The sequence below is a fragment of the Streptomyces sp. V2I9 genome (assembly GCF_030817475.1).
GTDB lineage: Bacteria > Actinomycetota > Actinomycetes > Streptomycetales > Streptomycetaceae > Streptomyces.
This window is the reverse complement of sequence record NZ_JAUSZJ010000002.1, coordinates 1623354-1679991: the sequence shown is the minus strand read 5'-3', so window position 1 is coordinate 1679991 and position 56638 is coordinate 1623354. Positions and strand designations below refer to the sequence as shown.

The following is a 56638-nucleotide window of genomic DNA, read 5'->3' as shown; positions in this document are numbered from 1 at the left end:
TTCTGCTCCGCCTACGGCCTGCGCCGGGCCCCCGACATGACGGCGTACGACGTCCACATCGTCGCCTCCGTGATCGCCGACGTGGTCAACGTGCTCGGCCGGGCGGACGGCTCCGGCTTCACGATCACCGGACCGGTCTGGGAGTACTTCCGCCGCCAGGAGCGCATGTTCAAGCCCCAGCTGCGCCGCAGCCCCTTCCTGGAGGGCCGGGCCGAGGAGCTGCGCACGGCGCTGATCGAGCACGACCTCGACGGGCTGCTGAGGGAGATCGAGCTCGACCGCGCCAACGGGCTGCTCGGCAAGACCTGCATCCACCCGTCGCACGTGGCGCCGGTCCACGCGCTGTCCGTGGTCAGTCACGAGGAGTACACCGACGCCCGGGACATCCTGAGCCCCGAGCGCGGGGGCGGCGGGGTGCTGCGCTCGGCCTACACGAACAAGATGAACGAGGTGAAGCCCCACCGGGCCTGGGCCGAGCGCACACTGCTGCGCGCCGAGGCGTTCGGGGTGGCGAGGGAAGACGTCGGCTTCGTGGACCTGCTGGCCGCCGGGCTGACGACATGAGCGCGCGTCGATGAGCGAGCGCGCGACAGGAGAAGAGGCCGTGGACGTGGTGTGGTCGGGCGACTGGGTGGCCGAGCGGCTGGGTATCGCCCTCGAAGGCGACGGAGAGCTCAGGGACCTGCTGGGGCTGGCCCTGCGCCGGAACCCCAAGCGGGCGCATCTGCTGGTCTCCAACGTGCTGGGCAAGCACGTTCCGCAGCGGCCCTCGATCGTCCACGGGGCCGGGTACGAGCTCGGTGAGCGGGTCCGGGCGCTGCTCGGTCCCCACAAGGCGCGCCGCGCGGTGGTCCTCGGGTACGCGGAAACGGCCACCGGTCTCGGCCACGCCGTGGCGGACGGCCTGCGGGACGCCCCGTACCTGCACTCCACCCGGCGCCCGGTGGCGGGCGTCGAGCAGGCGGGCGGCTTCGAGGAGTCCCACTCGCACGCCACCTCGCACCTGCTCCTGCCGGAGGACCGCGACCTGCTGGCAGGCGGATCCGGGGCGGACGCGTCCGGCGTCCCCGACGTGTCGGGCGTCCCGGACCTCCCGGACACGTCCACGCTGGTCCTGGTGGACGACGAGTTCTCCACCGGCAACACCGTCCTGAACACCATCCGCGCGCTGCACGCCCTGCACCCGCGCGAGCGGTACGTCATCGTCGCTCTGGTGGACATGCGCTCGGCCGGCGACCGCGACCGGCTGACCGCCTTCGCCACCGAGATCGGCGCCCGCGTCGACCTGGTGACCCGCGGCACCGGGACGGTGACCCTGCCGGACGGCGTACTGGAACGGGGCCAGGCCCTGGTCGCGGAGCAGGAGGCCCGGAATCCCGTCTCCGCGCCGCCCTCCGTGCCGGCTCCCGCCCCCGTCACGCGCGTCGAACTCCACTGGCCGGCGGGTGTACCCGACGGCGGGCGTCACGGCTTCACCCCGGCCCACCGGGCAGCCCTGGAAGCGGCGCTCCCGGCCATGGCGGACCGGATCGCGGCCGCCCTGGACGCCGGAACGCCGGGCGCCGCTCCGGACTCCGGCGCGCCGGGCCGGGGCCGGACCCCTCGCCGGGTCCTCGTCCTCGGCTTCGAGGAGCTGATGTACGCCCCGCTCCGGCTCGGCACCGCCCTCGAAGAGGCCCTGGGGGCCGACGCCGAAGTGCGCTACTCCACCACCACCCGCTCGCCCGTCCTGGCCGTCGACGACCCCGGCTACGCGATACGCACCCGGCTCGTCTTCCCCGCCCACGACGACCCGGCGGACGGCCCCGGCGACCGGTACGCGTACAACGTGGCGGGGGCCGGGTTCGACGCGGTGGTCGCCGTCGTCGACTCCACCGCCGACACCCCCGAACTGCACGCCCCCGACGGGCTGCTGGCCCGGCTCGCCGAACACACCGGCCAGGTCCTTCTCGCGATGGTGCCCTCGTACGTCCCTGGCCCCGCCCCCGTTCCCCGTACCGAACCCGCCCCCCGTCAGGAGCCCGCCGTGCTGCCCGAGCCCCTCCGAGGCCCCGACTTCTCCAGTTACGCGCCCGACGAGGTCGGCTGGCTGCTCCAGGACCTCTCGGACACCGAGCTGGAGGCGCCGACCGAGGAGCGCGAGGAGGCCATCCAGAGCGGCGGCGCGCACTACGCGGAGTCGCTGCCCGTCGAGTACCAGCCGAGCCCCGCGTACCAGGCGCTGTTCACCGCGGCCCTGGAGACCTCCGCCGCCCGGATCGCCCGCGCGGTCGGCACCGTCACCGAGACGGTCCTGGCCGAACGCGGCCCCCGCCCCGTCCTCGTCTCGCTCGCCCGCGCCGGGACCCCGGTCGGGGTGCTGATGCGCCGCTGGGCCCAGCACCGGCACGGCCTGGACCTGCCGCACTACGCCATCTCCATCGTCCGGGGCCGGGGCATCGACGCCACCGCCCTGCGCTGGCTGGCCGCCCACCACGACCCGGCCGACGTGGTGTTCGTCGACGGATGGACGGGGAAGGGCGCGATCACCCGCGAACTGGCGGAGGCCATCGACGCGTTCGAGGCATCGGGCGGCCCGGCCGGATTCGACCCGGCGATCGCGGTGCTCGCCGACCCCGGCGGCTGTGTGCGGACGTACGGCACCCGCGAGGACTTCCTCATCCCCTCGGCCTGCCTCAACTCCACCGTCTCCGGCCTCATCTCCCGTACGGTGCTCCGCGCCGATCTGGTCGGGCCGAACGACTTCCACGGCGGGAAGTTCTACCGGGAACTGGCCGCGTCCGACGTGTCCGGCCACTTCCTCGACACGGTCGCCGCGCGGTTCGACGACGTGGCGGCCGAGGTCGACGACGCGACGAAGGAACTGCTCGCCGCCGACCGCGCCCCGACCTGGGAGGGCTGGGCAGCCGTCGAGCGGATCAGTGAGGAGTACGGCATCCACGACGTCAACCTGGTCAAGCCGGGCGTCGGCGAGACCACCCGTGTGCTGCTCCGGCCGCGTTCCCTGGAAGATCCTCGCCCGGCGCGGCGCGGGCGCCGACCTCGAACACATCCGGCTGCTGGCCGAACAGCGCGGCGTCCCGGTCGAGGAGGTCGGCGATCTCCCGTACAGCTGTGTCGGCCTGATCCACCCCCGCTTCACGCGCGGCGCGACGGGCGCGGACGGCAAGGCGGTGGCGGGCGGGAGCCCGGTGGCCGCCGACGGCGAGGCGGTGGAGGGCGCATGAACACGGACACGACCGCACCGGCCACGCCGGACGCCGCGGGGGCGCCGACGACCCTGGTGGCGAGCGACCTCGACCGTACGCTGATCTACTCGGCGGCCTCGCTCGACCTGCCCATGCCGGACGCGGAGGCCCCCCGGCTCCTGTGCGTCGAGGTGTACGGCCACAAACCCCTCTCGTACCTGACGGAGACGGCGGCCGCGCTGCTCACCGAGGTGGCCACCTCCACCGTCTTCGTGCCGACCACCACCCGCACCCGCGAGCAGTACGGACGCATCCACCTTCCGGGCCCCGTCCCCCGGTACGCGATCTGCGCCAACGGCGGTCACATCCTGGTCGACGGCGTCTCCGACCCCGACTGGCAGCGGCAGGTGGCGGGCCGGATCGCGGCCGAGTGCGCGCCGCTGACCGAGATCCGCGCCCATCTCGCCACGACCGCCGACCCGGCCTGGCTCCTCAAGGAGCGGGTCGCCGAGGACCTCTTCGCCTACCTCGTCGTCGAACGCTCCCTCCTGCCCGAGGAGTGGGTGAAGGAGCTGGCCGCCTGGGCCCGGCCGCGCGGCTGGACGGTCTCCCTCCAGGGCCGCAAGATCTACGCCGTCCCCGCGCCGCTCACCAAGAGCGCCGCGATGCACGAGGTCGCCCGCCGCACCGGTGCGACACGCACGCTCGCCGCCGGGGACTCCCTCCTCGACGCCGACCTGCTGCTCGCCGCCGATCTCGCCTGGCGTCCCGGACACGGCGAACTGGCCGACGAGGGCTGGCGGGCCCCGCACGTGGTGGCGCTGGAGGAGCGCGGCGGCCTGGCGGGGGAGGAGATCCTGCGCCGGTTCCTGGCGGCTTCCGCTGCGTGAGCGCGCGCGACGTAGGGAAGGCTGGGCGCATGACCAAGGGCAACGACACCACGATCACCGCCGAGCTGTACGCGTACATGCTGGCCCACAACCCGCCGCTGGACCCGGTCCAGCGGGAGCTGGTGGAGACCACGTACGCACGGTTCCCCGACCACGCGGGCATGCAGTCGGCCCAGGAGCAGGCCCCGCTGCTCGCCTTCCTGGTCCGGCTGGTCGGCGCACGGCACGTGGTGGAAGTCGGCACGTTCACCGGGTTCAGCGCCCTGGCGATGGCTCAGGCGCTGCCCGCCGACGGCACGCTGATCGCCTGCGACATCTCGGAGGAGTGGACGGCGTACGGCCGGGACGCCTGGGAGAGGGCGGGTGTCGCGGACCGGATCGACCTGCGGATCGCCCCGGCCCTCGACACCCTGCGCGCGCTGCCCGCCGAGCCGCACATCGACTTCGCCTACCTGGACGCGGACAAGGGCGGCTACATCGCGTACTGGGAGGAGCTGGTGCCCCGGATGCGGCAGGGCGGGGTCATCGCCACGGACAACGTGCTCTTCCACGGCGGGGTCACGGACCCGGAGGCGACGGGCCCGGCCGCGGCGATCCAGGAATTCAACGAGCACGTGAAAGCGGACACGCGGATGGACAGCGTCATGCTGACGGTCTCGGACGGCCTGACGCTGTCCCGCAAGAGGTGACGAGCCCCCGCAGGGGGTGACCCCCGAGGTCAGCCGCAGCAACCGCCTCCGCAGCACCCGCCTCCGCCACCACCCGCACCACCGCCGGAGGGGGCGGGGGCGGACCCGGCCGCACCGCCCACGGCGACGGCGGAGAGCAGCTTGACGGTGTCGTCGTGGCCCGCGGGGCAGGAGGCCGGGTCCGAGGACCGGGCCATGGGACGGCTGACTTCGAACGTGTCTCCGCAGGTGCGGCACCGGAATTCGTAACGAGGCATGGGCACAGGCTAGAGCCATCGCTCCCCGGTGACCACGCCCCCTCTGCCCAGGGTCTGTCCGGCGGATCATGTGACCTCCTCGCTCCCGGCTCGGCTCGGCTCGTCGACGGGTTCATGGGGCGGAGAGACGTGACGAACATCGAGGGGGCCCGGCTGAAGCTGCGTCTGCCGAAGTCCGGCGAGCGGGGTGGCCGTTGGGCGAGCCATCGCAGGATCATCAACGGACTCCTGTACCGGCAGCGCACGGGAGTGCCCTGGCGTGATCCGCCTGCGCGTTTCGGGCCCTGGAGGACCGCATATGAGCGGCACAGACGCTGGTCGGCGGACGGTACATGGGACAGGATCTTCGCGGGATCCGGCTCTGGCTCTGCTGATCTGCCCGGCTTAACCCGGTGGGGCAGTCAGACGCTTCCGCGCCTTTCGACGACGAGGATGCGCGCCTGCGGCGCCGGGTGGGCAACGTGGGCGTCTCCTGGTTCGACACAGCACACCCGGCCCGGCGTCAGGCGCTCGACCTGCTCGATGCCGTCCACGCGATAGTGCATGTCCACTGCCCCGTCCAGGACGACGAACACTTCGGGACCGTCGTTGACGTGCCACCTGTACGGCTGGTCGGCCCAGTGCAGCCGCACCGTCGCGTCGTCCACGGCGACCAGATCGAGGGCACCCCAGGTGCGTTCGGCGGTGAATGAGGCGGCATCGATGAAACGCATCAGAGGTCTCCCTGGTCACGACCCTGAGTGGGGCTCGGGGGCATTCGGCGGTCCATCCATCGTGCGAGAGGCGCGCAGACACCGCGATAGGCAGAAATGACGCGGGCCGTAAGATTTCTGCCATGCACCACGTCGTCGCCCTGGCCCTTCCCGGAGTTGTCGCTTTCGACCTCGCCATTCCCGTGCAGGTCTTCGGGGCCCCGGGGGCCCCCGGCCTCTACCGGTTCAGCCTGTGTGCCACCGAAGCCGGACCGGTGACCACGTCCACCGGCTTCGACCTCATTGCTCCCCGCGGACTCGATGCCCTGGCCGAGGCCGACACGATCATCGTGCCCGGCTACGAACCGCACGACCCGCCCGTACCACCTGTGGCCGAAGCCCTGCAGGCCGCCGCTGCCCGCGGCGCCCGCCTTGTCTCGGTGTGCACAGGCGCCTTCGCGCTGGCGGCTTCCGGCCTCCTCGACGGACGCCGCGCAACCACTCACTGGCTGGACGCCCCCGACCTCAGCCGCCGCTATCCTGCGGTCGAGGTCGACCCCGCGCCCTTGTACATCGACGCCACACCGGTCCTGACCAGTGCCGGATTCTCCGCAGGCATTGACCTGTGCCTCCACCTGGTCCGCGAGGACCTGGGCGCGGACGAGGCAGCCGAACTCGCCCGCCGACTCGTGGTGCCTGCCCACCGCGAAGGCAACCAGGCGCAGTACATCTCCCGGCCCCTGCCCGTCGACAGCACCGGCATGGCAAACGTGTGTGCCTGGGCCCTCCAGCACCTCGACCATCCGTTGACAGTGGCCGACCTGGCCCGCCGCGCCTCGCTATCTCCCCGCAGCTTCGCCCGCCGCTTCACCGCGGAAACCGGCACCACACCCCTGCGCTGGCTCAACTCGCAGCGCCTCCAACAGGCACGACGCCTCCTGGAAACCACCGATCTCAGCGTCGACGAGGTCGCCCACCAGGCCGGCCTGGGAACCGCGACGAACCTCCGCAACCACCTGGCCCGCGAAGCCCAGACAACCCCTACCACCTATCGGCGCACCTTCCAGCGCACCAAGAACAGCCGTCCCAGACATGATCCGCCGGACAGGCCCTAGCGAGGTCACGTGCGCGGACGGACCGGCCCGAGCCGGCTCATGCTTTCGCGCCGGGCCGGGCTCGGGCGCCCGGGCCGGACATAACCTCGGGCACCAGCGCCGGGCCGGGGCTCGGGGGCTCGGGCCGGGCACGGACTCGGGCACCCGCGCCGGGCATGGCGCCGGACCGGGGGCCAGGAGCTCGTGCCGGGCGGAGCGCCGGGCCGGGGTCCAGGCGCTCGTGCAGGGGCTCAGGCGCCCCCGCCGCGCTCCTCGCGGATGTCGGAGACGACGCGGGCGGCGGTCTGCCGCACAGCCTCGGTCTCGGTCAGGAAGTGCCAGTAGTCGGGGTGCCGCCCTTCGAGCCCGGCGACGGCCCGCTCCAGCCGGGCGACGGAATCGTCGAGCGGCCGGGCGTGCCGGGGGTCGGGCGTGTGCCGGCCGGCCATGGCGAGACGCTGGGCGTCCCGCACCGCGAACCGGGTCCGCTCGATCTCCTGCTGCGGGTCCTTCGCCACGGCGTTCAGCTGCTGCAACCGGTCCCCGGCGGCGGACACCGCCTCGTCCGTCGCGTTGAGCAGGGCGCGGACCGTGGACAGCCGGGACGTGGCGTCCGCCCACCGCTGCTCCTCGCGTGCCGTCGCCGCCTCCGCGAGCTTGTCCTCCGCCTGCCGTACGTTCACCGCGGCCTGCTCCGGGACCGGCTGGAGGTCCTGCCAGCAGGCGGCCGAGAAACGCCGCCGCAACTCGCTGAGCACCGGCTCCACCGAGCCGGCCCGCGTCGTCAGCGCCTGGGCCCGGGTCCGCAGCGACACCAGCCGCCGGTCGATCTCGGCGGCCCGCTCGGGCAGCCGCTCCGCCTCGGCGCGCACGGCCTCCGCATCGCGCAGCACCACGTCGGCCCGCCGCAGAGTCTCCGGGACGCCGTGCTGTCCCGCGCCCTGGTTCAGTTTGGTCAGTTCGGGGGCGAGCGCGGCGAGCCGCGCCGCCAGATCGTCCGCCCGCAGGCCCTCGGCCCGTACCGCGTCGAGGGCGTTGCTCGCCCCGAGGAGCGCCTGCCGGGCCCGCTCCACGGCGGGGGCCAGCCGGGCGAGCTGGGTCTCCGCGCTGCCCAGCAGCGGCCCGAGCCCCTGGGCGAAACGGTCCAGCTCGCCCTTGACCCGCACGAGGTCGCCCTTGGCCCGGTTCAGCTCGGTGCGGGCCTTGGCGGCGACGGCGGGTTCCAGGTCGTCCCGGTCCAGGTCGTGGCTGTCGACGGCCGTGATGTAGGCGTGGCTGACCTCGTCGATGCGCCGGCCGAGCGCGTCGAAGTCCTCGGCGGCCTTACGGCCGCGAGGCGAACTGTCCACGGCGTTGATGGTCTCGATGGAGATCTTGAGATCGCGCTGGGCCGTGTCCAGCTCGTAGAACGCCTCGGCGGCCGCATCCCTCGCGGCCTGCGCCTCGGCCCGCCGGCTCTCCCCGCGCCCGCCGAACCACCGGCGCGTACCGCCACCGGTGAAGGCGGCGGGCAACGCCGCGACCAGGAGGGGCAGGGGCAGCAACACCGACATCAGCACGTCCCGGCCGCCCCCGACGCCCGCCCTCGCACCCGCTCCTGTCCTCGGCCGCGCGTTGGTCGCCGTCACATCCCTCTCCCGTGCCGCTTCGCCCTGCCCGGTACATTGTCCCACCAGGTAAGGACGAACACACGGGTCGGTCAGTTCGCGCTTCGCACCGTGATCCGGCCGTTGTCGCTGCGCGCCTTCACCACATGGGTGCTGTCGTCGCCCCGCGGCACATCGATCGAGACGTCCCCGTTGTCGGCGGAGGCGTCCACCGCGTACGTCCGCTCGCCCGGCGGCAGATCGATGGTGATACCCCCGTTGTCGCTCACCGTGTCCACGAGCTCGGGCACGGAGGTGAAGCCGAGCCGGATCTCCCCGTTGTCGGCACGGGCCGTCACGGAGGGACCGGTTATCCGCTCGGCGCGGATCTCGCCGTTGTCGCTTTTCAGCTTGAGGGTGCCGCTCACGTCCCGGACGTTGATCTTCCCGTTGTCGGACGAGAGATCCAGGGCGCTGTCGAAGCCGGCGGCGGTGACCGTGCCGTTGTCGGTGGCGGTGGTCACCGCGACACCGCGGGGCACCTTCACCCGGTGCCGGGAGTCGCAGTTGTTGACGAAGCCGTCGCACTTCACGCGGAGTGTGAGGGTGTCGCCCTCCATCTTCCAGACGGCGTCGGGCCCGCTGCCGAGCATCACCCACCCGTCGAACTGCCGCTCCACCTCGACCTGCTTCACATCGGCCGCCACGAGGTCCACGACGCCGTTCTCGGCGTCGATGGTCAGCGTCTTCCCTTCCAGAGCGAACGACTTGCGCTCGACCGGGGCCCCGTCCACGTCCGTGCTCCCGCATCCGGTGAGAGCCAGCGCCAGCAACGCCACCCCGCCCCCGAGAGCGAGGACCCGCCCGACGCCCCCGAGGCGCGCCCCGGAAGGCATGCGGGTCGGTGCGCTCGTCAAGATGTCCACGGTGATCGGTCCCCCAGTTGCGTAGTGCCGGACAGCGCCACCGGACGTTCCTGCCGGTGCCCCACAACCGTATGCACCACCGGCCCCCGCCGGGATCCGGCCCGCTACCGTCTCGGGGTGGGGTTAACCCCCCTCCCCGGAGGCCCGCTTCCCCGCGCCCACCGCAGGCCCCACCTGGAACGGTTTATGAGCAGCGGCCCCGGTCCATGTACGCTGTTGCCTCATCCACGGGTGCGTAGCTCAGGGGTAGAGCGCTGCTCTTACAAAGCAGATGTCGGCGGTTCGAAACCGTCCGCGCCCACCGGTACGAGGGCCCCCGGCCGATCATGGTCGGGGGCCCTCGTCGTTCCTTCGCCGAGCGTCTCCCCTGCCCTCCCTGTCGTGTGGTCCGCAGCCAGGCGACAATCCGGTGGACCGAAGAACGACACGGCGCATGGGGGAACTTCATGGGGCAGACGCTGGCGGAGATCCTGGAGGAGGCCGCCTGTGGGCGGTTTCCCGAGGCCGATGGGCGGACGACCGTGGTCGGGGCGCCGAACGGGCGGGACACCGGGGTCATCGCCTTCACCGCGCACTCCGTCGTGTTCACCGACGAGGACCCCGAGTGGGTCCTCGCGCTGCTGGCCGACGCGGAGTGCGATGCGCTGGCCGCGACCATGCATCCGCGTTTCCTGACCGCGTTCCTCGACCGCACCGGGCGGGTCACCGACACCATCGACCTCCTGACCGTGGCCACCTCGCTGCCCGGAGCGCCGGAACTGGAGTTGCGGGAGGTCACCGACCCGGTGCACCCACGGGTGCTGAGTGCCCGCCGGCGTCGGGACGGGGTCAGGGTGTGGGAGGCCGATGGCGCGGTGCTGGTGCTCGGGCGCGGGGTGGCGGGGCGTTGGGAGGTGGCCGTCGAGGTGGACGAGGACGCCCGGCACCGGGGGCTCGGCCGGGCGCTGGCCACCGCCGCACGGCACCTGGTACCGCCGGGCGAGCCGCTCTGGTCGCAGCAGGCCGCCGGTAACGCGCGCAGCATCCGGGCGTTCCAGGCCGCCGGGTTCCGGCCGGTCGGGTCGGAGGCGCTGCTCCTTCCCGGCCGTCCGGCGTGACGACTCCCACGCGAGGCGGGGGCGTTCCGGCTCCCCCGCACGGCTGCAACGGCCTGCGGCTACTCTGCTCGCCATGATCGAACCAGCCGCACACGTGTCGGACACCGAGGTGGCGGCTGCCGCCGTGCTGGCCGGGGCGGAGGTCGTGCGCGCCCGGTACCGGCAACGCCACTCCCGCATCGACAAGGGGGGCGGGGACTTCGCCACCGACGTCGATGTGGCGGCCGAGGAGGCGGTTCTCGACGTCATCCGCGCCGCCCGGCCCGGCGACGCCGTGCACGGCGAGGAGGGCGGCCGGCGCGGCGCGGTCGGGGTGGCGCGGGAGTGGCTGGTGGACCCGCTCTGCGGGACGCTCAACTATGCCGTCGGCTCGCCCCTGGTGGCCGTCAACGTGGCGCTGCGCGGCGGTCCGGCCGCCGTGGCCGACCCGTTCGGCGGTGATGTCTTCCTCACCGACGGAGAGGCGGCGTGGGTCCGGACCGGTGCGGGGTACGAGGCGCCCGCGACGCCGGCCGGCGATTCCCGGCTGGTGGACGTGAACCTCGATCCGCCGTTCCCGAGCGCGCCCGGCTTCCGGGCGGTCGATCTGCTCGCCCATCCCCGGTTCGTCGGCCACTTCCGCCCGCGCGTCGTCTCCACCTCGCTCGCGCTGGCCTGGGTCGCGGCCGGCCGGCGGGCCGCCTACGTCACCGACGGCGGCGACCTCGGCGCGAGCGTGCACTTCGCCGCCGGGATCGCCCTGTGCCGGGCCGCCGGCTGCGTCGTCACCGGGGTCGACGGTGCTCCGGTCGGGGCAGGTGGGCGGGGAATCGTCGCGGCAGCGGACGCCGGGACCCACCGGTTGCTCATGTCGATGATCGGGGGCGGCGGGGGGCGCCGCTGAGGCGGCCCCCGATTCCGTGCGCGTACGTCGCCCGCCCCCGTTCCCGGCCGGCCGCAGGTGCCCGCTCCCGTGTGCCCGCTCCTGTGGGAGCGCGGTCGGGCGTGGCCGTTCCCGCGCGCGTACGTCGCCGGTCCGACTCGTCGTTCGGCGCTGCCGGGTCGGGCCCCCTCCTCGTGTGCGTACGTCTCACCCGTCGCGGCGTCGGTCAGACGTGCAGTTCGGGCGGGAAGCCGGTCCAGCGGAGTTCGGCCGGCAGGTGGCCGGTGTCGTTGTACAGCAGCAGGGCCGGCGGGCGGCCCGGTGCGTAACGGATGACCGTCAGACCGGCGTTGGTGTGGTTGAGGCCCAGCCAGCGGTGGGCGGGGGCTTCCAGCGCGTCCCGGACGAGCCAGCCGACGAGGAAGTTGTGGGTGACGAGGAGTTCGTGGCGGGGTTCGTCGCCCTCGACCGTTCCCGTGAACCGCGCGAGAGCCTCCTGCGCCAGTCCGGGACCCTGCTCACGCTCGGCTGCCGGAAATCCGTCCAACCGGGCGAGCGTCCCGTCGGCCGACTCCGCCGGCAACTCCTCACGGCGCGGCAGGTACGGGATGTAGTCCCCGGCCGGTTCGGACCGCAGCAGAGGAGCTCCGGGCAGGTGCTCGCCGACCAGTCGCGCCGTCTCCTCGGCGCGCGGCAGCGGACGGTGGTGGATCGCCGTGATCGGGGCTCCGCGAAGACGTTCTCCGAGCAGGGCGGCCTGGCGGCGGCCCGCGTCGGTCAGTGTGCTCTCGTCCGCGGACGCCTGGCCGTGCCGGGTGAGATACAGGTAGCGGGCGGCGGTGGGCGTCATGGGTGGGTCCTCCGTGGGGCCGTTCATGATCGATCGTAGGAATATCTGTCGGGACGCCGGCCCGTGAGGGCCGGTTCCCCGGCCGGCCTCATCGCCCGCCGTTCTCCGGCCCTCCGGCCTCCGGCTCGCCGCTCCCCGGCCCTCCGGATGCGCGGGGGCAGCGCGCGGGGCACCGTGGAGGCATGGCGAAGCACCCGCCCGTGATCGTGCACCCGCCCACCTCGACCGGAGGGCGGCGGGTCACCGTGCACGGGCGGATCGTGGGCCTGGCGCACGGGCGGGGTGAGATGGCCGCGCTGTTGCGGGCCGCCGGCTTCGCTCCGGGGCCCGACGACGCCGTCGAGCTCGACCGGCCCGGCCTGATCGAATGGCGCGGCGGCGACCTCGACACCTGGGGGTGATCCCGTGAAGCGTCGTCGCACCGTACGCGAGAGCGCTTCGGCCGCCCCGCCGCCCGGCGACGGCGCGGCCGGGGACGAGGCTCCCGACGCGGCACAGCACACGGTGATCCCCGAACGGATCGTGAGCCACCGGGCGGCCCCGGCCTGCGGGTGGAGTCGCACTCCGCGAGCCGGGTGGTGCCGGTACGCGGACATCGCCGCAGCCACCCCGTCGACCACGTGCTGCACGCCGTCGTCACCGTTCTCCCGTGCCTCGCGCGATGGATCGTGCGGCCCGTCGGCTCCGTGGCCGACCGCGTGGAGGGGGGAGGCCGCACCGGCGACACCCAAGGACACGTCGTGACGGTCAGCACACCCTGAAGGGAGTTCTCATGTCGCAGTTCGACGCACCCACACCGGACACCCCCACACCAGGTGCCTCGCGCCCTGCGCAACCGGCTCCCGGCGGAGGCTCCGGCAGCGCGTGGGCGTCCGGCGGAACGATCTTCGCCGGGATCCTGCTCCTCGTGGACGGAGTCCTCGGGGTACTGAAGGGCATCACGGGCGTCGCCTCGAACGAGGTCTACACGCGGATCAACGACTACGTGTTCAAGTTCGACGTGACCTCGTGGGGCTGGATCCACCTCGTTCTCGGCGTGATCCTCGTGCTCGTGGGCGTGGGCATCCTGAAGGGCGCGGCCTGGGCCCGCACGGCGGGTGTCGTGCTCGCCTCCCTGAACATCGTCGCCAACTTCATGTGGCTCCCGTACACCCCTGTCTGGGCCATCGTGACCATCGCGATCGACGTCTTCGTCATCTGGGCCCTGTGCACCGACCGGTCGGGCCCGGACGATCTCGGGCGGACCGGCTGAGACGGCGTCCCCCGCGATGCGGACGCGGCCGCGCCGACACTCCGGTGCGGCCGCGTCCGCACCGCGGGGGACCGGTGTCGCTTGTCAGTGGGGCGGTCCACACTGGAGACATGTGCCGCAGCATCAAGACCCTCCGCCCGCCCGTCCTCCCCACAGAGGCCACCGAGGAGGACATGCGGGCCGCCGCCCTCCAGTACGTACGCAAGGTCTCCGGGTTCCGCGCGCCCGCCGCGCACAACCGGGCGGTCTTCGACCAGGCCGTCGACGAGATCACCGCCGCCACGATGAAGCTGCTCGACGGGCTGGTGGTACGGGGCGCGGCGCGGGACTGAGGCCCCCTCAGGGGGTGGACGGCTTGCTCAGGGGTGCGGCGCTCGGGAACGGCGCGGGCGCCGGTACGGAGACGAACGGCGGTGACGTCAGCGCTGCGGCCGGGGCGGAGACCGGCGTCTGCTGTACGGGGGCGGCACGGGGACCGGGCGCCGGGATGTCCGCGTCTCCGGGCGTCGGGTCGGCCGCCGTGGCCACCTCCGGCGCGGACCCCGCCGTCGGGCGGCCCTTCACCATGAACGCGGCCAGCGCGCCCGCCGCGAACAGGGCCAGCACCGAAACGGCCGTGCCGAACCACGTCGAACCCAGCCACCGGCCGCCGAAATAGCCGAGCCCCACGCTGTAGCCCGCCCAGGCCAGTCCCGCCAGTGCGGACCACGGCAGGAAGTCCCGCTTCCTGCGGTGGGCGGCGCCCGCGCCGAGCGAGACCACCGAGCGGCCCGCCGGTGCGAACCGGGCGATGATCACCAGGGCTCCGCCACCCCGGCTCAGCGCCGCGCCGAGACGTTCCTGCGCGGTGGTGAGGCGACGGGAGCGGGCGATGGCCCGGTCCAGCCGGTCCCCTCCGCGCCAGGCGAGCCGGTACGCGACGAGATCGCCGAGCACCGAGGCGGTGGCCGCGCACAGGATGAGGACGACGAGCGAGGGGACCTGACCGCCGGTTCCTCCATCGGCGCCGCTCACCGTGGTGGAGCCCGCCGCGGCCGCCGTGGCAGCCGTGATGACGAGGACACCGCTGGGCAGCAGGGGCAGGAAGACGTCCAGGAGAACGGAGAGGGCGACCACCGCGTAGATCCATGGGCTGCTGGTCAGCGCGCCCACACTCTCTAGCACCGTCTACTACTCCCCGATCGTGTCAACGCCGCGACGTCGCAGGGGAGCGGCAGGGGCGGCAGGTTCAGCTTTACAGCGTACGCGTGAGGATCACTCGACCACTGCTGAGGGCGGGTGGTGTTGTACAGGTCACGTACACCTTGCGGCCGTGTTCCCGTTAGGCGGGGAGAACGATCCGGCACGGACGAGGAGCAGCGTATGACGGCTTGGATGGTATGCACGGGAAGCGGCCCGGCGCACCCGACTTCCGGACGGAGGGAGGCGGCCGGGCCGGGGCGCGGCTCCCGTGGACAGGTCCCGGCGGACTCCCGAGCCGCGGGAATTCGGGGCTCACGGACCGTGGGCGATGAAGTTCGCCGGGTACCGGGAGCGGGGGTCTTCCGGGGGGCGGGCGTGCTGGCGGGCGCGGTAGCCCTGTTGACGCTGGCCGGCTGTGTCTCCGTCGCCCACGGAGCGGACGACGGAGCGTCAGGGGCGCACGGCGCGCACGGCACGCCCAGTGCTCCCGCGGTGGTGGTCCCGGCGCAGGGGTCCGGCGGCGGGGGAGATCCGAGCCGCAGGGATGACAGCGTCGCCGCCGGCGGGAGTTCCTGGATGCGGGCCGCGGGGGTGTTCTCGCCGCCCGGCTCCTTCGTGCCGTCCGACGCGTTGACGTACGACACCCGGCTGGTGCCGGCGGGTGCGCGCGTGGAGATCACGGAGTTCACGGACCCGTCCGGCACGCGGGTCGAAGCCCGGCTCCAGGGGCTCCCACCGGGCCACGCCTACGGGATGCACGTGCACACCTCGCCGTGCGGTGCCGATCCCGCCGCCGCGGGGCCCCACTACCAGCACCGCCCGGCGGCGAGCGCCGACCCGGTCAACGAGGTGTGGCTCGACTTCCGGGCGGACGAGGACGGCGACGGGTACGCGGAGGCCCGGCACGCCTGGGGGTTCCGGGAGGGCGGAGCCCGGTCGGTGATCATCCATGACCGCCAGGGCGGCGCGGGGGAGCGGGCGGCCTGCTTCACGGTTCCGTTCGGGCCACGGGAGCGGGCGTGACCGGACCACCCCGCCCCGGCCACGGGTGACCTGCCGGCCGCGGCCGGACTGACGCTGCCGGGCCGAGGCACCCGGACCGACACTGCCGGGTTGCCCGTGCCCGTGCCGCCGATGGCGGACGGCCGTTCCCCTGGCCGCCGCATCCGGGGAACGGCGTATGCCCGCGACGAGGCGGTGTACGGCGGATTCCCGCACCCCGTACCTCTGCGGCGCGGGGCGCGGGTTGCCGCGCACGTTCGGGTGGTCCGGGCGTCCGGTCCGCCGGGCGGCCGGTCAGACGGAGACGGCCGGGGCCCGGTCGCGGCGAGAGGCTGCACCGGTCCCGGCCGCCGTGCTCCGCGAGCCGAAGAAGCGGTCCAGGGCGACCGCTCCCGGTCCGGTGAAGACGAACAGCAGGAACGCCCAGCAGAACAGCGCCGACGGCTCGCCGCCGTTCTCGATCGGCAGGAGCGCCTCGGGCTGGTGCACCATGAAGTACGCGTAGGCCATCGAGCCCGAGGCGAGGAAGGCCGCGGCGCGGGTGCCGAGGCCGAGGGCGACCAGGGAGCCGCAGACCAGCTGGATCACGGCGGCGTACCAGCCGGGCCATGCGCCGGTCTCCGCCTGGTTGCCGCCGAACACCCCGAAGAGCTTGGCGGCGCCGTGGATGGCGAACAACAGGCCGATGACGAAGCGGAAGAGGCTGAGGACGTAGGGCTGGGCGTGGTTCAAGCGGATGAGCATGGGGGGTGTGCTCCTTCGCTCGTAGGGGGGGACGGGAACCGGCCGGGAGCCCGAGATTAGGCAGACCCGGGCAGTGCTTGCAACTTCAACATTCTGTCGAGTGGCTGGAAATCGCCTCACCCTCGGCGGTGAGTGAACACTCAAGAACCGCTTCGAGCTGCGCTCCCTGAGGGGTCGCTGTGGCCTGTACCAATGTCAGCGCAGAATTCCGGCCATGCAAGGTCAGGGTCATGAGCTGGTTGCCGAACCAGGGGCCGCCCGTCCTGCCCCAGATCACCGGTGGCGCGCCCGTACGGCCGTGGCGGGTCAGCACCCGCCCGATCCACCGGCCCGCCCGGCTCCAGCCGAAACGGAAGCCCGCCCGGATCGACCGGGGAACCGAGTTGTGCACGGGGGAGCAGGTCAACTGGAGGACGCGAGCGGCGGGGGCGTTGCCGGCGGCGATGCCGGCATCGGTGCGGGGGTCGATGCCGGAGGCGGACGCGGGGGAGCTGCCGGAATCGGGTCCCGGTCGGGTCCTCGGCCATCGGGGCTCGGTGATGTAGGCGTGGTGCACGTCGCCCGAGAGGACGCACACCGTCGCCGGGGCGTCCGGGCCGCTCCCGGCCTCCTGGAGCAACTCCGTGAAGCGGTCGAAGGATTCCGGGAAGGCTGCCCAATGCTCCAGGTCGGCGGCGCGGCGCAGCTTCTCGCCGAAGCGCGCCCAGCGTGACCCGCGTACGCCCGCGCACAGTGCGGCGTTCCAGCGCTCCACGTCATGGATGAGCGGGGGCAGCAGCCACGGCAGAGAGCTGCCGATGAGCAGATGGTCATACGAAGCGGGGTCGTCCAGGACCGCTTCCCGCAGCCAGGCGGCCTCCTCGGGATCGAGCATCGCCCGCTGCCCCTCGGCCAGGACGCGGGCCGCGCGGGTGTCGACCATCACCAGCCGTACTCGGCCGAAAGCACGTCGGTAGCTCCACCGGGTGAGGGTGGGGTCCGCGTCGGTCCCGGCGGCGAAGCGGCGCAGCGCCTCGGTGCCGTCCGGCACCGCCCTGACGGCCGCGTACACGGGGTCGGCGGCCAGTTCGGCGGGGGAGAGATTGCCCAGGTGCTGGTGGACCCAGTACGACATCAGGCCGCTGACGATCCGCTCGTGCCACCAGGGGGTGGCGCGCATGTCCCGCTGCCAGGCGGCGCTGGTGTTCCAGTCGTCGATCACGTCGTGGTCGTCGAAGATCATGCAGCTGGGGACCGTGGAGAGCAGCCAGCGGACCTCGGGGTCGCGCCACGATTCGTCGTAGAGGTAGGAGTACTCCTCGTAGTCCGCGATCTCCGTGCCCGGCGGCTCACCGAGGTCCCGGCGGGCGGCAAGCCTGCGCCGGGTCGCCGCGGAGGTCTCGTCCGCGTACACCTGGTCGCCGAGGAGCAGCAGGACGTCGGGCCGTTCGGCCGCCGGGTCCGCCGCGAGGCGGGCGGCGAGGGTGACCAGGGCGTCCGGTCCCACGGGGTCGTGCCCACCGGCGGGGGCCGCCGCCCAGCGGCACGACCCGAACGAGACCCGGACGCCGCCCGGACCGTCCGCCGCCGGGTCGCGGGCCGGGCCCGTCGGTCCGCCTGTCGCACGGACACCGCTCGGGGCCGCCGGGTCGCCGGCCGCCCCGGACGCGTCGCTCCCGGCCGAGTGCTCCGCAGCGGGCGCGGGTCGCGCCGCGGGCGGCGTGGTGATGGTGCTCGGGGGGAGGCGGGAGTCCTCGGGCGGCCAGACGCGTCGGGAGCCGAGCAGTACCTCGTACGCCGTGGTGGAGCCGGGGGTCAGGCCCGTCACCACCACCAGGGCGTAGTGGTGACCGGCGACCGAGAAGGTGGGCGACGCGCCCGATGCGCCGTCCGCGCACCGGACCTCCACGGTGCACGGGCGGCTCGCTTCGACCCATACGGTCGCGGTGGACCCGGACTCCCAGTCGACGTACCGCAGCAGTGGTCCCAGGCGCAGCCCGGCCATGTGGTGTCTCCTCGCGATGCCGTCACGGATGGGCTCCGTAACGTACAGAACGCGAGGGGAGGGCGCACGGGTCCCGGCGGGGACGGCTGCGGACGGTGTCCGGCAGCGGTACCCGGCGGGCGGTGGCCTCGCTGCCCTCGGAGGGGAGAGGGCAGCCGAGGCGCGCGGTCGGCGGAGCGGCGGGGCCGGCGGAGGTGCGCGGTCGGCGGAGCGGCGGGGCCGGCGGAGGTGCGCGGTCGGACGGGACCGCGCACCGCGCTTCACGGTGGGCCGGTCAGCAGCCGTTCAGGGCCGACTGCAGGGCGCTCTTCTCGGCGGAGTCCACGCTCAGGTTGTACTGCTTCTTGACGTGGACCCAGGCGCGGACATAGGTGCACTTGTACGAGGAGCTCGGCGGCATCCACTCGGCCGGGTCCTGGTCGCCCTTCGCCTGGTTCACGTTGTCCGTGACCGCGATGAGCTGAGGGCGGGTCAGGTCGTTGGCGAACGCCTGGCGCTGGGCGGTGGTCCAGCTGCTCGCGCCGGAGCGCCAGGCCTCGGCCAGCGGAACCATGTGGTCGATGTCCACGTCGGACGCCGCCCTCCAGGTCGCGCCGTCGTAGGGGGAGTACCAACTGCCGCTGACCGCAGCACAGGAGGAGTCCTGCTGGACGTTGGTGCCGTCGCGCTTGAGCACGACCTCGCGGGTGTTGCACGCCCCCGACTGGGTGATCCAGTGCGGGAACTTGTCACGGCTGTAGCCGGTGGACGAGCCCTCCGCGCCCACGGGGAGCTGGCCGAGGTAGGTACGGGCGGTCGCCGCGCTGACCGGGGTGGGCATGGCGGCCTGGGCGCTCGGGGCGGTGAACAGGGCCGAGACGGCGGCGAGTGCGGCGGTGGCGGAGACGACGGAGAGGCGACGCGCGTAGATTCCGGACATGCGAACTCCCTTGATGTGGGGGGTGCGTGGACGGGCGATCGGACGATCGGACGAGCCCGGCCATCGTGGCGACGCCAGGTTTCTGTGGGGTGGGCGTCAGGTAACAGGGTGGCGACATGTGCACATCACATCAAGGGGTGTGCGAGGGGAGTGATGAATCGTTTGGGCGCGCGAAACCGTCATCGGGCCTTCTTTCGGCCGATTCTGACGGTCGGTGGGGCGCTCGCCGCACCGGTTCGCGCCCCCTCGGGTGTGCCGGTGGAGTCCAGTGGCCGCCGGGGGCCGTGCGGAGCGGGGCGTCGGGCGCGTTGCGGCCCGGCCTCGATCGGTCCCGGCCGGGTCGGGTCCGGTCGCTCCGCCCGGGGACGTTCGTGGGCAAGGTGCAGGCGGTGGCCCGGCGTTCGTGGGCAGGGGTGCAGGCGGTGCTCGGCGTCCGTGGGCGGACCGCCCGGTGGCGGCGCATCCGTGGAGGCGGGTGCGGTGCGGCTGTTCGCCCCGGTGGAGCCGGACGTACGAAAAAGCCCCTGGCCCGGTGGTCCGGGGCAGGGGCTCGCGGCTGGTGCGGCGGGTTACCGCTCGTCGATGTGCAGGCGGATCGTGCCGTCCTCGGCCGCCTCCACGCGTACCTGCGTCAGGTCCTCCACGTGGGCGTCCGGAGCGAGGGACGCGGCGCGCGGGCCGACGCCCACGACGCGCATGCCCGCCGCCCGGCCCGCCGCGATGCCAGCCTCGGAGTCCTCGAACACGACGCACTCCGCCGCGCCGAAGCCCAGTTCCGCCGCGCCCTTCAGGAAGCCCTCGGGGTCCGGCTTGCTGGCGGAGACCTGCTCGGCGGTGACGCGGACGGCGGGCATCGGCAGGGCGGCGGCGCCCATCCGGGCCGACGCGAGCGCGGAGTCGGCGGAGGTCACCAGCGCGTGCGGAAGGCCGGCGATCGCGGTCATGAACGCGGCCGCCCCGCCGATCGGTACGACGCCCTCGACGTCGGCCGTCTCCCGGGCGAGCATCACCCGGTTGTCCGCGTAGTTCTCCTCCATCGGCCGGTCCGGGAGCAGGACGGCCATCGTGGCGTACCCCTGGCGGCCGTGCACCACGGTGAGCGCCTCCTCCGGGTCCAGCCCGTGGTCGACCGCCCAGCGCCGCCAGCAGCGCTCCACCACCGCGTCCGAGTTCACGAGGGTGCCGTCCATGTCGAGCAGGAGGGCGTGAGCGGTGAGGACGGTGGCCGGCATCGGCTGCTCCAGAACGCGGGGAGGGGTGCGATCGAGCCCGAGGTGTCGCGGTACGTCGCGGAGGTGCGCGGGCTGTGGTGGTGGGGGGCGTACGGAGGACCGCGCCTCTGGGGCGAGGTGTGCGGTACGCCGTGCGGTGACAGAGCAACCCCCGCCCGCCGGTCAGGGAGTGCGGGCGGGAGCTACTTTGTTCCATCACGATACAAAAACCGGGGCCGGAATGCCAATCCCCCCGCCCCGAGCCCGGTGCGAGGGCGGGGAGCGAGGGGATCGGGGAGCGGGTTCAGTGGCTGCCGCGCCCGTGTCCGCTGGTCTGCCCTTCCAGCAGGCGCCGGGTGTTCGGGCCGTAGACGCCCGTCGGGTCGCCCTGGACATCCATGTACGACTGGTAGAACGCCACGGAGTACGCCACGCGGTCGGTGTAGTTCCCGTCGGACGGTCCCGAGTAGAGCCATGGCCCGATCTCCCGGAGCCGGTTCTGCAACTCGGCGACCTGCGGTCCCTGGTCGCCAGGGCGCAGTGTCGCGCCGGCGATCGCCGCGGGCGGCGGCTCGGCCGTCGGGGTCCGGGCCGGGGGGCCGCCGTCCGGGGCGGGGGACGCGCTCGCCCCCGGTGGCACGGAGGCGGAGGCCGAGGCGGCCGGCGTGGGCTTCTTGCTCTGTGTCGGGGAGGCGGAGGCCGAGGGCGAGGCGGAGGGGGTGGCCGACGCGGGCGGCGTCCGGGACGGAGCGGCCGTACCGGACGGGGACGGGGCGACCGACGCGGCCGGCTCGTCGCCGGTGTCCGGCGCGCTCGTGGTGATCTCCGGCAGCGCCTCGTCCGCGCTGTCGTCGGCACCGCCGAACAGCCCGCCGGCGAAGGCCGCCGTACCGACCACCGCCGCCACCGCCGCACCCGCCGCGAGGGCGACGAAGGGGCGTCTGCGGCGCGGCTGTACGGGGTCGGGGCCGGAGACGGAGGCCGGGCCGGCGCTCGCACCCCGGTCCGGGCCGCCCGTCAGGTGCAGCGGCATGGTCGTCGCCGCTCCCGGCGCGTCCAGGGGGGATGCCGGCTCACCGCCGCCCGGCTCCGGCGAGCCGGGGCCGTATGCCCCGAATGCCTCGTACGCCGCGAAGGGGCTGGGGGTCCCGTGGCCCTCGGCGCCCCCGTACGGCTCGGTCACCCCGGAGGCCCCGTGAGCCCCGGCGACTCCGTAGCCCCCGCCGTCCCCGTACGCCCCGGCGGCAGCTTCAGCGGAACCGAACGCCCCGGATTCCTCGGAGTTCGTGCCGGCGTCCGTCAGGGTGACGTACGGGCGGATGCGCAGCGGGTCGAAGTCCTCGGCCGCCGCGATCTCCGCCGTGCGCGCCGCGCGGTGGTCCTCATGGGCCGCGCGCTGCTCGTCCCGCGTGGGCCGGGCCGGACCCGCGTCCGTCCCGCACCGGCACGGCATCCGGTGCTCCGTGCCGGGCTCCCCGGCCGTCCGTCTTCCGCACTCCGGGCATGCGTGTCCGGTCATCGTGGGTCCCCTCCCCTTGAACTGCCTGCGATTATGCAGCCCGCTCCGGGGAAGCCCAACGGCCCACCGGGGGTATCGCGGGGTGAGGGACGGGGCGCGATCCACCCTCGGCAGGCCATAACAGGGCGAAACGTTCAGGATGGGTGTGTAGCGGATCGGTGCATCCAGCGGATCGAGGAGACGACGCCCATGGCCCAGCAGCTGAGCCCGCCGCCTCCGGCCCCCGGTGAGGGACAGTCCCGCCGGGGGGTCCTCGTGGCGATCGGAGCACTGCTCCTCGGCATGCTGCTCGCGGCACTCGATCAGACCATCGTCTCCACGGCGCTCCCGACGATCGTCAGCGAGCTGGGCGGGCTCGACCATCTGTCCTGGGTGGTGACCGCCTATCTGCTGGCCGCCACCGCGGCCACCCCGCTCTGGGGCAAGCTCGGCGACCAGTACGGCCGCAAGAAGCTCTTCCAGACCGCGATCGTGATCTTCCTGATCGGCTCGGCGCTCTGCGGCGTCGCCCAGAACATGCCCCAGCTCATCGGCTTCCGGGCCCTCCAAGGGCTCGGCGGCGGCGGGCTCATGGTGCTGTCGATGGCGATCGTCGGCGACCTCGTCACCCCGCGCGAACGCGGCAGGTACCAAGGACTCTTCGGCGCGGTCTTCGGCGTGACCAGCGTCCTGGGGCCGCTCCTCGGCGGCATCTTCACCGAGCACCTCAGCTGGCGCTGGGTCTTCTACATCAACCTGCCGATCGGCGTCGTCGCCCTCGTCGTCATCGCGGCCTTCCTGGACATCCCGGCCCGCCGCGAGAAGCACGTCATCGACTACCTCGGCACCTTCCTCATCGCGGCCGTCGCCACCAGCCTGGTCCTCGCCGCCTCCCTCGGCGGTACGACCTGGGCCTGGGGCTCCCCGCAGATCATCGGTCTCGCCGTCCTCGCCGCCGTCCTGCTCGTGGCCTTCATCGCCGTCGAACGGCGCGCGGTCGAACCCGTACTCCCGCTGAAGCTGTTCCGGATCAGGACCTTCACGCTCGTCGCCGTGATCAGCTTCGTCATCGGCTTCGCCATGTTCGGCGCCATGACCTACCTGCCGACCTTCCTCCAGGTGGTCCACGACATCACCCCGACGATGTCCGGCGTGCACATGCTGCCGATGGTGTTCGGCCTGCTGATCACGTCGACCGGTTCCGGCCAGATCGTCAGCCGGACCGGACGCTGGAAGGTCTTCCCGGTCGTCGGCACCGCCCTCACCGCCGTCGGTCTGCTGCTGCTCCACCGCCTCGACGAGAACAGCTCCACCTGGCTGATGAGCGTCTACTTCTTCGTCTTCGGCGCCGGCCTCGGCCTGGTCATGCAGGTGCTCGTGCTGGCCGCCCAGAACGCCGTCTCCTACCAGGACCTGGGGGTCGCCACCTCCGGCGCGACGTTCTTCCGGTCCATCGGCGCCGCGTTCGGTGTGGCCGTCTTCGGGACCGTCTTCACCAACCGGCTGACCGGCCGGCTGACGGACGCGCTCGCCGGGCAGCCGCTGCCGCCGGGCGTCGACGCGGGGCGGCTGGCCGCCGACCCACGGGCCATCGGGCAGCTCCCCGCCGGCCTGCGGCCGTCCGTGCTGAGCGCGTACTCCACCTCCATCACGGACGTCTTCCTGTACGCCGCCCCGGTCGTCCTGGTGGCCTTCGTCCTCGCCTGGTTCCTCCGCGAGGACAGGCTCCGGGGTGCCGTGACCGCCCCCGACACCAGCCAGACCCTCGCCTCCAACCCCGTCGAGCGCTCCTCGTACGACGAGTGCGCCCGCGCCCTGTCGGTGCTCGCCACGCGGGAGGGGCGCCGCGAGATCTACGAGAAGATCACCGCGCGAGCCGGGTACGACCTGCTGCCCGCCGCCGGCTGGCTGCTGCTGCGGATCAGACGGCACGGCATGGTCGAACCCTCCCGCCTCGCGGAGACCACTCCCGTACCGCTCCACGTGGTCACCGACGCGGCCCGGCAGATCGAGGAACGCGGACTGGTCCGCCGGGAGGGCCTCCAGATGGTCCTCACCGAAGCGGGCGGCGAGGCCGTCGTCCGGCTCTCGCAGGCCCGCGAGGACTCCCTCGCCGAACTCCTGGGCGACTGGTGGGGCCCCGAGCGGCCCACCGACCTGACGGCCCTCGTCAGAGAGCTGACCGCCGAGGTCAGCGGGTCGAGCGGGGAACGCCCGCACTCCCCGGCTCCTCCCCGCGACCACGAGGCCCATCTGCGCCACGACGAACGCGCGGAGCAGGCAGAACGCGAACGACGCGACTGACCCGGTCACCCGGACGCCCCCGCCACCACCGCGCGTCCCGCCCGCAGCGTCCGCTCACAGCTCCTTGGCGAACCAGCGTTCCGCGTACGGATTGCGGCGGTGGAACGACGGAACCTCCCGGTAGCCGTGCTTCGCGTACAGCCCGCGCGCCTCGACCAGGTCGTGGCGGGTGTCCAGCCGCAACAGCCGCACGCCGTACGCCCGCGCCGCCTCCTCCACCGCGGCCAGCAGCGCCCCGCCGCCGCCCGTGCCCCGGAACGCCTGGCGCACGTACACCCGCGTCAGCTCCGCCGAACCCGGCTCGGCGGCCTCCGTCAGGACCAGCCCGGCGCAGCCCGCCGCCTCGGCCCCGTACCGGCCGACGACGAACTGTCCGGTCGGCGGTATCAACAGGTCGGCCCCGTCGCCGTCGAGCCCCTCCGCGATCTCCTCGGCGGTCGCGGGCCGCCGCCAGTAGCGGCTCGCGACCTCGTCGTAGTAGTCCCGGCGCAGGGCGCTCGCGGCGGGGGAGTCGAAGCGTTCAGGGGTTACGGTCCAGGTCATGTGCGGCATTCTCGCCGCCGCGCAGCCGAACCACGACGCCATTCTTGTGCAGGGGGCAGTAGTGACCGACGTGTCCGCGACCGGAGCGATATCCACGGCACCCACGACCGGAGCGATCCAGCACCTCGCCGAACGCTGGATACGGGACGGCATGGCCGCCGCGGCCGGCCGGGCCCCGGACGGAGAGCCGCCCGCCGGCTTCGTCTGCTCGCCCGCCGGACTGTGGCTCGCCCTGACCGCCGTGGCCGCCGGTGCGCGCGGAGCCACCGCGGCCGAACTGCGGGCCCTCCTCGGCACCGCGGACCGGGAGGCGGCGCCGGTCGTCACGGCGCTGGCCCGTGAGGTGGCCCGGACCGGGGCGCTGGGCGTGGCCACCCGCGTCTGGAGCCGGGTCCCCGTCCACCGCGCGTACCGGGAGTCCCTGCCGGACGTCCGCTGCGACCCGATGGACCCGGCGGCCGTCGACGCCTGGGTGCGCGGGGCGACCGGAGGTCTGATCGAGCGGCTGCCGTTCGAGATCACGGACGACACCCTCCTGGCGCTGGTCAACGTGCTCGCGCTCCAGGCCCGCTGGGAAACGCCGTTCGAAGGGGGGCTGACCCGGGACCGGCCGTTCACCGACGCGTCGGGCGCGGTCGGCCGGGTGCCGACCATGGTCAGGAACGTGCCGCTCGCCGATGCCTGGACGGTCGGCGGGGCGTACGTCGTCGAGCTGCGCTGCGCCCCGGAGGCGGGCGGCGCCCCCGGGGTCCGCGTCCGTTTCGTCCTGGGGGAACCGGGGGCGGGCGCGGACCGGGTACTGCCCGTGGGCTGGGCGCCCCGGAGGGAGGGCGTTGCGCTGGACACCGACCGGGTCGCCGTCCGGCTGCCGCGGCTCGCGCTGCGCACGCGGGTGCCGGTCACGGAACAACTGGACGCGCTCGGCGTCCGGCTGGCCCTGACCGACCACGCGGACTTCACCGGCCTCTCCCCCGAGCCCCTCCGCATCTCGGACGTGATCCAGGAAGCCGTACTGAAGATCGCCGAGGAGGGGGTGGAGGCCGCGGCCGTGACCGTGGTCGCCATGCCCCGCATGGGCTCCGCACCCCGCCCGGAGCGGGTGGAGCACATCGCCTTCGACCGGCCCTTCGGCATCGTCGTGCTGGCCGGAGCCGACGACGTACCCCTGTTCACGGCGTGGCAGGCGGACCTCCCGGCGGGGCCCACCGCCTGAGCCCCGGAACAGCGGCACCGTCCCGCCGGCCCGCCTGCGGGGCCGGGGCGCCGCCCCCCGAGAGCCGTGCGTCTCCGGTCGATCTTCCGGACGAAAGCAGGATGACAGTCAGGCAAAGAGGGGGTTGATTGTGTCTACCCCGTAGGGCAGTGCGAGGCTTCATCCGGCATGGCCCCACTCGACGGGGCGGTGCATGGAACGGTGGGAGGGTCGGCGCAGCGTGGTGAATGCGGATCACAGTGTGCGCGGGGACGCGGCGACGGACGGAGGAGCGACGGGCAGCGGGCTGACCCGCGCCCTGCTCTGGCTGGTCGTGGCCGCGCTGGCGGTACGGCAGGTGGCGGTGGTGCTCCGGCAGCCACCGGGGGAACGACTCCTCGATCTGGAGACCTGGATCGGGGAGAACGGCGTGCTGCACGTGACGGGCTCGCTGTACGACGGCGGCCGGTTCACCGGCACGCCCTTCGCCGGTCTCGTCCTGAAGCCCCTCACCGCATCGGCCCAGCAGACCCTGGGCGTCGCCTGGACGTTCGGGTCCCTCCTGCTCGTCGTCGCCCTCGGCCTCGTCGCGGCGCGGGCGCTGCCCTCCCCGGTGGGCCGCCGGACGGCCCTGCTCGCGGCCCCTGTCGCGATCAGCCTGTTCATGCTGTCGCTGCCGGTGCGCAACGCCCTGCACCTGGGCCAGACGAGCGTCCTGCCCGTCCTGCTGGTACTGCTGGCCTGGTTCGTCGTCCGGGAGCACCGGGCGGCGGGTGTCCTGGTCGGTCTCGCCGCCGCCTTCCAGCCGGTGCTGCTGCTCTTCGCCGTCCTCCTGTGGCTGACCGGCCGGCGGCAGGCGTCGGTGAGCGCGGGCGTGACCTTCGCCCTCGCCACGGCCGTCGCGTGGGCCGCCGCGCCGAAGGACTCGTGGACGTACTGGGTGCACCACCTCGCGGGCGCCGGGCTGGGTGAGCGGCCGGACAGCCCGGCCAACCAGTCCTTGCACGGGGCGCTGCTCCGGCTCGGCCTCGAAGGCCCCCTGGAGATCGGCCTCTTCCTGGCGATCGCCGCCGCCGTGGTGGTCGTCGGGCTACGGCGCGCCGTGCGGTACGCGCAGGACGGGCAGGTGCTCCTCGCGGTGGCCGTGACCGGCTGTGCCGTGGTCGCCGTCTCGCCGACCGCCTGGCAGCACCAGCTCCTCTGGGTGCTCCTCGCCGTCGTCGGCCGGGTCGGCAAGCGGGCCTCCGACCGGCTGGTCTGGCCGTCCGTGGTGGTCCTGGCCATCACCCTGCCGGGCACGATGCTGCTGCCGAACATCACGACGCTCCACCCCGTACGCGACAACGTGCTGCTCCTCGCCGCGCTCGGTGCGGCCTGCCTCGCCCCGTTCCTGCCCCGCACCTCGCCGTACTGGCAGCACCCTGTCCCCACGGACTACGCGCAACCGGTCGCGGCGCGCTGGAGACGGGTACCGCTCCTGCCGTTCTGGCGCCGGGTCCTCACCCGCCCCAATCTGCTGCTGGAACTCCTGCTCATCCGGGTCGTCTACTCCGCCTACGCGCAGGTCCGCCTCGCCGCCACGGCGGGCCGCCCGCTCGCCGAGGAGCACGGCCGGCAGATCCACGCCATCGAGCAGTGGCTGCACATCGACATCGAGCACTGGGTCAACCACACGGTCGTCCGGATCGACTGGCTGCGCGAGTTCTTCGACTACTACTACCTGACCTTCCACTTCATCGTCCCGCTGACGATCCTCGGCGTGCTGTACGCGCGCCGCCCCGCCGACTACCGCTGGGTCCGCTCCTCCATCGGCTTCGCCACCCTGCTCGCGCTCGTCGGCTTCTGGCTCTACCCCCTGGCCCCGCCCCGGCTCATGCCCGGCCTCGGCTTCATCGACACCGTGCACGGGGTGCAGGACTTCGCCAAGCCCGACTACGGGACGCTGACCACCGTCACCAACCAGTACGCGGCGATGCCGTCGCTCCACTTCGGCTGGTCGCTGTGGTGCGGGGTGGTCATCGTGATGCTGGCCCCGAAGCTGTGGATGAAGGCGCTCGGGCTGATGCACCCGCTCTTCACCATCGCCGCGATCGTGGCCACCGCCAACCACTGGGTGCTCGACGCGGCGGGCGGCGCCCTCGTCGTCTCGCTGGGCTTCGGGCTGACGTACCTGCTGTCGGGCCCGCGGAAGCTGATGACCGACGTGGAACGGGCCACCGACGCGAAGGACGCCACGAAGGAGGCGGCGGACGGGGAGCCGGGGGCGGCGGAGCCCGCGGAGCCGGAACCGGCGCGTCCCACGCTGCCGGCCGAGCCAGCCCTCGTACCGGAACGCGAACCGTCCGAGAAGCTCGCGGGCACGTAGCGGGCGGCGGGCACGGCAGGCCGAAGGGGTGCCGGGGAGGCGTTCACCGCCCCGGCACCCCTTCGGTGTGGATCGCCGCGTCCGTTCATCGTCCGCCGGCCCGGCCCCCACCGCCACCCGGGGACGGGCGAGGCCGTGCCGGTCGCGGTCGCTCGTCCTCACCGCCCACGACGCGCCGGACCAGAGGTGCGGGCCGCCACCCCGAAGCCGAGGCCCGCTGTGAGTCAGGCGCAGGCGGGCAGGGGCGCAGGGGAGCGGGACCGCCGCGCGAGCCGGGGCGGGAGGCCCGCGGTGCTCATGCCCCGGGCTTCCCTGGCATCTCAGGCTCCCCGAACGTCTCCGGCCCTCCGGGTGCCCCCGGCGTCCCGGGCTCCCCGAACGTCTCCGGTTCACCGGGAACCCCAAGCGTCTCGGGATCCCCGAACGCGGCGCGTGCGTCGAACGCGGCGCGGCGGGTGGCCCGGCGCAGCGCCCGCAGCAGCGTCGGGCCGACCGTGAGGGTCAGCACCACCGTCAGCAGCGCCCGCCCCAGGTCCCAGCCCAGCGAGGTCGCCGCACAGTAGGCGAGGAAACGCACCAGGTTCTCGTGCAGCGGGCCGCCCTCGACGAAGGTGATCCCCGAACCGGCCCCGGTGAGGAGCGTCCACCCCTGCAGATTCATCACCGTTCCGTACGCGAACGCCGCGACGCACCCGTACGCCGCCAGCATCGCCGACTCGGCCCACCCGCGCAGCCGGTCCGCCCCCGGCAGCAGCCCGGCGCCCATGGTGAACCAGCCCATCGACAGCATCTGGAACGGCATCCACGGCCCGACCCCGCCCGTCAGCAGCGCCGAGGCGAACATGGTCACCGAGCCGAGCACGTAACCGAATCCGGGGCCCAGCACCCGCCCGCTCAGCACCATCAGGAAGAACATCGGCTCCAGCCCCGCCGTGCCGGGCCCCAGCGGGCGCAACGCCGCACCCACCCCCGCCAGCACGCCGAGCATCGCGACGGCCTTCGCGTCCATCCCGGACTCGGAGATCGTCGCCACGGCCACCGCCACCAGGAGCGGCAGCAGTACCGCGAACAGCCAGGGCGCGTCCTGCGCGTGCGCCAGCCCGGACCTGCCGTCCGCCAGCAGCGGCCACCCGAACGCGACCACGCCGACGATCCCGGTCAGCACCAGCACGGCCACCGACTTCGGTCCGAGCCGTACGGGCCGGGGAGCCCGCTCCCGCACGTCCGTCGTCCCCCTCACGCTCCCGCCTCCAGCGCCGCGCGCACCCGGGAGACGGTCAGCCACTCCTGCGGGGCCAGGATCTTCGCCGTCTGCGGGGCGAACGCGGGCGAGGAGACCACCACCTGCCCGGTCGGCCCGTCCGCGACCACCTCCCCGTCGGCGAGGATCACCACCCGGTGCGCCAGCTCCGCCGCCAGCTCCACGTCGTGCGTCGCCAGGACGATCGCGTGCCCCTCGGCCGCCAGCCCCCGCAGCACCCCGACGAGCCGGGCCTTCGCCGCGTAGTCCAGGCCGCGCGTCGGCTCGTCCAGCAGCAACAGCGGCGGCCGGCCCGTCAGCACCAGGGCCAGCGCCAGGGCGAGCCGCTGCCCCTCCGACAGATCACGGGGGTGGGTGTCGTCCGCGACCCCCGGAACCAGCTCCGACACCAGCGCCCGGCACGTGCCCTCCGCCGCGCCCGCGTCCCGGTCGGCGGCGGCGCACTCGGCGGCCACCGTGTCCGCGTACAGCAGATCGCGCGGCTCCTGCGGTACGAGGCCGACCCGGCGCACCATCGTCCGCGGGTCCGTCCGGGCGGGGTCCAGACCGCCGACGCGCACGGTGCCCGCGGTGGGCTCGGTCATCCCGACGAGGGCCCCGAGCAGCGTGGACTTGCCGGCCCCGTTGCGCCCCATCAGGGCCACCGTCTCGCCCGGTGCCACGGTCAGCGACACCCGTCGCAACGCCTCGACCCGGCCGCGCCGCACCCCGAGCCCGTCGACCCGCGTGACCGCGTCGGCGGCGGGCGGGACGGCGGATCCACCGGACGGGCGCAAGCCTTCCGTCCGGCTCCGCTCCCCGCCGCGGCCCAGCAGGCGGGCGAACCGGCCCGGCCGCGGCGGCTCCCCGGCGGCCGGAACGGGCGGCACCGGCCTCGGCGCACCGGGGGCCTCCGCCCGCGCGGGTACCGCGCCCGCCAGCCGCTCCCGCAGCCCGCCCGCCGCGCGCCGGGCGTCCCGCACCGACAGCGGCAGCGGGTCCCAGCCCGCCAGCAGGCCCAGCTCGGCCACCGGCGGCCGGACCGGCGACACCTTCATGATCTCGGCGGGCGGCCCCATCACCGGAGGAGCGCCGGGGGCGGGCAGCAGGACGACCTGGTCCGCGTACTGCACCACCCGCTCCAGCCGGTGCTCGGCCATGAACACGGTCGTGCCCAGGTCGTGGACCAGCCGCTGGAGCACCGCGAGGACCTCCTCGGCCGCCGCCGGGTCCAGCGCCGAGGTCGGCTCGTCGAGCACCAGCACCTTCGGGTGCGGGGTCAGTACCGAACCGATCGCGACCCGCTGCTGCTGGCCGCCCGACAGCGTCGTGATGGGCCGGTCACGCAGCTCGGCCAGGCCCAGCAGGTCGAGCGTCTCCTCCACCCGGCGGCGCATCACGTCCGGGGCCAGGCCGAGCGACTCCATGCCGTACGCCAGCTCGTCCTCGACCGTGTCCGTGACGAAGTGGGCGAGCGGGTCCTGGCCCACCGTCCCGACCAGATCGGCCAGTTCGCGGGGCTTGTGCGTACGGGTGTCGCGCCCGCCCACCGTGACCCGGCCGGACAGCAACCCACCCGTGAAATGCGGGACGAGCCCCGAGACCGCACCCAGCAGAGTCGACTTACCGATACCGGAGGGTCCGACGAGCAGCACGAGCTCGCCCTCGGGAACCGTGAGATCGACCCCGGACAGCGTGGGGCGCGCCGATCCCTCGTACCGCACGGAGACCCGCTCGAACCTGATCACGCCTGCTCCTTGCCACGATGTGCCTGTCCGGTCGTCGTCCGGGACGACGGTGGTACGGGGGCGACCAGCGCGGGCAGCAGCCCGACCAGCACCGCCGCCGCCGGCCACAGCGGCAGCACCGGCGCGGCCAGCGGAACGACACCGGGCCGCAGCGACCCCGGATCGACCGCGACCGCCCAGATCATCGCCGCTGCGACCACCGCACCCGAGCACGCCACCAGCCAGGCCCGCACACCCCAGCGGTCCGGCCGGTAGCGGGTCCGCACCGAGCGCCGCCCGCCGAGCCGCAGCCCGGCCATCGCCACGACCAGCCCGGCCAGCAGCAACGGCAGCCCGTACACCGCCCCCTGCGCGGCCAGCAGCCCGTACGTGCCGGCGCACATTCCGAGCAGCCCGCCCAGCGTCAGCACGTTGGTGGTGCGCCGGACGGAGGCCGGCACCCGTGCGGTACGCCCGTACCCGCGCGCGTCCATCGACGCGGCCACCGCCACCGACCGCTCCAGCGCGCCCTCCACCACCGGCAGCCCGATCTGCGCCACCGCCCGCACGCCCCCGGTCGGCCGGCCCCGCAGCCGGCGCGCGTGACGCAACCGGGCCACGTCGGCCACCATGTTCGGCGCGAACGTCATGGCGACCACGACGGCGACCCCCGCCTCGTACAGCGCGCCGGGCAGCGACTTCAGCAGCCGTGCCGGATTGGCCAGCGCGTTGGCCGCGCCGACGCAGATCAGCAGGGTGGCCAGCTTCATTCCGTCGTACAGCGCGTGCACCAGCTGCTCGGCGGTGACCCGGCCGCCGATCCGCACGCCCCGCATCCAGTCGGGCAGCGGCAGTTCGGGCAGGGTCAGCACGGTGTGCGTGCCGGGGATCGACGAGCCGAGGAAGACGGAGAACAGCAGCCGCAGCGCCACGACGAACAGCCCGAGCTTGACGAACGCCCCGTACGAACGCGCCCACGGCGCGTCCGTACGCCGCGCCGCCACCACATATCCGGCCACCCCGACCAGCAGCCCGAGGATCAGGGGGTTGGTCGTCCGGGACGCGGCGGTGGCCAGACCCAGGGCCCACAGCCACCACGCCCCGGCGGGCAGCGCGTTGCCGCGGTCCGCCTCGGGGGCGTGCAGGGCACGGCGCAGCAGCCGGGCCGGGGCGGGGGAGCCGGTCACCGGCGGCGGCGGGCCTGGACCACGGCGGCGACGCCCAGCAGCAGGACGGCGGCGACGCCGACGAGAAGCCCGGCGGACGGACCGTCGCCGCCCTCGACGCCCTCGTCCTTCCCCCGGTCACCGGCCGTCTCCGCGGTGCCGGACGGCTCGGCGGTGGAGGTGTCGCCGGACACCTGCTCGCCGCAGCCCGTCCTCGGGTAGCCGGAGATCGCGCAGAGCATGGCGCTGCTGTCGTACCGCAGCGGCTTCGCCACCGCCGCGAGCGCCTCCGCGCTGCTGGCGTCCGGCGCGACCTGCGCGCAGGCCGTGCGCGGGGCGGGCGGCTTCTCCCCGCCCGGTGCGTCCGCCGCCGTACCCGCGTCGATCACCAGCGCCACCCGCTTGGCGCCGTCCTTCGCCGGGGTGCCCGCGCAGATCGCCCCGAAGTCCGGGGCGCGGCGCGGCTGGGCGGCGTCGCCCGAGTCCTCGCTCACGGCGAACCGGAAGCCCTGCACCGCGCCGTCGTCCGGGCGCAGGAGGGACGGCCCCTGGGTGGCGTACTCCCAGGTCTCGCCGTTGCCCTGCCAGAAGGACCAGTAGCGGTACCCGGCGGCCTCGGCGCTCCCCGCGCCGCCCAGCAGGACGGCGGAGGCGGCGGCGAGGGCGGCGAGCAGCGCGACGAGAGGGGCGCGCAGCCGCGCCGGGAACGCCGCGGCGGCCGCCGGGCGGGTCCGGGACCTCACGGCTGCTGCTTCTTCCGGCGCATGCTGAGCAGGAAGCCGATGCCGGTGCCCGCGAGCAGCCCGATGCCGATCAGCCACCCCAGGCTCAGTCCGCTGTCGTCGCTGCCGGTGCCGCTGGAGGGCTGCGGACCGGTCGGGGTGGGCGAGGGGAGGGCGGTGGCGGCCGGGGAGGGGCCCATGGTGTTGAGCTGCTTGACGAGGTCGACGCCGCCGAAGCGGCGGGCGTCCGCACCGGTGGCGTGCGCCGCGAGGATCAGCTGCGCGGTGGCGGCCGGTCCGCCGGCCTTCGACCAGCCGGCGGCGTTCTTCTCCAGCCAGGCGACGGACGCCTCGGCCTTGTCCGTGTGCCCGGAGGCGGCGAGGGCGACGACCGCGTCCGCGGTGTTGCCGTAGTCGGGCTGCGGCTCGGTGTCCTCGGCGCCCGGCATCGGGGCCAGCTCCAGGTACGGCTTCTTCTTCAGCGTGTCCGCGAGGAAGAAGGCCCCGTTCTGGGCGCTCTGCTCCGGGCCGAGGTCGTCGCCCTTCGTGCAGGTGGGGTCCTCGACCGCGTTGGACGTACCGGAGGCGATGCCCTTGCCCATCAGGCCGAGCACGGAGGCCGCGGTGGCGTCCGGGTTGGCGATGAGCTCGCCCTTCTTGCCCGGCTGGTAGGCGAACGCCCCGCCGTCCTTGTCGCCGCACGGGAGGGCGAGGGCCTGCAGCGCGGTGTACGGGGTGTTGCCGTCGGGGGTGGTGACCTCGTTGATGGGGACGCCGGTACGGGCCAGGGCGCCGATCACGAGGGACGTCGAGTTCGCGTCGCTCGGGCTGCCGGGGTTGTAGCCCCAGCCGCCGTCCTCGTTCTGCACGGACTTGAGCCAGTCGGCCCCGTTGTTGGCGTCCTCGCGGCGCTGGTTGATCTCCACGAGGGCCTGGACGGCGACCGCGGTGGCGTTGGTGTCCATCACCGTCGAGGCGTCGCACGGCTTGGAGGCGTCCCGGTACGAGGGGAACGCGCCGCTGTCGCACTGCTGGCCCACCAGCCAGTCCACCGCCCGCGTCGACGGCGTGACGTACTCGATCTTCTGCGCCAGGAAGGCCAGCGACTGCCGCCACACCCCGTCGTAGGTGGGGTCCGTGGTGCCGTAGAGCCCGGCCGGCAGATCCACCGTCGGGGAGGGGCTCGGTGCGGCGACCGCTGCGGGGGCGGCCGCGCCCAGGAGCACGGCGGTGGTCGCGAGCGCGGCTGCGCTGCGGCGTACGGTCATGGCGGGCTGAGCCTCTCCTGCGAGGGCCGGAGGTCCGTGGGCGCACGGGGGCGCCGGGCTCCGGCCCCGTATGCCTCGACGGTGCCGGCCACCGGGGTTCCGGTGGCCCGAGCCGGTCACGCTCCGCGGAGGGCGGTCCGGCTGCCGTCGGGCGGACGGGTCACGGCTGGGGCGCTCGGCCGGAGCGACTCCGGCTTCCCCCTGTACGGGCATGATGACGACCTGCCCACTCTACCGGTCCGTGGAGGAGCGGCCGGATGCTCACACGGCGACGCACGTCACCGGGGCCGGTTCCCCTCCACCCGCGCGGCCGGTCGTCCCGGCTCCGCCGTCACGACCTGAGCCCCGCCCCGGCTCCGCCGTCAGGCCGATCGGTCGGCAGACGTCAGGTCGATGAGGCGGCAGGCCGTTTCGATGTCGGTCCTCACCCGGGCGATCGAGGCCCGCCCCGACAGCCAGGTGATCAGCGCCGAGTGCCAGGTGTGCTCGATGACCCGGACCGCGGAGAGCTGTTCGGGGGTGGGGTGCTCCAGGCCCGTCGCGTCCAGGATGATCGCCGTCGTGAGCCGGGAGACCGCGTCCACCTCGGCGCTCACGCCGCGATCCGCGAAGGTGAGGGCGCGGACCATGGCCTCGGCCAGGTGCGGTTCGCGTTGCAGGGCGCGGAAGGCGCGCATCAGGGTTCCGGCCACCCGCCCGGCCGCGTCGTCGCCGGCCGGAGGGTGGTCGCGGAGCGTGGTGTGCAGCTGCTGGAGCTGGTCCTGCATGGTGGCGACCAGCAGATGGATCTTGGAGGGGAAGTAGCGGTAGAGGGTGCCGAGCGCGACCCCGGCGGCCTCGGCCACCTCCCGCATCTGCACCGCCTCGAAGCCGCCCCGGCCGGCCAGCTGCGCGCAGGCATGCAGGATGCGGCGGCGACGGGCCTCCTGGCGCTCGGTCAGCGCAGGCGCTGCCGGTCTGGCGTCCGCGGTCATGCTGCCCCCGATCCACGATGCACGATCCATGGCTTGATCCACCCGGACGGGCGAAACGAGCCGTCCGGGGGCGCACAGCATGCCAGGGGCGTCCGCCGTGGCGCGAATCACCTGATCCGGCCCCTCCGGCGACGCTACCTGCCGGTAGATTCGATGCACGTCGAGCGATCGAGTAGGAAGCTTGTTCCAGCAAGTCTGAAACTTGTTCTAGATTAGCGCGACCGGTTACGCTCCGGCGAACACGCAGTCAGAAGGGGGCCGAGTGTGACCGCTGAGGCCATAGAGACAGGCCCCCGCACGGGCGGCGGCACCACCGCCGGGACCGCCGACCGGCCGTTGCGCATCGCACTCCTCACCTACAAGGGCAACCCGTTCTGCGGTGGCCAGGGCGTGTACGTGCGCCACCTCAGCCGGGAGCTGGCCCGTCTCGGCCACAGCGTCGAAGTGATCGGTGCGCAGCCCTACCCGGTGCTCGACGAGGGCGTCCCGCTCACCGAACTGGCGAGCCTGGACCTCTACCGGCAGCCGGACCCGTTCCGTACGCCGAAGCGCGGCGAGTACCGGGACTGGATCGACCTCGCCGAGGTCGCCACCATGTGGACCGGCGGCTTCCCCGAACCTCTCACCTTCAGCCTCCGTGCCCGCCGCCATCTCCTCGCCCGGCGCGGCGAGTTCGACGTCGTCCACGACAACCAGACCCTCGGGTACGGGCTTCTCGGAGACATCGGGGCCCCGCTGGTGACGACGATCCACCACCCCATAACCGTCGACCGCAGGCTCGACCTGGCGGCCGCGACCGGCCGCCGCCGACGCGCCTCCGTACGCCGCTGGTACGCCTTCACCCGTATGCAGAAGCGGGTCGCCCGCAAGCTGGACACCGTCCTCACCGTCTCCGGCTCCTCCCGCGACGAGATCGTCGAGGACCTCGGCGTACGCGCGGACCGGATCAGCGTCGTCCACATCGGCGCCGACACCGACCTGTGGTCGCCCGACCCCTCCGTCGCCGAGGTTCCGGGCCGCATCGTCACCACCTCCAGCGCCGACGTCCCTCTCAAGGGCCTCGTCCACCTCGTCGACGCGCTCGCCAAGCTCCGCACCGGCAACTCCGACGCCCACCTCGTCGTCGTGGGCAAGCGCGCCGAGGACGGGCCGGTCGCCCGCGCGATCGAGGGGCACGGGCTCACGGACGCGGTCCGGTTCGTCAAGGGGATCAGCGACGCCGAGCTGGTCGACCTCGTCCGCAGCGCCCAGGTCTCCTGTGTGCCCTCGCTGTACGAGGGCTTCTCGCTGCCCGCCGCCGAAGCCATGGCCACCGGCACCCCTCTCGTGGCGACCACGGGCGGTGCGATACCCGAGGTCTCCGGCCGCGACGGGGAGACCTGCCTCGCCGTGGCCCCCGGCGACTCCGACGCGCTGGCCGGGGCGCTGGCCCGGCTGCTGGACAGCCCCGAGCTGCGGGCCCGGCTCGGCGCCGCCGGCCGCGAACGGGTGCTGGCCAACTTCACCTGGGCGCGGGCGGCTGCCGGAACGGCCGAGCTGTACCGTCGGGCGATCGCCGCCCGCGCAGTCCGCCGGTGACCGTGGACCTCCGGGCGGCCGCGCGCCTCCCGGCCACCGCCCATCCGCACCTCGCCACCCGTACCTCCGACCTCGAAGGCAGGCCCTCGTGCTGACCGTCGACTTCACCCGCTTCCCGCTCGCCCCCGGCGACCGAGTGCTCGACCTGGGCTGCGGTGCCGGCCGGCATGCCTTCGAGTGCTACCGGCGCGGAGCGCAGGTCGTCGCCCTCGACCGGAACGGCGAGGAGATCCGCGAGGTCGCCACGTGGTTCGCCGCGATGAAGGAGGCCGGGGAGGCCCCCGAAGGCGCCACCGCCACCGCGATGGAGGGCGACGCCCTCAACCTCCCCTTCCCCGACGACTCCTTCGACGTCGTGATCATCTCCGAGGTCATGGAGCACATCCCGGACGACAAGGGCGTCCTCGCCGAGATGGTCCGGGTGCTCAAGCCGGGCGGCCGCATAGCCATCACCGTCCCCCGCTACGGCCCCGAGAAGATCTGCTGGACCCTCTCCGACGCCTACCACGAGGTCGAGGGCGGCCACATCCGCATCTACAAGGCGGACCAGCTCCTCGCCCGCATCCGCGAGGCCGGCCTCAAGCCGTACGGCACCCACCACGCCCACGCCCTGCACTCGCCCTACTGGTGGCTCAAGTGCGCCTTCGGCGTGGACAACGACAAGGCGCTGCCGGTGCGGGCGTACCACAAGCTGCTGGTCTGGGACATCATGAAGAAGCCGCTCGCCACACGGGTCGCCGAACAGCTCCTCAACCCGGTCGTCGGCAAGAGCTTCGTCGCCTACGCCACCAAGCCGCACCTGCCGAAGGCCGAGGCGTGAGCACTCCCGAACGGACCGAACACCTCGTCCTGCCAGGCGTCCTGACGGCGGATCAGGCCACCGAGACGATTGCCGCGCTCGCCGCCGTGCAACGGGAGGACGGGGCGCTGCCCTGGTTCCGGGGGCACCACCTCGACCCGTGGGACCACACCGAGGCCGCGATGGCGCTGGACGCGGCCGGCGAGCACGAGGCCGCCGCCCGCGCCTACGAGTGGCTCGCCCGCAACCAGAACGCGGACGGCTCCTGGTACGCGGCCTACCACGACGGCGATCCGCACCGGCCCACGGACCGGAGCCTGGAGAGCAACTTCGTCGCGTACGCGGCCGTCGGCGTCTGGCACCACTATCTCGCCACCGGCGACGAGGCGTTCGTCGACCGGATGTGGCCCATGGTCTTCGCCGCGGTCGAGTTCGTGCTCCGGCTCCAGCAGCCCGGCGGACAGATCGGCTGGAAGCGGGAGCCGGACGGCACGCCCGTGAACGACGCGCTGCTGACCGGCTCCTCCTCGATCCACCAGGCGCTGCGCTGTGCGCTGGCCATCGCCGAGCGGCGTGAAGAGCCTCAGCCCGACTGGGAGTTGGCCACCGGGGCGCTGGCACACGCGATCCGCAGCCACCCCGAGCGCTTCCTCGACAAGAACCGCTACTCGATGGACTGGTACTACCCGGTCCTCGGGGGCGCGGTCACCGGGGCCGAGGCCACCGCCCGCATCCAGGAGGGCTGGGACCGCTTCGTCGTCCCCGGCCTCGGGGTGCGGTGCGTGCTGCCCAACCCCTGGGTGACCGGCGGCGAGAGCTGCGAACTGGCCCTCGCCCTCTGGGTGACGGGGGAGTCGGACCGGGCGCTGGAGGTCCTCCAGTCGATCCAGCACCTGCGCGCCGAGGGCGGGTTGTACTGGACGGGGTACGTCTTCGAGGGCAACCGGGCCTTCTGGCCCGAGGAGTTGACCACCTGGACGGCGGGCTCCCTGCTGCTCGCGGTGGCCGCGCTCGGGGGGGACGAGGCGACCACCGCTGTCTTCGGGGGCGAACGGCTGCCGGTCGGCCTGGAGCCGGACTGCTGCCGCTGAACACCGCGCGGTGCGGGCCCGGACCGGGCCCGCAGCGCGCGGGACGAAGGGTCAGCCGCGACGGAGCCGGCCCGCCACGGCGTGGCCGATGAAGAGGTAGACCACGGCCGCGAGACCGTAGCCGGCGACGACGTTCGCCCACGCCCGGTCGAACGTGAACAGGTCGTACGACCAGCCCGCCAGCCAGCGGGCCGCGTCGTGCACCCACTGCACGAAGTCGTTGCCCCGGTTGGCGTCCAGCAGGTACATCAGGATCCAGAGGATGATGATGAAGGCCAGGATGTCGGCCACCACGGCGATGACACGTGCCGCTGAACTGCTTCCTGAACGGGTTCTGGGAGACATGGAACTCTGGTTGCCGCTTTACGCAGGGTGAAACCCGTGCGGGCGGCGGGCCGGTGGGAGCGGGGCGGCCGCCACCCCGTCCTTCCGGATGGCCGGCCTACGGGTAATGCGGATGATCGACCCGGCCGGCGCCGGTTAGGGTGCGCCGCATGACGCTTCTTTCCCACGACCGCTACTGCGACGAGATCCTGGCCCAGACCGACGCCCTGCGCGCGGTGCTGTCCGGCGCCGATCTCACCGCCACCGTTCCCACCTGCCCCGACTGGACCCTGCGGGAGCTGGCCGTGCACGTCGGCGGCGCGCACCGCTGGGTCGGTGAGATCGTCCGCACCCGGGCGGCCGAGGACGTTCCCGAGGGGAAGGTGCCCGGCGCCGAGGGGCCGGACGGCGACGACCCGGCCGCGCTGGACGCCTGGCTCGCCGAGGGGGCGGCCGCCACCGTCGCCGCGCTCCGGGAGGCGGGCCCGGACGCCGAGGTGTGGACCTGGGCGTGGGAGCGGCGTACGGCGTTCTGGGCGCGGCGCATGACGCACGAGACCGTGGTGCACCGGGCCGACGCGGCGCTCGCCGCCCGCGCCCCGTACACGGTGGCCGCCGAGGTGGCCGCCGACACCATCGAGGAGTGGCTGCGCATCGTCTCCTTCGCCCAGGAGAACGGTGACCCCGAGGCTGACGAACTGCGGGGCGGCGGGCGCTCGTTGCACCTGCACGCCACCGACGTTCCCGGTGCGGAGTGGCTGATCGAGTTCGCCGACGACCGCTTCACCTGGCGGCACGCGCACGAGAAGGCGACCGTCGCGCTGCGCGGTTCGCTCACCGATCTGATGCTCGTCTTCAACCGCCGCCTGGAGCCGACCAGTTCGCGCGTGGAGGTGCTCGGTGACGCCGCGCTCCTGGACTTCTGGCTGGACCGCTCGTCCTTCGGCTGAGCCGGAAGCGGTGACCGGTCCGGCCACCGGGCCCCGCCCGGACCCGCCGTGTGCGCGGGTCCGGGCGCGGTGACCGGCGGCTCCGTCACCGGCCCCGCGCGCCACAGCCGTGTCGGGCGAGGAGGCGCGGGGTGGACGTGTACGTCGACGGCCCCCCGCCCGGAAGGGCGAGGGGCCGCGAGGTGTGGCCGGGGATCAGCCGCGCTGGATGCCCGTGGTGTCCTGGAGGACACCACGACGGCCGTCCTGCGTCTGGGCGATCAGGCTCTGGCCGCGCTGCTCCACCGCGAGATACCAGGTGCCCGGAGCCAGCTCGGCGATCGGGTTCGGCGAACCGTCCTCGCCGTACAGCGGGCGGGCCACCGGGACGGCGAACCAGAACGGGGTGAAGTCGCCCGCCGGGGCCGCGCCGCCCTGCGAGGGCTGCGAGGCCTGGGCCTGCTGTGCGTGCGCCGGGTCGCCCTGGGAGGGCTGACCCTGCTGGACGCCACCGGGGTAGCCGTACCCCTGGCTCGGCTGCGCGCCGTAGGGCTGCTGCTGGGCGCCCGGGTAGCCGTAGCCCTGGCTGGGCTGCGCGCCGTACGGGGCCTGACCACCCTGGATGCCCTGCGCCGGGGCGGCCGGGCTGAGCAGCGGGGCCTTGAGGAACGGCACCAGCGGTCCGGCGATCGCGCCCGCGGCCAGCACGATGGAGGCGAGGAGGCCGAGGATCAGGCCGGCGCCCGCGTTGCTGATGTCGAGGATCGTCCAGAAAGCGGTCCACAGGGTGAACAACGAGAGCGCGGCACCGAGCTGGCCGAGGTCGAGCCAGGCCACCTTGCGGCCCGGCATCGCACGGCTGACGACCACCAGCGCCGCGGCGATGACGCCGGCGAGGAAGACGCTCATCAGGAGGCCGAGCGAGTCCCAGGCGTTGGGATTGTCGATCTTGGAGCAGTCGATGCCCTGCGGGCAGTAGCTGGAGTAGTCGAGGAAAGAGGCGATGAACAGCACGACCGCTGCTCCGATCACCACGCCGTCACCTCGAGTGAGGGATCGGATATTCACGTGAAGGTCCTTAGTCGGTCGTCTCGTCGGGGCGGTCGTCGCTGCCGCCGGTGCGGCTCGAAGCTCGGGAGCGGCTCCCCATCGTACGGATGAATCTATCGTCTGGCCGGGCGGGTTGCTCCCGAACCCGGATCGTGATCGGGTATCCCCCCGATATCGCCGCAGAACTACCCCTTCAGATAGCCGCTGATTCCGTCGGCCATCCCCCGGGCCGCCTTCTGCCGCCAACTCTCGCTGGTGAGCAGCGCGGCGTCCTGCGGGTCACGCATATTGCCGCATTCCACGAACACTTTGGGCACGGTCGACAGATTCAGTCCGCCGAGATCGTCACGGGTGTCCAGACCGGTCTTTCCGCCGACGTAATTGGAAGGCGCGCTTCCGGTCGTGCGGGCGAAGTGTCCCGCGATCCTCGCGCCGAGATCGGCCGAACTCTTCACGATGGGCGCGGTGTCGGCCCCGCCGCCCTTCACCCGCGCGGGCAGGATCACATGGAAGCCCCGGTTGCCCACGGCCGATCCGTCGGCGTGCACGGAGACCACCGCGTCGGCCTCCGCCTCGTTGCCGATCCGGGCCCGCTCGTCGACGCACGGCCCGAACGGGCGGTCCGCGTCGTGCGTCAGCCGCACCCGCGCCCCCTCGGCTTCCAGCAGGGCGCGCAGCCGGTGGGAGACGTCGAGGGTGAACCGGGCCTCCGCGTAACCGTCGTCCGTGGACGTGCCGGTCGTATCGCACTCCTTGCGGCCGGTGCCGATGTCGACCTGTTCGCCGATCTCCCGCGTGTGGTCGCGGTTGCCGGGATTGTGCCCCGGATCGATCACCACGGTCCGGCCGGTGAGCGGGCCCTTCGGCAACGGCTTCGCGGAAGCCGGAGTGGAGGGGCGACCGGAACCCGAGGGCTCCGAGGGGGCGGGGGAGGCCGCGCGTGCGCCGGACCGGGGCGGGGCCGCGTCGGACCCGTCGGATTCCGGGCCTCCGCCGCATCCGGCGGCGGTCAGGCATACGGCGGCCAGCGCGGCGGCCACGGTCAGGGACCGGGCGCGGCGGGTGGGGGGAGGGCTGTCGTCGTACGGCACGCGGCGATGCTACCCATCAGGGCCGTCCGGACCGCCCGGACACCGGCTCCCGGTGCGGCGCGGCGGACCGGCCGGCCCCCCGGTCCCCGGCCCGGCGCGCCGGACCGTCCGGTCTCCCGGAGCCCGGCCCTCGTGGGCCCGCGGCGCCCCGTCCGGACCGCTCAGACGCCGGTCCCGGTGCGGCGCAGCACGCGCAGCGAGTCCGTGGCCGACACCTCGGTGAACGCCCCGGAGGCCAGGGCCCGCCGGTAGATCCGGTAGGGGGCCTGCCCGCCGTCCGCGGGGTCGGGGAACACGTCGTGGATCACCAGGAACCCGCCCTCGGCGAGATGCGGGGCCCAGCCCTCGTAGTCCGCGTTCGCGTGCTCGTCGGTGTGCCCGCCGTCGACGAAGACGAGCCCGAGGGGCCCGCCCCACACGGCGGCGATCTGCGGGGAGCGGCCGACGAGCGCCACGACGTGGTCCTCCAGGCCGGCCCGCCGAAGGGTGCGGCGGAACGTCGGCAGGGTGTCCATCAGCCCGACCTCGGGGTCCACCACGCTCGGGTCGTGGTACTCCCAGCCCGGCTGCTGCTCCTCGCTGCCGCGGTGGTGGTCCACGGTCAGCGCGCTGACCCCGGCCGCCCGCGCGGCGTCCGCGAGCAGGATGGCGGACCGCCCGCAGTACGTGCCCACCTCCAGCAGGGGCAGCCCGAGCGTGCCGGCCTCGGTCGCCGCCGCGTACAGGGCGAGCCCCTCGTGGACCGGCATGAAGCCCTTGGCGGCCTCGAACGCGGCGAGGATCTCCGGCGCGGGCCCGCCGGAACCGGCGGGGCGCGCGGGTCCGGCGGCGGAAGCGGAAGCGGCGGCGGACTCGGCGGTCACGGGGTTCCTCCAGGTGGCACGGGGTGGCTCAGGGGCCTGTCGACGGCGACCCATCGTGCCGTACGGTCCGGCCGGACGACTCGGCGGGGGAGGAAGGCGGGCGTCCGGGAGGTTCCGGCGTCCGCACCGCTCGCCAGGAGCACCGGGTGCGCGGAGGGCCGCCGCGCGGGCAGGAAGATGCCGAAAGCCCGCACCAGGGTGACCGCGGCCGGGGCGCGCAGCTCGGGCGCCGCGGCAGGGGCGCGCCGCGACGGGCCTCACCGTCGGCTCTCCGGGTCCCGGCCGTCCTCGGCGCCGGTGGTCCGGGCGGCGGCCGCGCGGCGGAGACGGTGGTGGCGCGTCTCCGGCTGGTTGCCCAGCTCCTCGCCGACCATGACGCGCACGGCGTCGCGCATCCCGTGCAGACCCTCGCTGCGCTTGGGGCCGCCGCCGGGGTCGGTGCGCAACTCCCGCAGCAGGGACCAGCAGAGGAAGAGCATCACCACGACGAAGGGCAGCGCCACCAGGATCGTCGCGCTCTGCAGGGACTCCAGTCCGCCGGCCACCAACAGGGCGGCGGCGACCGCCGCCATGAGGAGCCCCCAGGTGACGACGAGCCAGCGCCGCGGGTGCAGGGCGCCCCGGCTGGTCAGCGAGCCCATGACCAGCGAGGCGGAATCCGCGCTGGTGACGAAGTACATCATGATCAGGATCATCGCGGCCCAGGCCGTCACCGTGCCGGCCGGCAGGGCGTCGAGCATGGCGAACAGGGTCGCCTCCGTCCCCTCCTTCGCCTTCTCGGCCATGTCGACGACGCCCGTCTCCGCGAGCCGGATACCGGTGCCGCCGAGCACCACGAACCACAGGGCGGTCGCCCCGCTCGGGATGAGCAGCACGGCGAGGAGGAACTCGCGGATCGTGCGGCCCTTGGAGATGCGGGCGATGAAGGTGCCGACGAAGGGGGCCCAGGACAGCCACCAGGCCCAGTAGAAGATCGTCCAGGTGCCCAGCCAGTCCTGGTCGCCGAACGCGCCCGTGCGCGAGGCCATCGGGAGGAGCTGGTCCAGATAGCCGCCGACCGAGGACGGCAGCACGTCCAGGAGGTAGACGGTCGGACCCGCGAAGAAGACGAAGACCATGAGGATCGCCGCGACGACGAGGTTGATCGAGCTGAGCCACTTCACGCCGCCGTGCAGACCGGTGAAGGCGGAGACCACGAACGCCACACTGAGCACGGCGATGACCACCAGCTCGACACCGGTGCTCCGGCCGACGTCCGCCGTCAGGTCGAGTCCGATGGCGATCTGCAGGGCGCCGAGCCCCAGGCTCGTCGCGGTGCCGAAGACCGTGGCGAAGACGGCGAGCAGGTCCAGGACCTTCCCGAAGACGCCGTTCGCCCGGCGCTCGCCGATCAGGGGCACGAACACGGCGCTCAGCCGGTTGCCCCGGCCCTTGCGGAAGCTCGCGTACCCCAGGGCCAGGCCCACGATCCCGTAGATCGCCCACGGGGTCAGGGTCCAGTGGAAGAAGGAGTACTCCATGGCGGCGCTCGCGGCCCCGGCGGTCTGCGGTTCCGCCCCGCTGGAGGGCGGCGGGGTCAGATAGTGTGCGACGGGCTCCCCGACACCGTAGAAGATCAGCCCGATGCCCATGCCGGCGCTGAACATCATCGCGATCCACGAGAAGTCGGAGAACTCCGGGGGAGAGTCGTCCCTGCTGAGCCGGATGCGGCCGAAGCGGCTGAAGGCGATCACCAGGCACAGCACCAGGAACACGTCGGCGGCGATGACGAAGAGCCACGCGAAATTGTCGAGCACCCAGGGGAGGGCCGCGTTCGAGGCGCTTTCGAAGGAGTGCTTCCCGAAAGCGGCCCACAGCACGACGCCGATGACGCCCAATGCCCCGAGTGACACCACCACCCGGTCCGGCGAGGAGTCCGTCCCTGCGGCCGCGTCGGCAGCGGCGTTCGTGGGGCCGGAGGGTGACTGGTCCGGGGGCACGTGGGCGTTCTCCGTACTCATAACGCACCACTATGGTGGCGTATGCGGGGGTATGGACGGCGTGCCACGCCGACGACCGAAGTCCGCGGGCCGCTCCCGACGGCCGACATCCCGATACCCCGACGGCCGCTGTCCGGCGTCCGGAGCGGCCCCCTGAGCGGCCCGTCACCGCTGTGCGGGCCGTGTCCGGAGCGGCTGACGGCCTGTCAAAGGCCGCTACCGACACGCGGCGGCACCTCGCCCGGTGCCCGATGTACCGGACGGGTCCGGCGTTCCTGCGACGCCCGTCGGCGTATCTCCCCTCCGTCGACGCCCGTCGGCGTATCTCCCCTCCGTCGATGCCCGGCGGCGTATCGGCCCTCCTCCGACACCCGATGTACGCGCCGCACGCCGCCCGGGAGCATGGCCCCCATGCCCGATGTCTCCACGCCTGTCTCCGCCGCGCCCGCCCCCTCCCGCATACGCCCCGGCACCTGGGCCGTGGTGCTCGCCGCCTGCACCGGCCAGTTCCTCGTGGTCCTCGATGTCTCCGTCGTCAACGTCGCGTTGCCCTCCATGCGCGCCGACCTGGGGCTGAGCGCGGCGGGCCTCCAGTGGGTCGTCAACGCCTACTCGATCGCGTTCGCCGGGTTCATGCTCCTGGGCGGGCGGGCCGCAGACATCTACGGGCGCAAGCTGATGTTCCTCGTCGGGCTCGGCCTCTTCACCGCGGCGTCCCTCGCGGGCGGCCTCGCGCAGGAGGGCCGGCAGCTCCTCGCCGCCCGCGCCGCCCAGGGCCTCGGGGCCGCCGTGCTCGCCCCCGCCACCCTCACCATCCTCACCGCGGCCGTACCCGAGGGCCCGGCGCGGACCAGGGCGATCGGCACCTGGATGGCGGTCGGGGCGGGCGGCGGCGCGGCCGGAGGACTCATCGGCGGAGCCCTCACCGACGCTCTCTCCTGGCGCTGGGTCCTCCTGATCAACGTGCCCATCGGCGCCGTCGTCCTGCTCGCCGCCGCCCTGTGGATCACCGAGGGACGCGCGGGCGACCGCCGCCGCATCGACCTGCTGGGCGCGATCCTCGTCACGGCGGGCCTCGCCGCCGTCGCGTACGGCGTCGTCCAGACCGAGGCCGAGGGGTGGACGGCCGCGGCCACCCTGGTGCCGCTGCTCGCCGGACCCGGGCTGCTGGCCCTCTTCGTCCTGGCCGAGATGCGGACCGCCGTCCCGCTGGTCCCCCTGCGCGTCTTCTCCGTACGGGCCGTCTCCTCGGCCAACGTGTCGATGCTGCTCATGGGGTCGGCGACCTTCTCCATGTGGTACTTCATGACCGTCTACGCCCAGAACGTCCTGGGCTACTCGCCGTTGGAGGCCGGTCTCGCGCTGATGCCGACCTCGGCCGCCGTCATCGTCGGCTCCAAACTGGCCCCGCGCCTCATGGTGCGCTCCGGGGCGAAGTGCCTCGCCGTCACCGGGGTCCTCATCACCGCCGCGGGCTTCGGCTGGCAGTCCACGATGGGCGTGGAGGGCTCCTACCTGACCGCGATCTGCCTGCCCGGCATCCTGATGATGGCCGGGGCGGGGCTCGCCTCCACGCCGCTCGCCACCCTCGCCACGTCGGGGGCGGACCCGGGCGACGCCGGACTTGTCTCGGGCCTGGTCAACACCTCCCGCACCATGGGCGGCGCGCTGGGCCTCGCGGTGCTCTCCACCGTCGCCGCCGCGCGCACCGCGGGCTCCGGCGACCCGGCCGAGGTCACCGCCGGGTACGCCATGGCCTTCCGTACGGCGAGCGGGGTGCTGCTCGTCGGGGTGGTCGTGATGCTGCTCTGGCTGCCGAACCACCGCCCACCGCGCCGTACGTCGTGAGGAACGACCGCCGGCCCGGCCCGAAACGGCGTCATCCGCACGGGCGGAGCCGCGAGGGGAGTGCGCGACGGGTACGGGGAGGGACAGGTGAGGCGTACGCGGGAGGGCCCGGACCGGCTGTCCGCCGGTCCGGGCCCTCCTGTCGTGCTGTGTCGTGCTCCGCCCGTCGCGCGGCTCAGGCGGCGCGGGACTCGTCTTCGGCGGGCCGGCGGTGGCGACCGTGCGGCTGCACCGGCGTGGTCTCCGTCGACGCACCCCCTCGGTGCTTGCCGGAACCACCGCTCGCGGACCGTCGGCCCGCCCCCGTCGGGTGCTGCTGGGTCATGTCGCTTCGGACTTCGGACATCTGGGAAGTCACCCCGTTGTGATCGCTTGCTTGTGTCGCACGTACGTCTGTCGCAAGCCCCGCGAACGCCCTCCGACGTGGTCACCGCCGGTGCCCCGCCCGGTGCGGTCGCGTAGCCCCGGTTCCGAATTCAATCAGGTCGAGCGGCACCGTGCAGAGGCGCCTGCCCCAACGGAACGGGCTTACACACAGCAGGAGCGGCGACGGCGGCGGACGGTTCCGTTCCGCCTTCCCCGCCCTCCGTGCGACCGGTCACGGAGGAGGGTTCCACGTCCTCGGGAGCCTCCAGCATCGCCACGCCGCAGGACGTCGCCGCGTTCGCGTACGGGAGACGCAGTACCCCGTCCCTGCTCCAGTACCCGACCCCCGGCGCCCAGCCCAGCGGAGCCGCGAACTGGTGCAGCCGCCGGCCCGTCGGACGCCACACGCCCACCCAGCTTCCCGCGTCCCCGTCGATCCGCAGCGCCACCGCACAGCTCTCCGGCATCAGCACCTGACCGGGCTGCACCGCGAACGGCGTCACGGTCGCACCCGCCAGGCGCAGGCACTCCGGAAACCTGACCGGCAGGCAACTCCCCAGTACGCCCCAGCCGAGCCGGTCGTGGCCCGCGGCATCGGAGCGGATCAGCAGCAACCCGCTGTCGGCGTCCGCGAGCAGCAGCCGGTCGTCGCTCTCCGGCGCGATCTGGAGCAGCGGCGTCACCCCGCCCCGCCGCCCCAGGTCGACGGAGACCGCCTTCACCGGCCCCCCGCCCGGAGCCCGCCGGTCCAGCGCCAGCAGCCGGCCCTCCCGGTCCAGCCACACCCCGCCCGAGCAGCGCCCGGCCACCCGTGCGACCTCCTCGGGGCCGAACGCCCCGCCCGCCACCAGCCAGAGCGACGACTCCCGCTCCCCGGCCGCCAGCGCGTACACGCACCGGCCGTCCGGCGACGGCGGAAGCAGCGTCATCTCCGTGCGCTCGACCGTGCCCAGCAGGAGTTCGCCGGTGCCGGGGCCGGTCGGGTAGAGCAGCGAGAACATCTGCCGGTCCGCCACCCGCCGCCGGATCAGCACCCGCCCGTCGGCGAGCGGCGCCACCTCGGAGTCCGGCTCCTCGGGCTGGTCGAGGGGGAGGGGCACCGCGTACGGCTCCGGGCCGTCCAGCGTCCACCGCTCCGGATACCAGGACCGCTCGCCGGGCGGGCCGGGGGCCGCGGTGAGCCGGGCGGCGTAGGCCCCGTCCGCGGTGAGCGTGAGGCCGCCGGGGAGCGGTGACGCGCCGCCGCGGCTCCGGCGGGCGCGGGGCTCCTCCAGGCCGGTCGCCGGAGCGGAACCGGACTCCGGGCGGTACGCCGTCCCGGTCCCGGCGGCGAGTTCCGCTTCCTGCTCCGGATCGCGCTCCGGGCGGGAAGCCGGGCCGGGTGCCGGGCCCGGCACCGAACCGGACTCCGCGCCGGACTCCGGACCGGGGTCCGTCTCGGACCGCTCCGGACCGGGCCGTGTCACGGACCCCGGCGCGGGCCCCGTTCCCGGCTCCGCCGCGGATCCCGCTGCGGGTCCCCGGGGAGCCTCGGGCCCCTGGGGTCCGGGCTCCGGTCCGGGTTCCGTTTCCCGTTCCGGTACGGGTTCCGCCGTCGCGGCGGCCCCGGCGGATCCACCCTCGATGGCACAGGCAGTCATGGACTGGTCACCTCCGGCTACGAAAGGTAGTTTTCGCACGTCCAGCCGGACAACGTGAGGCACCTGACTTCACACATAAGGGTGGCGATGCCCGCATTCGTCGGTGGTGAAGGGGTGAGTGTGCTGGTGAAACGGGCCGCGGCTATGGTGAGGCTGCCCTAACTCACACCCGTGTTCCCCTTGCACGTACGCGAACCATCTGGAGCAAGTGATGTCCCTCCGACCCCGCGGTACCGCCGCAGTCGCCCTGGCTGTCGCGGCAGCCCTCTCCCTGTCGGCCTGTGGGGGCGGTGCCGACGGCGACGCGGACGCGGCGAAGTCCGAGGCGGGCGGCGGCAAGAAGGCCGCCGTCGCCACGGGCGGCAAGGACTTCGCGGACGCCGCGAAGAAGACGGCCGGGTACGGCACGGACGCGAAGGCCGGAGAGTTCCCCCGCACGGTCACCCACGCCATGGGGAAGACCGAGATCAAGGCCGCGCCCAAGCGGGTCGTCGTCCTGGACGTCGGCGAACTGGACAACGTCGTCTCGCTCGGTCTGAAGCCGGTCGGCTACGCGCCGAGCGAGGGCGACGCGACCCTCCCCTCCTACCTGAAGAAGGCGGCGGGCGAGCCGAAGAGCGTCGGCACCATCAACAGCCTCAACCTGGAGGCCATCGCGGGCCTCCAGCCGGACCTGATCCTCGGCAGCCAGCTCCGGGCCGCGGACAAGTACGACGAGCTGTCCAAGATCGCGCCCACCGTCTTCTCCATCCGCCCCGGCTTCACCTGGAAGGAGAACTACCTCCTCAACGCCCGGGCCCTGGACCGTACGAAGGAGGCCGAGACGGCGCTCGCCGCGTACGAGGAGAAGGCCGAGAAGCTCGGCGAGGACATCGGTCCCGACAAACCGACCGTCTCGATGGTCCGCTACATGCCCGACCGGATCCGGCTCTACGCCAAGGCGTCGTTCATCGGCACGATCCTCCAGGACGTCGGCCTGCCGCGGCCGAAGAACCAGCAGATCGACGACCTCGCCGCCGAGGTCGGCCCGGAGCGGATCGACGAGGCGGACGCCGACTGGATCTTCACCGGCGTCTACGGCGACCCGAAGGCCACCCAGCGCGACACCGCCCGCTCCAACCCGCTGTGGAAGAACCTGAAGGCCGTGAAGGAGGGCCGGGCCAAGGACGTCTCCGACGAGACCTGGTACCTGGGCCTCGGCGTCACCGCGGCCGGCCTGGTCCTCGACGACCTCCGCGCCGACCTGGTGAAGTGACGCCTCCCCGCGCGGACGCCACGGGCCGTGGGCGGGCCGTCCGCGCCCGCGCGGTGAGGTGACGCCTTCCGGCGTCGCCCACGCCTCCGCGGCCCGCCCGTACGACCTCACGCCCCGCCCGTACGGCCTTCGTACGGGCGGGGCGTCGGCGGGTGAGGGGTGACGACGCGTGGTCGGCCGCCGGACCCGGCGTCCAGGTTCGGCGGCCCCGGGCGACCGGCCACCGCGGACAGGTAGCCTTTCCCCCGTGCCCCGTCTGTCTGAAGTCATCGCCGCCCTCGACGCCCTCTGGCCGCCCGAGCGGGCCGAGGGATGGGACGCGGTCGGGACGGTCTGCGGCGACCCGGACGCGGAGATCGACCGGGTGCTGTTCGCCGTCGACCCCGTCCAGGAGATCGCCGACGAGGCCCTGGAACTCGGCGCGCAACTGATCGTCACCCACCACCCGCTCTACCTGCGCGGAACGACGACGGTCGCCGCCGGCACCTTCAAGGGCCGGGTCGTCCACACGCTCATCAAGCACGACGTCGCGCTCCACGTCGCCCACACCAACGCCGACACCGCCGACCCCGGCGTCTCCGACGCCCTCGCCGGTGCCCTGGACCTGCGCGTCACCGGCCCCCTCGTACCGGATCCCACCGACCCCCGCGGGCGGCGCGGACTCGGCCGGATCTGCGCACTGGACCACCCCGAGACCCTGGCCGCCTTCGCCGCGCGGGCCGCCGCCCGGCTCCCCGCCACCGCGCAGGGCATCCGGCTGGCCGGCGACCCGGAGGCGCTCGTCCGCACCGTCGCCGTCAGCGGCGGCTCCGGCGACAGCCTCTTCGACGCCGTGCGCGCCGCGGGCGTCGACGCCTTCCTCACCGCCGACCTGCGCCACCACCCGGTGTCCGAAGCCGTGCAGCACACGCCGCTCGGCCTCGTCGACGCCGCGCACTGGGCCACCGAGCAGCCCTGGTGCGAGCAGGCGGCCGCCCAGCTCGACGCGCTTTCCGACCGCCACGGATGGGGCCTGCGGGTCCACGTCTCGAAGCGGGTCACCGACCCCTGGACCACCCACCATTCCTCTGGAGCCCCCAACTGAACGCCGCGCCCGCCGACCAGATCCGACTTCTCGACGTCCAGGCCCTCGACACCCGGCTCGCCCAGCTCTCCCACAAGCGGTCCTCGCTGCCGGAGCACGCCGAGATCGAGCAGCTCAGCAACGACCTCGCCCAGCTGCGCGACCTGCTGGTCGCCTCCACCACCGAGGAGAGCGACACCGCCCGCGAGCAGACCAAGGCCGAGCAGGACGTCGACCAGGTGCGCCAGCGCGCCGTCCGCGACCAGCAGCGCCTGGACTCCGGCGCGGTCTCCTCGCCCAAGGACCTGGAGAGCCTCCAGCGCGAGATCACCTCGCTCGCCAAGCGCCAGGGCGACCTGGAGGACGTCGTCCTGGAGATCATGGAGCGCCGCGAGGCCGCCCAGGAGCGCGTCACCGAGCTGACCGAGCGGGTCTCCGCCGTCCAGGCCAGGGTCGACGACGCCACCGCCCGCCGCGACGCCGCCACCGCCGAGCTGGACGCCGAGGCCGCCACGGTGGCCAAGGACCGCCAGGTCGTCGCCGAGGTCATCCCCGCCGACCTGATGAAGCTGTACGACAAGCTCCGCGCCCAGCAGGGCGGGGTCGGCGCCGCCCGGCTCTACCAGCGCCGCTGCGAGGGCTGCCGGCTGGAGCTGAACATGGCCGAGGTCAACGACGTGAAGGCCGCCTCCCCGGAGACGGTCCTGCGCTGCGAGAACTGCCACCGGATTCTGATCCGCACCTCGGAGTCGGGTCTGTCATGACCGTCGCCCACCACCTGGTGGTCGAGGCCGACGGCGGCTCCCGGGGCAATCCGGGGCCCGCCGGCTACGGCGCGGTCGTCATCGATCCGGCCACGGGCGAGCCGCTGGCCGAGGCCGCCGAGTACATCGGCGTGGCGACGAACAACGTCGCCGAGTACCGGGGGCTGATCGCCGGACTGACCGCCGCGAAGGCACTGTTCCCGGACGCCGGGGACGCACTGAGGGTCCATGTCCGGATGGACTCCAAGCTCGTGGTCGAGCAGATGTCGGGGCGCTGGAAGATCAAGCACCCCGACATGAAGCCGCTGGCGGCCCGCGCCGCCGCGATCCTGCCGCCGTCCCGCGTGACGTACGAGTGGATTCCGCGCGCGCAGAACAAGCACGCGGACCGGCTCGCCAACGAGGCGATGGACGCGGGCCGCGACGGTCGGCAGTGGGAGGCGTCCGCCTCGACCGCCGCCCTCGACGCCCCGGGTGCCCGCACCCCGAGCGCCCCGCCCCCGGCGCAGGGCCCGCCCGGCGACCAGGCCGCGGGAGCGGCCAGGGCCCGTGCGGCGCTGGCGGCGGCGCGCGGCGGCGGAGCCCCCGAAGGGCTTTTCCCGCTGCCGGGAACCGGGGCACCGGACGCGTCGCTTCCGCACACGCCGGTTCCGCACACGCCGGTTCCGGGCGGGCCGCTCTCCGTACCGGAACCGCAGCAGGGGGCCGGCACGCGCCAGGGGACGGCCGGGACGCCGGAGGACGCGGCCGGTACGCCGCAGAAGACGGCCGGCACCCCGCAGACCGGCTGGGGTTCCGCCCCCGACCTGGGTGCTCCCGCCACACTCGTCCTGCTCCGGCACGGCGAGACCGCCCTCACACCACAGAAGCGGTTCTCCGGCAGCGGCGGCACCGACCCCGAACTCTCCGCCACCGGTCGCGGCCAGGCCGAGCGGGCCGCCGAGCACTTCGCCGCCGTCGGCGCCGTCCAGGAGATCGTCAGCTCCCCGCTGCGCCGCTGCCGCGAGACCGCGTCCGCCGTCGCCGCCCGCCTCGGCCTGGACGTCCGCATCGACGAGGGCCTGCGTGAGACGGACTTCGGCGCGTGGGAGGGCCTGACCTTCGGCGAGGTGCGGGAGCGGTACGGCGACGACCTCACCGCCTGGCTGGCCTCCCCGGAGACCGCCCCGACCGGCGGCGGCGAGAGTTTCGCGGAGGTGGCCGAGCGGGTCGCGGCGGCGCGGGACCGGATCGTCGCCCGGTACGCGGGCCGCACGGTCCTGCTCGTCACCCACGTGACCCCGATCAAGACGCTCGTCCGGCTCGCCCTGGGCGCCCCGCCCGAGGCGCTGTTCCGGATGGAGCTGTCGGCGGCCTCGATCTCGACGGTCGCGTACTACGGCGACGGCAACGCCTCCGTACGCCTGCTCAACGACACCTCGCACCTGCGTTAGCGGCGGACACGCGTGGGCTGGTCGACGGAGCTGCTCGGGTTCGCCACCGGGCTCCTGATCTCCGTGGCCACCGCGCCCGTGGGCGTCTCGGGCGCGGTGTTCCTGCTGCCGGTCCAGATCAGCGTGCTCGGGGTGCCCAGCCCGGCGGTCACCCCGACGAACCTGCTCTACAACGTGGTGGCGGGCCCCGGTGCGCTGGTGCGGCACCACCGGGCCGGAACCCTGCGGGGACCGCTCACCCGGCTGCTCGTTCTCGGCACCGTCCCCGGCGTCGTCGTGGGCGCGGTGATCCGGGTGTTCGCGGTGCCGGGCCCGGCGGTGTTCCGGCTGCTCATCGCCGTCCTGCTGCTGCCGCTGGGGAGCTGGCTCTGCCTGCGCACCCTGCGCCGCGCCTCCCGCACGGCCCCCGCACGGGAGCTCTCCTCGCGCACCGTCACCCGGCTGGCCATGGCCGTCGGAGTCGCCGGGGGGATCTACGGCATCGGCGGCGGATCGATCCTCGGCCCGATCCTGGCCGGGCGCGGCATGCCGGTGTCGAGGGTGGCCCCCGCCGCGCTCGCCGCCACCTTCGTGACGTCGGTGGTGGGTGCGGGGACGTACGCGCTGCTCTCCTTGACCACCACCGGCGACATCGCGCCGTACTGGTCCCTCGGCCTGGCCTGCGGCCTCGGCGGCCTCTGCGGGGGCTATCTCGGCGCCCGCCTCCAGCCGCGTCTGCCGGAGACCGCGCTGCGGCTGCTGCTGGGGATGCTGGCGCTGGGCGTCGGCGGGCTCTACGCCGTACAGATCCTGCACTGAACCGGCCCGGCCCGGCCGGGGGAGCACGGGGTCGCGGGATCACGGGTCCCGAGTCCGGGTCCCCGGCGCACAGCGTCGCGGATCACGGGTCCGGGCACCCGGCATCCGGCGCATGGCGCATGGCGCATGGCGCATGGCGCACGGGGCGCGAGGGCGCGGACCGGTGGGCGCGGTTCAGGGGGCGTGGTTCACGGGGCGAGTGCCGCCGCCTCGGCCGCCAGGCGGGCCACGCGGTCCCAGTCCTTCGCCGCCACCGCGTCACCCGGAACCATCCAACTGCCGCCCACGCAGCCGACGTTGGGAAGGGAGAGGTACGAGGGCGCGGAGCCGGCCGAGATGCCGCCGGTGGGGCAGAACCGGGCCCGGGGGAGCGGTGCGGACAGGGCCCTGAGATAGTCCGTGCCGCCTGCCGCCTCGGCCGGGAAGAACTTCATCTCGGTCACCCCGCGCTCCAGCAGGGCCACCACCTCGGAGGTGGTCGAGACACCCGGCAGGAACGGTACGCCGGACGCCTTCATGGCCTCCAGCAGCGCTTCCGTCCACCCCGGACTGACCAGGAACCGGGCTCCGGCCTCGACGGTGTCCCGTACGTGCCGCGGCGAGAGCACCGTGCCGGCGCCGACCACCGCCCCCGGCACCTCGGTGGCCATGGCCCGGATCGACGCCAGTGCGGCGGGCGTCCGCAGCGTCACCTCGATCGCGGGCAGCCCACCCGCCACCAGCGCCCGTGCCAGCGGCACCGCGTCGGCTGCGTCGTGCAGGACGACGACGGGGAGGACGGGCGCGAGGTCCAGCACGGAGACGTCGGGCGGGGCGGCGGGCGCGGAGGCGGAGGTCATGGGGTCATCCTGCCGCGACCGGGCCAATACCTGCAACGAGCGTTGCGCAGGGTGCAATGCGGGGCGGGCGGCGAACGATGGAAGGCGGCGGAGGTCAGTGGATCTCCGTCACCACCACGTCCAGCGCCCACGGCCGCCCGGCGCGGGCGGGGGCCTCCGCCTCCACCACGTACCCGAGGTCCCGCAGGGCCTCCACCAGTTGCGCCGGGCCCGTGGGCCGGGCGCCGGCCACCAGCAGATCGCGCACCAGGCGGCCCTTGGTCGCCTTGTTGAAGTGGCTGACCACGGACCGCTTCTCCACGCCGTCCACGATCTGCGCGTGGAGCACCCGCACGCTCGCCGTCCGTGAGGCCACCTCGCCCTTCGGCTTCCACGCGGCCGCGTACGCGGAGGACCGCAGATCCAGGACGAGCCCGTTTCCGGCGACCTCGGGCAGCACGGTCTCCATCGGGGTACGCCAGTACGCGCCGAGCGCGCCGAGGCCGGGCAGCTTCACGCCCATCGCGCAGCGGTACGGCGGAATCCGGTCGCCGATCCGGACCGCGCCCCACAGCCCCGAGAAGACCAGCAGCGACTTCGCCGCCCGCCGCCGCGCGTCCGCCTCCAGCGAGGCCAGGTCGAGGGCGTCGTACAGCACGCCGGTGTACAGCTCCCCGGCCGGCCGGGTCCCGGCGGTGCGCAGCTCGGCGTTCTTGCCGACCTCGCCCGCCAGCCCCACGCTCAGGCCCAATACCTCACGGGCCTTCTCCTCGTCCGCCTGGCACAGCTCGACCAGCTCGTCCAGCACCGCGGCACGGGCGGGGGCGAGCCCCGGCAGCGACAGCGACTCCGGCTTCAGGGAAGCCCCACGCCCCGAGGCGGCCTTTCCTTCGGAGGGCGGCAACAGCACGAGCAAGGCGGTTCTCCTTCATACGTACGGCGAGCACGGACCAGGCCGGCGCGCGGGCTCTCCGGGTCCCCGGCAAGGGTACGGGGCCCTACCCGGCCGGGCCGTCCGCTCGCGCGGAGGCGGGCAGGGCGCCGCCGCACGGGGCTCCGGGGGCTCCTTCCGGACGAGCGCCGCTTCCGCTGCCCGAGCCCTTCGCCTTCGATCGGGAGACCTCGGCCTTCGGCTGCGGGAGGGGCCCGGGGGATCGCGGCCGAGCCGCCGGGGGCGGCCCGGTACGATGACGGTACGGCAGACGAGTCGGCCGGACGGCCGCGTGGGGATCCCCGGATCCTCCCGAGGAACGTCCGGGCTCCACAGAGCAGGGTGGTGGCTAACGGCCACCCGGGGTGACCCGCGGGACAGTGCCACAGAAAACAGACCGCCCGTGACTCCGGTCGCGGGTAAGGGTGAAACGGTGGTGTAAGAGACCACCAGCGCCTGAGGTGACTCAGGCGGCTAGGTAAACCCCACTCGGAGCAAGGTCAAAAGGGGCCGCCCCGGCAACGGGACGGCCCTGCGTGAACGTTCGAGGGCTGCTCGCCCGAGTTCACGGGTGGACCGCAGGAGGCCGGCAGC

The 56638-nt window shown here is 73.8% G+C and carries 49 protein-coding genes, 1 tRNA gene, 1 other RNA gene and 2 pseudogenes (2 of these 53 only partly in view); 27 read left to right on the top strand and 26 right to left on the bottom strand.

Annotated features, from left to right (window positions below):
• The 4 genes and pseudogenes from QFZ71_RS07505 to QFZ71_RS07490 all read left to right on the top strand — a co-directional run.
• Positions 1–564, top strand: partial view of an HpcH/HpaI aldolase/citrate lyase family protein gene (locus QFZ71_RS07505; RefSeq protein ID WP_307667476.1) — the 3' portion only. Its footprint begins 675 nt before the window's first position; the window shows 564 of its 1239 coding nt (coding positions 676–1239); its start codon lies beyond the left edge, outside the window; its stop codon occupies positions 562–564.
• 10 nt (positions 565–574) lie between these two features.
• Positions 575–3227 (top strand): annotated as a pseudogene (locus QFZ71_RS07500) (phosphoribosyltransferase).
• The gene (locus QFZ71_RS07495; RefSeq protein ID WP_307667475.1) at positions 3224–4078 is read left to right on the top strand and encodes an HAD family hydrolase; all 855 of its coding nucleotides are present in this window, start codon (positions 3224–3226) and stop codon (positions 4076–4078) included. The pseudogene QFZ71_RS07500 and the gene QFZ71_RS07495 overlap by 4 nt, the downstream one beginning before the upstream one ends.
• A 29-nt stretch (positions 4079–4107) precedes the next feature.
• A complete protein-coding gene (locus tag QFZ71_RS07490; protein WP_307667474.1) occupies positions 4108–4767 on the top strand; it encodes an O-methyltransferase in 660 nt (219 codons plus the stop codon).
• A 29-nt stretch (positions 4768–4796) separates the two neighbouring features.
• Here the strand turns inward: QFZ71_RS07490 and QFZ71_RS07485 are convergent, their stop codons facing one another.
• Positions 4797–5024 (bottom strand): zinc ribbon domain-containing protein, encoded by a 228-nt coding sequence (locus tag QFZ71_RS07485; RefSeq protein ID WP_307667473.1) that lies wholly within the window; start codon positions 5022–5024, stop codon positions 4797–4799.
• A 114-nt stretch (positions 5025–5138) separates the two neighbouring features.
• Here QFZ71_RS07485 and QFZ71_RS07480 point away from each other — a divergent pair.
• Positions 5139–5420: pseudogene (locus tag QFZ71_RS07480) on the top strand (transposase); the annotation flags it as partial.
• 5 nt (positions 5421–5425) lie between these two features.
• Here QFZ71_RS07480 and QFZ71_RS07475 read toward each other — a convergent pair.
• Entirely contained in the window at positions 5426–5737 is a 312-nt protein-coding gene (locus tag QFZ71_RS07475) for a hypothetical protein (RefSeq protein ID WP_307671636.1), read from the bottom strand.
• A 122-nt stretch (positions 5738–5859) separates the two neighbouring features.
• On the opposite strand from QFZ71_RS07475, the gene QFZ71_RS07470 reads away from it, so the two are divergent.
• On the top strand, positions 5860–6831 hold the full coding sequence (locus QFZ71_RS07470) for a GlxA family transcriptional regulator (RefSeq protein ID WP_307667472.1): 972 nt from the start codon (positions 5860–5862) through the stop codon (positions 6829–6831).
• Positions 6832–7061: 230 nt separating this feature from the next.
• Here QFZ71_RS07470 and QFZ71_RS07465 read toward each other — a convergent pair whose 3' ends face one another.
• Positions 7062–8438 (bottom strand): hypothetical protein, encoded by a 1377-nt coding sequence (locus tag QFZ71_RS07465; protein WP_307667471.1) that lies wholly within the window; start codon positions 8436–8438, stop codon positions 7062–7064.
• Between the two features lie 71 nt (positions 8439–8509).
• A complete protein-coding gene (locus QFZ71_RS07460) occupies positions 8510–9322 on the bottom strand; it encodes a DUF4097 family beta strand repeat-containing protein (protein ID WP_373465087.1) in 813 nt (270 codons plus the stop codon).
• Between the two features lie 229 nt (positions 9323–9551).
• On the opposite strand from QFZ71_RS07460, the gene QFZ71_RS07455 reads away from it, so the two are divergent.
• The 3 genes from QFZ71_RS07455 to QFZ71_RS07445 all read left to right on the top strand — a co-directional run bounded on the left by QFZ71_RS07455 (position 9552) and on the right by QFZ71_RS07445 (position 11302).
• Positions 9552–9623 (top strand) — tRNA-Val (locus tag QFZ71_RS07455).
• A 145-nt stretch (positions 9624–9768) separates the two neighbouring features.
• A complete protein-coding gene (locus tag QFZ71_RS07450; protein WP_307667470.1) occupies positions 9769–10419 on the top strand; it encodes a GNAT family N-acetyltransferase in 651 nt (216 codons plus the stop codon).
• Positions 10420–10492: 73 nt separating this feature from the next.
• The gene (locus QFZ71_RS07445; protein ID WP_307667469.1) at positions 10493–11302 is read left to right on the top strand and encodes an inositol monophosphatase family protein; all 810 of its coding nucleotides are present in this window, start codon (positions 10493–10495) and stop codon (positions 11300–11302) included.
• 205 nt (positions 11303–11507) lie between these two features.
• Here the strand turns inward: QFZ71_RS07445 and QFZ71_RS07440 are convergent, their stop codons facing one another.
• On the bottom strand, positions 11508–12131 hold the full coding sequence (locus tag QFZ71_RS07440) for a histidine phosphatase family protein (RefSeq protein WP_307667468.1): 624 nt from the start codon (positions 12129–12131) through the stop codon (positions 11508–11510).
• Between the two features lie 182 nt (positions 12132–12313).
• Here QFZ71_RS07440 and QFZ71_RS07435 point away from each other — a divergent pair, with 182 nt between their 5' ends.
• The 3 genes from QFZ71_RS07435 (at position 12314) to QFZ71_RS07425 (ending at position 13715) form a co-directional block, all read left to right on the top strand.
• Positions 12314–12532, top strand: a complete 219-nt coding sequence (locus tag QFZ71_RS07435; RefSeq protein ID WP_307667467.1) for a hypothetical protein — start codon at positions 12314–12316, stop codon at positions 12530–12532.
• Between the two features lie 371 nt (positions 12533–12903).
• On the top strand, positions 12904–13383 hold the full coding sequence (locus QFZ71_RS07430; RefSeq protein WP_307667466.1) for a hypothetical protein: 480 nt from the start codon (positions 12904–12906) through the stop codon (positions 13381–13383).
• Positions 13384–13493: 110 nt separating this feature from the next.
• Positions 13494–13715, top strand: a complete 222-nt coding sequence (locus tag QFZ71_RS07425) for a DUF2277 domain-containing protein (RefSeq protein ID WP_307667465.1) — start codon at positions 13494–13496, stop codon at positions 13713–13715.
• A gap of 7 nt (positions 13716–13722) precedes the next feature.
• Here QFZ71_RS07425 and QFZ71_RS07420 read toward each other — a convergent pair whose 3' ends face one another.
• Positions 13723–14547 carry a DedA family protein gene (locus QFZ71_RS07420; protein WP_307667464.1) on the bottom strand — a complete coding sequence of 275 codons (825 nt, stop codon included), beginning with the start codon at positions 14545–14547 and terminating at the stop codon, positions 13723–13725.
• A 393-nt stretch (positions 14548–14940) separates the two neighbouring features.
• Between QFZ71_RS07420 and QFZ71_RS07415 the strand changes: the two genes are divergently transcribed.
• Complete coding sequence (locus QFZ71_RS07415) at positions 14941–15588, top strand: superoxide dismutase family protein (protein WP_307671365.1); 648 nt, start codon at positions 14941–14943, stop codon at positions 15586–15588.
• Positions 15589–15861: 273 nt separating this feature from the next.
• Here the strand turns inward: QFZ71_RS07415 and QFZ71_RS07410 are convergent, their stop codons facing one another.
• The 5 genes from QFZ71_RS07410 to QFZ71_RS07390 all read right to left on the bottom strand — a co-directional run bounded on the left by QFZ71_RS07410 (position 15862) and on the right by QFZ71_RS07390 (position 21944).
• Complete coding sequence (locus QFZ71_RS07410) at positions 15862–16311, bottom strand: DoxX family protein (protein ID WP_307667463.1); 450 nt, start codon at positions 16309–16311, stop codon at positions 15862–15864.
• Positions 16312–16396: 85 nt separating this feature from the next.
• Positions 16397–18295 (bottom strand): alkaline phosphatase D family protein, encoded by a 1899-nt coding sequence (locus tag QFZ71_RS07405; RefSeq protein ID WP_307667462.1) that lies wholly within the window; start codon positions 18293–18295, stop codon positions 16397–16399.
• A 274-nt stretch (positions 18296–18569) separates the two neighbouring features.
• Positions 18570–19214 (bottom strand): HNH endonuclease family protein, encoded by a 645-nt coding sequence (locus tag QFZ71_RS07400; RefSeq protein WP_307667461.1) that lies wholly within the window; start codon positions 19212–19214, stop codon positions 18570–18572.
• A 569-nt stretch (positions 19215–19783) separates the two neighbouring features.
• Positions 19784–20446 carry an HAD-IA family hydrolase gene (locus tag QFZ71_RS07395; protein WP_307667460.1) on the bottom strand — a complete coding sequence of 221 codons (663 nt, stop codon included), beginning with the start codon at positions 20444–20446 and terminating at the stop codon, positions 19784–19786.
• 283 nt (positions 20447–20729) lie between these two features.
• Complete coding sequence (locus QFZ71_RS07390; protein ID WP_307667459.1) at positions 20730–21944, bottom strand: peptidoglycan-binding domain-containing protein; 1215 nt, start codon at positions 21942–21944, stop codon at positions 20730–20732.
• Between the two features lie 189 nt (positions 21945–22133).
• Here QFZ71_RS07390 and QFZ71_RS07385 point away from each other — a divergent pair, with 189 nt between their 5' ends.
• The gene (locus tag QFZ71_RS07385; RefSeq protein WP_307667458.1) at positions 22134–24227 is read left to right on the top strand and encodes an MFS transporter; all 2094 of its coding nucleotides are present in this window, start codon (positions 22134–22136) and stop codon (positions 24225–24227) included.
• Positions 24228–24281: 54 nt separating this feature from the next.
• On the opposite strand, the gene QFZ71_RS07380 is transcribed toward QFZ71_RS07385, so the two are convergent.
• Entirely contained in the window at positions 24282–24770 is a 489-nt protein-coding gene (locus tag QFZ71_RS07380; protein WP_307667457.1) for a GNAT family N-acetyltransferase, read from the bottom strand.
• Positions 24771–24831: 61 nt separating this feature from the next.
• Between QFZ71_RS07380 and QFZ71_RS07375 the strand changes: the two genes are divergently transcribed.
• Positions 24832–25983 carry a serpin family protein gene (locus tag QFZ71_RS07375; protein WP_307671364.1) on the top strand — a complete coding sequence of 384 codons (1152 nt, stop codon included), beginning with the start codon at positions 24832–24834 and terminating at the stop codon, positions 25981–25983.
• A 193-nt stretch (positions 25984–26176) separates the two neighbouring features.
• Complete coding sequence (locus tag QFZ71_RS07370; RefSeq protein ID WP_307667456.1) at positions 26177–28327, top strand: phosphatase PAP2 family protein; 2151 nt, start codon at positions 26177–26179, stop codon at positions 28325–28327.
• 295 nt (positions 28328–28622) lie between these two features.
• Here the strand turns inward: QFZ71_RS07370 and QFZ71_RS07365 are convergent, their stop codons facing one another.
• The 6 genes from QFZ71_RS07365 to QFZ71_RS07340 all read right to left on the bottom strand — a co-directional run bounded on the left by QFZ71_RS07365 (position 28623) and on the right by QFZ71_RS07340 (position 35424).
• Entirely contained in the window at positions 28623–29567 is a 945-nt protein-coding gene (locus QFZ71_RS07365) for an ECF transporter S component (RefSeq protein WP_307667455.1), read from the bottom strand.
• Positions 29564–31315 carry an ABC transporter ATP-binding protein gene (locus QFZ71_RS07360; protein WP_307667454.1) on the bottom strand — a complete coding sequence of 584 codons (1752 nt, stop codon included), beginning with the start codon at positions 31313–31315 and terminating at the stop codon, positions 29564–29566. The genes QFZ71_RS07365 and QFZ71_RS07360 overlap by 4 nt, the downstream gene beginning before the upstream one ends.
• Positions 31312–32481, bottom strand: coding sequence for an energy-coupling factor transporter transmembrane protein EcfT (locus tag QFZ71_RS07355; protein ID WP_307667453.1), 1170 nt, complete (start codon positions 32479–32481; stop codon positions 31312–31314). Before QFZ71_RS07355 ends, QFZ71_RS07360 begins: the two co-directional genes overlap by 4 nt.
• Positions 32478–33203, bottom strand: coding sequence for an SCO2322 family protein (locus QFZ71_RS07350; protein ID WP_307667452.1), 726 nt, complete (start codon positions 33201–33203; stop codon positions 32478–32480). Before QFZ71_RS07350 ends, QFZ71_RS07355 begins: the two co-directional genes overlap by 4 nt.
• Positions 33200–34450: a prenyltransferase/squalene oxidase repeat-containing protein gene (locus QFZ71_RS07345; RefSeq protein WP_307667451.1), complete on the bottom strand. Its 1251-nt coding sequence runs from the start codon at positions 34448–34450 to the stop codon at positions 33200–33202. The genes QFZ71_RS07350 and QFZ71_RS07345 overlap by 4 nt, the downstream gene beginning before the upstream one ends.
• 362 nt (positions 34451–34812) lie before the next feature.
• Positions 34813–35424: a TetR family transcriptional regulator gene (locus QFZ71_RS07340; protein ID WP_307671363.1), complete on the bottom strand. Its 612-nt coding sequence runs from the start codon at positions 35422–35424 to the stop codon at positions 34813–34815.
• A gap of 264 nt (positions 35425–35688) precedes the next feature.
• On the opposite strand from QFZ71_RS07340, the gene QFZ71_RS07335 reads away from it, so the two are divergent.
• The 3 genes from QFZ71_RS07335 (at position 35689) to QFZ71_RS07325 (ending at position 38892) form a co-directional block, all read left to right on the top strand.
• The gene (locus QFZ71_RS07335) at positions 35689–37002 is read left to right on the top strand and encodes a glycosyltransferase family 4 protein (RefSeq protein ID WP_307667450.1); all 1314 of its coding nucleotides are present in this window, start codon (positions 35689–35691) and stop codon (positions 37000–37002) included.
• An 88-nt stretch (positions 37003–37090) separates the two neighbouring features.
• Positions 37091–37822 carry a class I SAM-dependent methyltransferase gene (locus QFZ71_RS07330; RefSeq protein ID WP_307667449.1) on the top strand — a complete coding sequence of 244 codons (732 nt, stop codon included), beginning with the start codon at positions 37091–37093 and terminating at the stop codon, positions 37820–37822.
• A complete protein-coding gene (locus QFZ71_RS07325; RefSeq protein ID WP_307667448.1) occupies positions 37819–38892 on the top strand; it encodes a prenyltransferase in 1074 nt (357 codons plus the stop codon). The genes QFZ71_RS07330 and QFZ71_RS07325 overlap by 4 nt, the downstream gene beginning before the upstream one ends.
• A 51-nt stretch (positions 38893–38943) precedes the next feature.
• Here QFZ71_RS07325 and QFZ71_RS07320 read toward each other — a convergent pair whose 3' ends face one another.
• Complete coding sequence (locus QFZ71_RS07320; RefSeq protein ID WP_307667447.1) at positions 38944–39237, bottom strand: hypothetical protein; 294 nt, start codon at positions 39235–39237, stop codon at positions 38944–38946.
• Positions 39238–39386: 149 nt separating this feature from the next.
• Between QFZ71_RS07320 and QFZ71_RS07315 the strand changes: the two genes are divergently transcribed.
• A complete protein-coding gene (locus tag QFZ71_RS07315) occupies positions 39387–40166 on the top strand; it encodes a maleylpyruvate isomerase family mycothiol-dependent enzyme (protein ID WP_307667446.1) in 780 nt (259 codons plus the stop codon).
• Positions 40167–40361: 195 nt separating this feature from the next.
• Here the strand turns inward: QFZ71_RS07315 and QFZ71_RS07310 are convergent, their stop codons facing one another.
• The 4 genes from QFZ71_RS07310 to QFZ71_RS07295 all read right to left on the bottom strand — a co-directional run bounded on the left by QFZ71_RS07310 (position 40362) and on the right by QFZ71_RS07295 (position 45149).
• On the bottom strand, positions 40362–41213 hold the full coding sequence (locus tag QFZ71_RS07310; protein WP_307667445.1) for a DUF5336 domain-containing protein: 852 nt from the start codon (positions 41211–41213) through the stop codon (positions 40362–40364).
• A gap of 167 nt (positions 41214–41380) precedes the next feature.
• The gene (locus tag QFZ71_RS07305) at positions 41381–42286 is read right to left on the bottom strand and encodes an N-acetylmuramoyl-L-alanine amidase (protein WP_307667444.1); all 906 of its coding nucleotides are present in this window, start codon (positions 42284–42286) and stop codon (positions 41381–41383) included.
• A gap of 161 nt (positions 42287–42447) precedes the next feature.
• Positions 42448–43035, bottom strand: a complete 588-nt coding sequence (locus tag QFZ71_RS07300) for a class I SAM-dependent methyltransferase (protein ID WP_307671362.1) — start codon at positions 43033–43035, stop codon at positions 42448–42450.
• A 371-nt stretch (positions 43036–43406) separates the two neighbouring features.
• Positions 43407–45149 carry a BCCT family transporter gene (locus QFZ71_RS07295; RefSeq protein WP_307667443.1) on the bottom strand — a complete coding sequence of 581 codons (1743 nt, stop codon included), beginning with the start codon at positions 45147–45149 and terminating at the stop codon, positions 43407–43409.
• A gap of 381 nt (positions 45150–45530) precedes the next feature.
• Here QFZ71_RS07295 and QFZ71_RS07290 point away from each other — a divergent pair, with 381 nt between their 5' ends.
• The gene (locus tag QFZ71_RS07290; protein ID WP_307667442.1) at positions 45531–46976 is read left to right on the top strand and encodes an MFS transporter; all 1446 of its coding nucleotides are present in this window, start codon (positions 45531–45533) and stop codon (positions 46974–46976) included.
• A gap of 476 nt (positions 46977–47452) precedes the next feature.
• Here QFZ71_RS07290 and QFZ71_RS07285 read toward each other — a convergent pair whose 3' ends face one another.
• Complete coding sequence (locus tag QFZ71_RS07285) at positions 47453–48982, bottom strand: hypothetical protein (RefSeq protein WP_307667441.1); 1530 nt, start codon at positions 48980–48982, stop codon at positions 47453–47455.
• Between the two features lie 211 nt (positions 48983–49193).
• Here QFZ71_RS07285 and QFZ71_RS07280 point away from each other — a divergent pair, with 211 nt between their 5' ends.
• The 5 genes from QFZ71_RS07280 to QFZ71_RS07260 all read left to right on the top strand — a co-directional run bounded on the left by QFZ71_RS07280 (position 49194) and on the right by QFZ71_RS07260 (position 54295).
• Entirely contained in the window at positions 49194–50237 is a 1044-nt protein-coding gene (locus QFZ71_RS07280; protein WP_307667440.1) for an ABC transporter substrate-binding protein, read from the top strand.
• Between the two features lie 247 nt (positions 50238–50484).
• The gene (locus QFZ71_RS07275) at positions 50485–51321 is read left to right on the top strand and encodes a Nif3-like dinuclear metal center hexameric protein (RefSeq protein WP_307667439.1); all 837 of its coding nucleotides are present in this window, start codon (positions 50485–50487) and stop codon (positions 51319–51321) included.
• Positions 51318–52064, top strand: a complete 747-nt coding sequence (locus tag QFZ71_RS07270; RefSeq protein WP_307671361.1) for a zinc ribbon domain-containing protein — start codon at positions 51318–51320, stop codon at positions 52062–52064. Before QFZ71_RS07275 ends, QFZ71_RS07270 begins: the two co-directional genes overlap by 4 nt.
• On the top strand, positions 52061–53497 hold the full coding sequence (locus tag QFZ71_RS07265) for a bifunctional RNase H/acid phosphatase (protein ID WP_307667438.1): 1437 nt from the start codon (positions 52061–52063) through the stop codon (positions 53495–53497). The genes QFZ71_RS07270 and QFZ71_RS07265 overlap by 4 nt, the downstream gene beginning before the upstream one ends.
• Before the next feature lie 12 nt (positions 53498–53509).
• Positions 53510–54295, top strand: a complete 786-nt coding sequence (locus QFZ71_RS07260) for a sulfite exporter TauE/SafE family protein (protein WP_307667437.1) — start codon at positions 53510–53512, stop codon at positions 54293–54295.
• Positions 54296–54483: 188 nt separating this feature from the next.
• Here QFZ71_RS07260 and eda read toward each other — a convergent pair whose 3' ends face one another.
• Both eda and yaaA read right to left on the bottom strand, forming a co-directional pair.
• Entirely contained in the window at positions 54484–55134 is a 651-nt protein-coding gene (eda, locus tag QFZ71_RS07255) for a bifunctional 4-hydroxy-2-oxoglutarate aldolase/2-dehydro-3-deoxy-phosphogluconate aldolase (RefSeq protein ID WP_307667436.1), read from the bottom strand.
• A gap of 94 nt (positions 55135–55228) precedes the next feature.
• Positions 55229–56029 carry a peroxide stress protein YaaA gene (yaaA, locus tag QFZ71_RS07250; protein WP_307667435.1) on the bottom strand — a complete coding sequence of 267 codons (801 nt, stop codon included), beginning with the start codon at positions 56027–56029 and terminating at the stop codon, positions 55229–55231.
• Positions 56030–56316: 287 nt separating this feature from the next.
• Here yaaA and rnpB point away from each other — a divergent pair.
• Positions 56317–56638: RNase P RNA component class A (gene rnpB, locus QFZ71_RS07245), an RNA gene on the top strand; it runs 86 nt beyond the window's last position.

Coding starts and splice junctions, on each gene's coding strand:
- QFZ71_RS07495 (WP_307667475.1), top strand. CDS start 3,224: ATGAACACGGACACGACCGCACCGGCCACGCCGGACGCCGCGGGGGCG.
- QFZ71_RS07490 (WP_307667474.1), top strand. CDS start 4,108: ATGACCAAGGGCAACGACACCACGATCACCGCCGAGCTGTACGCGTAC.
- QFZ71_RS07485 (WP_307667473.1), bottom strand. CDS start 5,024: ATGCCTCGTTACGAATTCCGGTGCCGCACCTGCGGAGACACGTTCGAA.
- QFZ71_RS07475 (WP_307671636.1), bottom strand. CDS start 5,737: ATGCGTTTCATCGATGCCGCCTCATTCACCGCCGAACGCACCTGGGGT.
- QFZ71_RS07470 (WP_307667472.1), top strand. CDS start 5,860: ATGCACCACGTCGTCGCCCTGGCCCTTCCCGGAGTTGTCGCTTTCGAC.
- QFZ71_RS07450 (WP_307667470.1), top strand. CDS start 9,769: ATGGGGCAGACGCTGGCGGAGATCCTGGAGGAGGCCGCCTGTGGGCGG.
- QFZ71_RS07445 (WP_307667469.1), top strand. CDS start 10,493: ATGATCGAACCAGCCGCACACGTGTCGGACACCGAGGTGGCGGCTGCC.
- QFZ71_RS07440 (WP_307667468.1), bottom strand. CDS start 12,131: ATGACGCCCACCGCCGCCCGCTACCTGTATCTCACCCGGCACGGCCAG.
- QFZ71_RS07435 (WP_307667467.1), top strand. CDS start 12,314: ATGGCGAAGCACCCGCCCGTGATCGTGCACCCGCCCACCTCGACCGGA.
- QFZ71_RS07430 (WP_307667466.1), top strand. CDS start 12,904: ATGTCGCAGTTCGACGCACCCACACCGGACACCCCCACACCAGGTGCC.
- QFZ71_RS07425 (WP_307667465.1), top strand. CDS start 13,494: ATGTGCCGCAGCATCAAGACCCTCCGCCCGCCCGTCCTCCCCACAGAG.
- QFZ71_RS07410 (WP_307667463.1), bottom strand. CDS start 16,311: ATGCTCATCCGCTTGAACCACGCCCAGCCCTACGTCCTCAGCCTCTTC.
- QFZ71_RS07405 (WP_307667462.1), bottom strand. CDS start 18,295: ATGGCCGGGCTGCGCCTGGGACCACTGCTGCGGTACGTCGACTGGGAG.
- QFZ71_RS07400 (WP_307667461.1), bottom strand. CDS start 19,214: ATGTCCGGAATCTACGCGCGTCGCCTCTCCGTCGTCTCCGCCACCGCC.
- QFZ71_RS07395 (WP_307667460.1), bottom strand. CDS start 20,446: ATGCCGGCCACCGTCCTCACCGCTCACGCCCTCCTGCTCGACATGGAC.
- QFZ71_RS07390 (WP_307667459.1), bottom strand. CDS start 21,944: ATGACCGGACACGCATGCCCGGAGTGCGGAAGACGGACGGCCGGGGAG.
- QFZ71_RS07385 (WP_307667458.1), top strand. CDS start 22,134: ATGGCCCAGCAGCTGAGCCCGCCGCCTCCGGCCCCCGGTGAGGGACAG.
- QFZ71_RS07380 (WP_307667457.1), bottom strand. CDS start 24,770: ATGACCTGGACCGTAACCCCTGAACGCTTCGACTCCCCCGCCGCGAGC.
- QFZ71_RS07370 (WP_307667456.1), top strand. CDS start 26,177: ATGGAACGGTGGGAGGGTCGGCGCAGCGTGGTGAATGCGGATCACAGT.
- QFZ71_RS07345 (WP_307667451.1), bottom strand. CDS start 34,450: ATGACCGTACGCCGCAGCGCAGCCGCGCTCGCGACCACCGCCGTGCTC.
- QFZ71_RS07340 (WP_307671363.1), bottom strand. CDS start 35,424: ATGACCGCGGACGCCAGACCGGCAGCGCCTGCGCTGACCGAGCGCCAG.
- QFZ71_RS07320 (WP_307667447.1), bottom strand. CDS start 39,237: ATGTCTCCCAGAACCCGTTCAGGAAGCAGTTCAGCGGCACGTGTCATC.
- QFZ71_RS07315 (WP_307667446.1), top strand. CDS start 39,387: ATGACGCTTCTTTCCCACGACCGCTACTGCGACGAGATCCTGGCCCAG.
- QFZ71_RS07300 (WP_307671362.1), bottom strand. CDS start 43,035: ATGCCGGTCCACGAGGGGCTCGCCCTGTACGCGGCGGCGACCGAGGCC.
- QFZ71_RS07295 (WP_307667443.1), bottom strand. CDS start 45,149: ATGAGTACGGAGAACGCCCACGTGCCCCCGGACCAGTCACCCTCCGGC.
- QFZ71_RS07290 (WP_307667442.1), top strand. CDS start 45,531: ATGGCCCCCATGCCCGATGTCTCCACGCCTGTCTCCGCCGCGCCCGCC.
- QFZ71_RS07285 (WP_307667441.1), bottom strand. CDS start 48,982: ATGACTGCCTGTGCCATCGAGGGTGGATCCGCCGGGGCCGCCGCGACG.
- QFZ71_RS07280 (WP_307667440.1), top strand. CDS start 49,194: ATGTCCCTCCGACCCCGCGGTACCGCCGCAGTCGCCCTGGCTGTCGCG.
- QFZ71_RS07265 (WP_307667438.1), top strand. CDS start 52,061: ATGACCGTCGCCCACCACCTGGTGGTCGAGGCCGACGGCGGCTCCCGG.
- eda (WP_307667436.1), bottom strand. CDS start 55,134: ATGACCTCCGCCTCCGCGCCCGCCGCCCCGCCCGACGTCTCCGTGCTG.